The sequence below is a fragment of the Micromonospora sp. CNZ280 genome, from assembly GCF_011759515.1.
Map to the genome: position 1 here is coordinate 1,079,463 of NZ_JAAOYP010000003.1, position 55,376 is coordinate 1,134,838.

The window sequence follows — 55,376 nt, forward strand, 5'->3', positions numbered from 1 at the left end:
CGAGGGACTGGCCGCGCTCGGCCGGCACGCCGAGGCGGTCGCGCAACTCTCCACCGCCGTCGCCGACGACCCCTACGACGAGGCGGTACGACGGCTGCTCGCGCTGTCGCTCTACGCCGAGCGGCGGGTGGACGAGGCGGCCGAGGTGTGCCGGGAGGGCGTCGTCCTGCTCGGCGAGCGCGGGCTGGACGCCCCGGAACTGCAGGAGCTCCAGCGGGACATCCTCCGCCGGCTCGTACCGTCGCCACGGGAGGCCGCCGAGCCCGCGAAGCCGGCGCGGCCCTGCCTGCTGCCGCCCGACCCGCCGCAGTTCGTGGGCCGCGCCGAGGATCTCGCCGCCGTCCGCCGGCTGCTGCTCTCCCCCGCCGACGGCTCCCCCACCGTGCTGGTCAGCGGGTTGGCCGGGGTCGGCAAGACGCTCTTCGCGGTGCGCCTGGCCCACACGCTGCGCGACGACTTCCCGGACGGCCAGCTATACGTGGACATGCGCGGCTACGACCCGGACGGCACCCCACTCGGCGCGGGCGCCGCGGTACGCGGCTTCCTCGACGCGCTCGCCGTGCCACCCGACCGGGTGCCGGCGACCCTGGAGGCGCAGGCCGGGCTCTACCGGAGCCTGCTCGCCGGCCGGCGGGTGCTGGTGGTGGTGGACAACGTCCGCGACGCCGACCAGGTCCGCCCGCTGCTGCCGGGCGCGGCGGGCTGCGCCACCGTGGTGGTCAGCCGCAACCAGCTGCCCGCCCTGGTGGTCGCCGAGGGCGCCCGGCCGCTGCGGCTCGACCTGCTCACCGGTGGCGAGTCGCGGGAGCTGATCGGCCGCCGGCTGGGGGCCGCCCGGCTGGCCGGGGAACCGGACGCGGTCCGGCAGATCGTCCACGCGTGCGGGCGGCTGCCGCTGGCGTTGGCGATCGTGGCGGCCCGGGCGGCGAGCCATCCGGAGTTCACCCTGGACGCGCTCGCCGGGGAGCTGCGCGGCGACGGTGGCGGGCTCGACGCGTTCGCGGTCGGCGGCACCGACGTGCGGGCGGTCTTCTCCTGGTCGTACCACGGGCTCACCGCGCCGGCGGCGGGGCTGTTCCGGCTGCTGGCGGCGCACCCCGGTCCGGAGGTCACGGTCGCGGCGGCGGCGAGCCTCGCCGCCGCACCCCCCGAGGAGGTACGCGCGGCGGTGCGCGAGCTGGCGGCGGCGCACCTGCTCGTCGAGCACGTCCCGGGCCGGTACGCGCTGCACGACCTGCTGCGCGCGTACGCCAGCGAGTTGGCCGACGACGGCGGGCGGCGGGCGGCGCTGCGCCGGATGCTCGACCACTACCTGCACACCGCGCTCGCCGCCGACCGGCTGCTCTGGCCGCACCGGGACCCACTGGCGTCTCTCGCGACCGCGCCCGGCGTACGGCCGGAGGTGTTCGCGGACCGCGACGCCGCGCTGGCCTGGTTCACCGCCGAGCACCCGGTGCTGCTCGCCGCGCTGGACCGGGCCGAGCGGGCCGGCCTGGACGGGCACGTGTGGCGGCTGGCCTGGGCGGCGGCGAACTTCCTCGCCCGGCGCGGGCACTGGCGGGACTGGGTGCGGGTGGGGCAGGCCGCGGTGGCCGCGGCGCGGCGGGAGGCCGACCGGGCGGCCGAGGCGCACCGGATCCTCGGCGGCGCGTACGTGCGGCTGCGCGACTTCGACGCGGCGCGGGAGCGCTACGGGCGGGCGCTGGAGTTGTTCGGCGGGCTCGGTGACCTGGTCGGGCAGGGGTTCACCCGGCGCAGCCTGGGCTGGCTGTGCGAGCAGCGGGGTGACGTCCGCGCGGCGCTCGGGCACGACCTGGCGGCGCTGGAGTTGTTCGAGCGCGCCGGGCACGAGCGCGGGGTGGCCAACACGCACAACTCGGTGGGCTGGTGTCACGCGCTGCTCGGCGACCACGAGCCGGCGATCGCGCACTGCCGCCGCTCGCTGGCGCTGCTGGAGCGGCTCGGCGACCCGGTCGGCATGGCCGGCGCCTGGGACAGCCTCGGGTACGCCTACCGGCAGGTCGACCCGCGGGAGGCGCTGGCCTGCTACCGGCAGGCGCTGGGGCTGTACCGGCAGCTGGGCGACCGGATGAACGAGGCGGTCACCCTGCGCCAGCTGGGCGAGACCCAGCACGCCGGCGGGGACACCGGTGCCGCCCGGGAGTCCTGGCGGCAGGCGCTGGACATCCTCACCGACCTCGACCATCCGGACGCCGAGCGGGTCCGCGCCCTGCTGGCCGGTGCGACGACGACGTGAACGCCCGGAGGGCCGGCCGCAGCCGGGCCGGCCCTCGGGTCGCGGGGTGCTCAGCCGGCGTCCTCGGCTGAGGCGGTGCCGGTGGTGCCGGCCGGCGGCGTCCACCGCAGGCAGGTGCTGTGGTGCTGCTCGAAGCGCTGCTGGAACGGCGCGGCGAGCGGGTGGTTGCGCAGCGCCACGATGTTCTCGTCGTTCTGCCGCAGCGCCCGGTAGGTGAGGTTGTGGCTGCCGGTGTAGAGGGTCGACTGGCTGCCCCGACGGATGATCATGAATTTCTCGTGCATCGGGACGCCCCCGGCCGCGGTGTAGCCGCACAGGTGCACCGGCATCGCGCGGGCCAGGTCGACCAGGGCCTTCATCGGCGCGCCCGCGTCGTGCGGCCGGCCGGATTTGGCGCCGGTGACGATCCGCACCTGGCAGCCGCGGTTGCGCGCCACCTTCAGCTCCCGCACCACGGCGGCCCGCTGGATGCGGAAGTTGGCCAGGTCGATCCGGGTGCCGCCGGAGCAGTTGGTGGAGCGCAGCAGGCTGGCGATCGGGTCGTTGCTGGCGCTGCCCGGCGTACGGCCGGCGGCCTCCCGGCGCGGGAAGGTGTAGACGCGGTGCGCGCCGACGGTGGTCGTCCGGCCGTAGTTCGGGTTGTTCCGCCCGGAGCTGCCGTAGCGCATCAGGTCGTTGAAGTAGCTCAGGTAGGCGTTGTACAGGCCGGCGTGGCTGATCGTGATGGCGTTCTCGTAGGCCCGGTAGTGGTCGAGGTTCGCCGAGGAGACGTAGAGGACGTTGCGTGCCGTTTCGCCACCGGCCAGTTGCACCCGGGAGATGGTCATGAACTTGTCGTGCAGCAGCGGTGGGTTGTGCAGCGGCGACGCCCCGGTACGGCGGGTGACGCAGCCACGGGTGGACTGGCCGTCGGCGCGGCGCTGCCCGCAGGCGACCACCCGGGCGGTCGGGATCGCCTTCAGCGCGTTGTAGTGCGCGCTGCCGACCTGGCTGCCGTTGATGACGATCCGCACCCGTACGCCCCGGGCGGCGGCCGAGCGCAGCGCGTCGACGATCTCCTGCCGGTTGAAGAAGTAGAGGGTGAGCGAGAGCGTCGACCCGGGCGCGGCGGCGTTGATCAGCCGGGTGACGTGACCGGCGACTCCGGCGTGCATGTCGCTCTCGGTCTTCTGGTTGAACCAGGCGTAGTTGCGTACCTCCGACGCGGCGATCGGCACCGCCGCCGCGGCGGCAGCCGGCGCCTCGGCGGTGGCCGGCGCCTCGGCGGTGGCCGGCGCCTCGGCGGTGGCGGCCGATGCCTCCGTGGTGGGTTCGGCCGCGGTGGCCGGGGCGATCGGCAGGGACAGCGCGGTCGTCGCGACCAGCGCCAGGGCGAGGCCGCGCCGGCCCACCCGTCGGGTCATCCGGCGCACACCTCCCCGGTCGGGGTGCACCAGCGGTTGGATCTGCATTCCGATGCCTCTCCGTTGGCCAGCGGCTGGCCCCCGTCGGTGCCGGTGGCCGTCCCCGAGAGGTCGGCACAGGCCGTTCGGCCCCACGATCCAGCCGCTGGTCGGTGGCCGGGACCGGCGCGTTGCGGTGCACCCGTCCCGGATTGACGTCGACGAGGCGAGATGGGACGCCGGCAGCCGACCCGGCCGGTCCGCGAGGGCTTCGAGCGCTCTGGGTGCAGTTGTTGTCGCTGGGTCGACAACAACTGCACCCGAACGCCCCGGTGGCCCACTCCCCTCGTCCGCCGAAAGGGTCGCGCCGCAGCTGGGGTTGCGACGCGCCCCTTCCGGATCGACATCCACGATTGCAGTGCCGCGTGGAAGCACCGTGGAAGCGGCGTGCAGACCGTGCCGGTCCGTGGCGGGCCGGTCCAGGGCGAGCGCCATCGCGTTCGAGGGATCAACTTCCAGATCAACGAGGGCGAGATCCCGGCCTGATCGTTCGGAGACTTCCCTCAGAGTCTCGGGGCGAGCTGGCGTACCAGAGCCTGCATGCGGGTGCGGTCCGCGGCGCGGGGCGACATCTGCTTGAGCCCGGCCGCGGCGGGCGACCCGAAGAAGCGGTGCAGGACGGTGGCTGCTTGACGACCGGTGACGCTGACGGGCCAGTCAGCGGCGCGCAGTCCAGCCGCATGGCCGGCGTTGGCGAGGCGCCACAGGTCGACCGCATCCTTCGCGGTGAACCGCCCGCGATACGCCAGCGCCTTCAGGCAGAGCGCGGAGGTCACGTCCGGAAGCGGCACGCGTATGGCGAGGCGGTCGCGGTTGGTCAGTTGCACATGGAGATCGATCAGCTCGGCAGGACGGTGCAGGGCAAGCACAAGGCCGGGAATCTCGTCGACGACCAGGTCGCCGTGGCGCTGGTTGGGCACCAACGTGCCCTGGTAGGACGGAGCGAGGATGTCGACCACCAGGCTGAGCTGTCCGCGAGCGTCCGTGTGGTCGCGGCTGAACCGGTTGGCCGCTCCGCGGGACTGGTAACCGCGGTCGCGGAGGGCGGCCGGCAGGCGAGGATCGCCGATCGCTGTGGGCAGGGCCGCGAAGTCCGCGTCGGCCGTTTCCCGCATCGGCACCTGGTCGGCGACACCATGAGCCGCGACGAGCAGGGTGACCATGTGGCCGCCGACGATTCGATAGTCAAGATCGAGAGCAGCCGTGAGGCCGGCCAGGTCGGCGAGGGTCAGGAAGCCGGCGTCGGCGGCCCGGCTGGTTGATGTCAGCGTGACCGGCTTCGGCGTTGGCGGCATGGGGTTGGCCGAAGTCGGTGGAGTCATGCGGCGGCTCCCTGTTCTCGGTGGCGGCGGCGGATGAACTGCCACACCCGGTCAGCCGCTTCCTGGCTGTCAGGCCCGGGAGCGCGGCGAACGTCCCACAGGATCTGCAGTGGATCGGCGAGCGGGAGCGCGGCCGGCGAAGGGCCGGACAGCTGCGTCGGCGGCCAGAGGCCGACGTCCCGAGGCACGGTGAGTTCGAGGGTGGCCTCGTCCTCACCTGCCGGAACGAAGCCGGCCCCGGTCAGATCGACGCCGGCACGGGCGTAGAGGACTGCGCGCACCGGCGACCGCCAGGGAGCGATGGCGTCGGCGGCGACGTCACCGGAGACGACGGGGTGTGACCCGGCATCTTCGGTAGCAATCACCTCGGCGACCGCGCGGGCCTGCTCGACCGGCGGATCAAGGCTGTACCAGAGGGTCCGGAGCCCACCGGGCCCTGGATAGGAGTCGAGCCACCAGCGGAGGGCAGCGTCGATGTCGTGCACCCTCCAGCCTGCCGGCCCTCGGCGCGCAAAACCTTGATCCGTCAGTACCCGCAGGGCCTGCGAGATCCGAGGCTGGGACACACCGACAAGAGCGGCCAGCTCTCGTTGCGTGGCGTACGGGCGCTCGATCATTCGCCGAACGAGCGTGAAGGTGCCCCACGGCACCGGACCAGGACGGGTGGACCGGGACACCTCGGCCTGCCGGACGTTGAGCACGATCCGCTCCGCACCGACTCGCAACACGCCTGCGACCTGTTGGTCGGCGTCGGTCAGCCAGGACCAGCCGTGAGCTTCGATCGCGGCGCGAACGGCAGGCGTGGCCGAGGGCACCACGATGAGGCATGGCGCCGGGTGGCGCTCGGCAAGCACGGCGACGTCGCCGGGCGTCAGTGGCGTCGTCGACCTGACGATGGTCAGCACAGCCACGGCGGCGCCGTACCGCAGCTCGAGCAGATCGGGGCCGCGCGGGATCAGCGTCAGGCCGACACCGACCAGCTCGCGCCACACAACCGCCGATATAAGCATTATCCGCTCTCCTCAGATAACACTTATACACCCTGGAAGCCTGCCGCGTCCGCAAGTTGTCCGGCGTGTCGGCTCCGTGTCACCGCGCACGGACGGGGATACACCCCCTCCCACAGAACCTGCGTGACGGGTTGTCAGCGGGAGGAACGCGGGCGGGCCAGGGTGAGGACGGTGGTGAGGGAGGCGATCGCCGCGCCGGCGACCACCACCGCCATCGGCAGCGCGCTGCCCTCGCCGCCCAGCCCGACCAGCGGCGCGGCCAGCGCCCCGACCACCGACTGGATCGCGCCGAGCAATGCGGCGGCGGTGCCGGCGTGCGCGGCGTGCCGGTCCAGGGCCAGCGCGGTGCCGTTCGGCGTGACCATGCCGAGCGACCCGACGAAGGCGAACAGCGCCACCGCCACCAGCGGCAGGCTGCCCAGCAGCGCGCCGGCGAGCAGGGCGGCGGCGGCCAGCACGCTCATGCCCAGTGCGCGCAGCAGCAGCGGGCGGTTCGAAGCGGTCGAGCAGCCGGGCGTTGAGCTGGCCGGGCCGCGTACGGGCGGCACCGGCGCGAGCTGCTCGCCGCCGCACTGTCCGAACTGGACGAACTGGACCGGACCGGGCGGCGGTGCTGGTCGCCGTACCGGCGCTGGACCGGCTCGCCGACCGGATGACCGGCCAGCACTGAGCCCACCGCCGGGCCGGTGGGGTCGGGGTCAGCGGGGCGGGCCGGCCAGGATGCGTTCCCGGGCGGCGTCGACGCCGCCGCGCCACCACCCCATCGCCTCGACCCACCAGGTCAGCCCGGCGTCGACGTACGGCGCGACGATCCGCTCCGCGTCCCGCGGCGACGTCCACCCTTCGACGACGACGTCGAACCCGTCCAGCGAGCCCCGCTCGGCGGCGACGAACCGGACCGCGTCGGCGAAGTCCTCGACCGGCACGGGGATCTCCCGGCCGGCGTCGCGGAAGGTCGCCACGATCCCGTCCCACCGGGCGGAACGGCGGAAGCCCGGACGGTTCGGCCAGCGGCCGGCGCACCAGACGGGGATCCGGGGTCGCTGCACCGGGGTCGGCAGCATCCGCACCCGCTCGCCGGAGGGGGTGGGCACCGACTGGCCCGACCAGAGCGCGGTGAGCTGCTCCAGCGACTCGTCCAGGCGCCGGCCGCGGCCCCGCAGGTCGGGATCCTCGCCGAAGGCCGCGTACTCGCGGTCCATCGAGCCGATGCCCGCGCCGAAGACGAGCCGACCGCCGGAGAGGGTGTCCAGGGTGGCGGTCTCCCGCGCCACGATCTGCACCCGCCGCCGGGGCAGCGCGGTCACCAGCACCCCGAGCCGGATCCGGGCCGTACGGGCGGCGATCGCGGCGGTCACCACGACCGGGTTCACCACCGGCCAGTCCGGATCGTGGTAGAGCAGGTGGTCCCAGAGGAAGACGCCGTCCCAGCCCCGCTCCTCGGCCGCGACGGCCAGCTCGACCAGGGTCGCGGCGTCGGCGAAGGGCCCGACGTTCGGTAGACCGACAGCGCAGCGCGGCATCGCCCCACCCTAGTCACGGCTCTCCTCCGGTGGGGATCAGGCGGACGGCGGACGGGTCGGTCGACGCGCGGTTCGACGTGGACAGTGCGCTCGGTCGGCCACGCCGCGCGGTGATCCCGGGCTAGGTTGGCGGCATGGAGCAGCGGATCAGCCTGGTCACCCTCGGGGTCGCCGACGTGGCCCGGGCGCGGGCCTTCTACGAGCGGCTCGGCTGGCGCGGCCAGGCGGTCGAGGAGACGATCTTCTTCCAGGCCGGCGGGCTGGCGCTGGTGCTGTGGGGCCGGGCGAAGCTGGCCGACGACGCGGGCGTCGACGACCCCGGCGGCGGGTTCGGCGGGATGACGCTGGCGCAGAACGTCCGCTCCCGCGACGAGGTGGACGACCTGCTCGCCGCGGCGGCGGGCGCCGGCGCCGAGGTGACCCGCCCGGCCCGGGAGACCTTCTACGGCGGGTACGCCGGCTGCTTCGCCGACCCGGACGGCCACGTCTGGGAGATCGCCTGGAATCCGGGCTTCCCGCTCGGCCCGGACGGCACCCTCACCGTCCCGAACTTCGGCGCCTGACCGGAGGGTCAGGGGCTGGACGTCGGGCAGAGCAGCGGGTCCAGCAGGGGTAGTCCGAGCGGGTCCAGGCAGAGCGTGAGCAGGTTGCCTGGATCCGACGAGGGTGGGGCGCTGGTCGCCGGCGTGGTCGGGGCGGGCGGGGCGGTGGGCGGCGGGGCGATCGTCGGCGGCGCCGGGGTGGGCGCCGCGATCGCCGGCGGTGCGGGCACCCGCCGGGTCGCCGGCGCCGTGGGCCGGGTCGACCGGTGCCGCCCGGTGCCGCCGGTGGCCCGGGGGGCCGGCTCGCCGGTCACCGAGGCGGCCCTGCCGCCGCCCGCCGGCTCGCCGGGGATGGGCGGGGTGGTGAGCTCGAGCGGTCGCGGCGCGGCGTCCACGGCGGCGGAGCCGCCCACCTGCGCCCGGTAGGTCGGACCGACCGGCTCGACGTCGACGGCACCGGCGGTCAGCGTGCCGAACGCCAGCATGGCCAGGGCCGTGACGGTGGCCACCCGCCGGTCGGGGCGCCGCGCGATCAGTGGGGCGTGGGCCGGCACGACCACCGGCGGCGGCACCGGCCGCGCCTGCCGGTGCGCGTCGAGCAGGTCGTCGACCTGCGCGGCGACGGCGGCCCGGCATCCGGTGGCGGTGGCGTAGGCGAGGGTGAGGTAGAAGCGGAAGTTGACCGCCGCGGTCTCCGGCACCAGCAGCCCGGCGAGCCGCCCGCCGTCGGTGCGGTGCAGCAGGGTGAGCGGGGCATCGGGGTGGTGCGCCGGTCCCACCAGGTCCGGGTACGCCCACTCGCGCCGCTGCTCCCGCCCGCCGAACGCGACCCGGTGGTTGGTCACCACCGCCATGCCGGCGTCGACCGACCGCACGCCTCTGGGCAGGGCCCGGTCGGTGCGCTCGGGGCCGGTCGCGGCACCGGCCAGGCCGGGGGTGGGCAGGCCGGTCACGTGCCGGGCCTCGGCCTCGACCAGTTCGGCGGTGGGCAGCACCCGGTAGACGACCTCGTCGTCGGCGAGGTCCACCGGCAGGCCGGTACGCGGCTGGGTGCAGCCGAGGAAGCTGGCGGCCTCGATCTGGAGCCGGACCAGTTGGTCGTGCCGCCGGAGCCAGGCCGCGGTCTCGGCGTCGTACGCGCGCCGCCGCCGGTCGTTCTCGCGCTCCGACCAGGTGGTGCGCCAGCGGGGTTCCGCCGGCGCCGGGTCTCTGATGGTGGCCGGTGATGTCGCCGTCACGTGTGGTACAACCGCTCGTCCCGTCAACAGGACACGCATGAGGATCGATATATCCACGAAGGTCCGGAAAGAAGAGAATTGACCCGGCGGCTGCCGGGCTACGAGACGACGCGCCGGGGGAACGCCTCGACCTCCCGGGCCCACTGCTCGGCAGCCGCGGCCAGCGCGTCGGCCGAGACCGTCAGCGGCAGCGGATACACCGCGCCGAGGGGACGACGCGGCAGCCACGGGGGCAGCGACTCATAGGAGAACTCGACCACCAGTTCCACCCGCCGGCGCCGGATGACCCGGCTCCGGAGGGTCAGGTTCGGCTCGGTGAACCGCACCACCGCCGGTGCCGCCCCCGGCGCGAGCGCGGACTCGGCCCGCCACCGCAGCCAGCCGGTCAGCGCCGCCGCCTCGGCCACGGTCAGGCAGGGCTCCAGATGCGACCACGCCTGCCCGTCCGCGGTACGGGCGTCCGTCTCCACGAGCAGCCAGTCGTCCCAGCCCTCCTCGGGGTGGACCGGCGGCTCGACGCCCGGCTGGTAGCCGACCGGGCGGATCCTCACCCGGGCGCCGTCATCGGAGCGGATCTCCATCCGCCCATCATTCCGGACATCAGGGTTGAATCGGAGCGAATTACCGCGGCCGGCCGCCCCCTCAGAACGGCGGGTCCGGGGCCGGTACGGGAAGACCCCGATGCCGCCGTGCGGCCGCCCGGCGAGGCTGGGGACATGACGACCGTCCACCCCCGGACCTCCGCGAAGCTCGTCCCGACCGCCGCCCTCGGCGCCCCGGCGCTGCTGCTCCTCTACGGCCTGCTGCGGCTGGTCGACGGGCTGGACGGCCACCGGGGGCCGGGCTGGGCCTGGAACCTCGGGCACACCTTCTTCCTGGTGGCGTTCGTGCTCTTCGCCGTACTCCTGGTCGGGCTGTGGCGGCTGCTGCACGCCGCCGCGCCACGGCAGCGGGTGCTCACCGGGGTCGCGACCACGCTCGGGCTGGCCGGCGCCGCCGGATTCCTCTGGGTGATCCTGGGCGACCTGTTCCCCCGGCTCGCCGACGCCGCGCCGCTGCCGGATCCGGCGATGGCGCTCGGGCCGCTGCTGTTCCAGGTCGGCATCCTCACCCTGCTGGTGCAGGCGGCCACCACCCGGCCCCGGCTGCTGCCGGGCTGGAGCCCGGCGCTGGTGCTGCTCGGCTTCCTGCCGATCGCGGTGAACCTCGACCTGCTGCCGCTTGGCGCCGCGCTGATCCTCGTCGGCCTGCTCCCCCTGCAACGGCTCACCGAGCATCAGCCGGCCGGGCGCGATGCCGGAGCGTCATGGTGATCATGGCTCCCGACGGAGGCCACGGACGGCAGCCGGTCAGGTCCAGACGGTACGGCGCACCCCCCGGTGCCCGGCGCAGGCGTCGCGCTGCCCGCCGGTCAGGCTGACCGAGCCGTCCCGGCACTGCACCAGGTAGCCCCGCCCGGCCCAGAACTGCGGCGTGCAGTCGAACCAGTCGCAGATCTCGGCGTCCGGTTTGCGGATCCGGTAGCCGCCGCAGAAGTCGTACCCCATCGGGTTCGCCGGCGCGCCGCAGAGCCGCTCCCCGGAGGCCGTCTTCGCCGGCGACGGCGCGGGCGGCGGGCTGCTGCGCTTCGGCTTCGGCTTCGCCGTGGGCGTGGGTCTGGCCGCGGCGACCGGCGGCACGGACGGGCCGAGCCGCGGCACGGCGGTCGGCCCGGGAGTGGCCGCGGCCGCCACCTCGCGGCGGGTCGGGTCCGACGGGTCCGACTCGATGAGCGCGGCGGGCACCAGCACGGCGATGGCCGCCGCGACCGCCACGGTGCGCCGGCCGCCGGGCAGCATCGCGCTGAGCCGGGCCTGCCCCGGCGTGGCGATGCCCGGCCGGATCGGCTTGAGCTGCGTGTGCTCGGCGATCAACTCGTCGAGTTGCGCGATGATGGCGTCGCGCTGCTCGATCGCGTCGGCGAAGGCCAGGGTCAGCTTGAACCGGAAGTCCGCGGCGGCGTCCACGGGCAACATCAGCCCGGAGGTGCGCCGGCGGTCCAGCACCTGCATCAGTGTCACCGGGGCCGCCGGGTCGTGGGCCAGGCCGGTCATCCGACCGTACGCCCAGTCGCGCCGGCCCCGGCCGCCGAGCAGCACCAGCCGCCGGTTGGTGATCACCGCCATGCCGGCGTCGGCGACCCGGACCCCGTCCGGGCGGCGGGGCCGCAGCGGCGCGGCGTCGACGGCGACCGTCAGGTCGGGCGCCGGCAGCACGCTGGTGTGCCGGACCTCGACCAGTTGCGCGGCGGGCAACGCCCAGAGGACCACCTCGCCGGGGCCGAGCTCCAGCGGCAGCCCGGCGCCGGCGGCGGCCGATCCGTGGAACTCCTCGGCGAGGGTACGCAGCCGCCGCAGTTCGTCGTCGCGTCGTCGCCATGCGGCCTCGGCGCCGCGGTACGACCGCAGCCGCCGCTCGTTCTGCCGGTGCGCCCACCGGTACCGCCAGGTGGAACCCGTCGAATCAGTCCTCGCCACGCCGACTCCTTCGCCGCGCAGACAACCACCGGGGTGTCACAGGTGTTAACTCCGGCGGCGTCCGGCCCGGACACGCCACATCGGGCGAATCACCCGATCGGCGGACCAGATTGGACGACAAGTCGATTCTGCTGCGCGGCGTCGGCCCCTAGGGGCGTGTCAGCGGTGGCGGCCCTCCGAGATCCGGTAGGTGCGCAGGTTCGGGTCGGCCCGCAGCTGCGCCTCGGTGTACTTGACGGTGTCCCAGCCCTTGCCCGAGTAGAGCCGGGTCTGGTCGGCGTACCAGGGCGAATTCGGGTTGGTCGACTGCGAGTAGGTGAGGATCTGCCGGCCGGACGGGCCGTTCGGGCCCAGCTCGACGGCCATCACGAAGGACGAGCCGTGCACCACCTTCGGGTAGCCGACGCCGGGACGCAACGGGTTGATGATCATGTTGAAGATGCCCGCGTCGGCCGGTCCACCGTGGATCGGGATGCGCTGGTCGCCGCGCGGTTCGGTCTGCACGTCGCCGAGCCGGGCGTCCAGCGGAATGCCGGCGAGCCGGCGGACGGCGTCGGCGAGCGCCCGCAGCACCCGCGGGTCGGTGCCGGCCAGCCGGGCCGGGGTGTGCACCGGATCGGCGGCGTCGAAGGCGTCGGCGAACCGGATGCCGCCGGCCAGGGCGAACTCGGTGAACAGGTGGGCGCCCCGGCTGTCGGTGTCGGCCCGCAGGTCCCAGCCCCGCAGCGCGGCGCAGGCGTCCCGCAGGTCGACGGTGGTGCCGTCGGAGGCGGTGGCGGTCGGCTGGGCGGTGCAGAGCGCCACCAGGTCGTCGCGGACCAGTTCGCCGCCGTACGCGCGGTTGCCGAACACGGTGTGCCAGAGCCGGCCGGTGGTGAACCGGGTGCCCGGCAGCTCATCGGTGCCGGCCAGCCGCCGCTGCACCTGGTCGATCCCGAGCCGGGTACGCAGGCTGCGCTGGGTGCCCTCGTTGCCGATGATCCGGGGGAAGCCCTCCAGCGGGGCCTCCGGGTTGGCCAGCCAGTGGCTGTCGTTGGAGTTGGTCACGTAGTCGGTGCGGAACCGGACCGGCAGGTTCGCCGGGCCGAGGATGCCGGGCACCGCGGCGTCCGGGTCGGCGCCCAGCGCGCACGCCGACCGCGATCCGTCCAGGACGGCCTGGCCGCTGCTGGCGTAGAGCGGCTGGAACGGCGCCGGGATGCAGGCGGCCGCGAGCTCGTCGGTGACCCGCGGGACCACCGAGTGGTCGGCGTAGAGCGCCTCGCCGCGAGCGTCGGCGGCGATCACGTTCACCCAGGGCAGGAACTGGTAGCGGTCCAGTACGCGCTTCAGGTCACGGACCGTCTTCGCCCGGCCCATCTGCAACCAGCCGTCGAAGGCCCGGTTGTTGGTGGCGTTCACGTCGGTGACGGCGTACGCGGCCTCGGCCGTCCAGTCGAAGCTGCCGGGCACCACCACCACCGGCCCGTAGTGGGTGTCGTGGAAGGTGCGGCTGACCGGGATGGTGCCGCCGGCCGGGTTCGGCACCTGCACGGTGACCGTGCGGGTGGTCATCTTCCGCGGCCGGCCGTCGACGTAGTAGGAGGTCGGGTCGCCGGGCACCAGGGCGAGCCGGTGCCAGACGAACCGGCGGGCGGTGGAGACGGTGTGGCTCCAGGCGAGAGTGCGGTTGTGTCCGATCTCCACGATCGGGTCGCCGATCAGCGCGGCGCCCTCCACGTCGTAGCGGCCGGGCACCTTGAGGTGCATCCGGTAGAACCGCTCCGCGCCGTCCCACGGGAAGTGCGGGTTGGCCAGCACCATCCCGCCGCGGTGGGTGGTGGCCCCGGCGCCCAGCCCGTACGCGTTGCTGCCGACCCCGGCCGGCGCCCCGTCGACGGCGGCGAACACCGCCGCGGCGCCCGGCGCGTCCTGGGTCGCCGCCGGGCCGGTGGCGGTCGGTGGGGCGGCGGCGACGATGCCGTCGAGCAGCGCCCGGGAACCGGCCCGGACCATGCTGGCCCAGGTGGTACGCCAGAGGTCCAGTTCGGTCAGCGGGCGTACCCACGGCTTGGCCCGGCAGGCCGGGTCGGTGAGGTTCGCCGCGCCGCCGACCTTTCGCAGGTAGTGGTTGTAGCCGGCGACGAAGCCGCGGATCTGGTCGCGGACGTCGTCGGACGGCGAGTGCACGCCGTCGCGCCGGCCGGCCAGCAGCCGCTCGACCGCGCGGTCCTCGATCGCCTTGCGGAAGAACAGGTCGCTGCGCACGTTGGCGTCGGTCGGGCCGCTCGCGCCGAACCAGCGGGACCGCTCGCCGCTGACCGTGACCACCTTCTCGGCGATGACGCAGAGGTTGTCCTCGGCCTGCACGTAACCGACGCCGAAGCCGAGGTTGCCGAAGTCGTGCGCGGTGATGTGCGGTACGCCGTAGGACGCCCGGCTGATCTCGGCGGCGTAGCCCCGCCCGTCGCGCTGCTTGCCGGCGGCCGGCGCGGAGCCGACGGCCAGCCCGGACACGACCATGCCCAGGGCGGCCACCGCCGCGCCGAGGCGAAGAGCTGGACCGGTCACGCCATCCTCCCCCGCCGGACGTCATCGTCCAGAAACATTCACGTTGCTCGGCATTCTCGCCCGGCCGGGCCCTCGCGTACACCCCCCAACCGGCCGCCCACCGCCGAGTCACTGTTCAGGCGGGATACCAGGGATCAGGGGAGGTCCAGGACGAGGCCGGCGGTGGCGACACCGGTCTCGCCGTCGTACGCCGCACCGGCGGCTGCCTGGGCGGCCGTCGGGTCGGTGCCCGGCCAGAGGTGGGTCAGCAGCAGGTGGCCGACGCCGGCGGCCGCGGCCAGCCGGCCCATCTGCCGGGCGCTGGACAGATAGCGCCGCGAGTCCTCCGGCACCTCGTCGACGTGGGTCGCCTCGGCCAGCAGTAGGTCCGCGTCCCGGGCCAGGTTCGGCAGCTCGGGGCTCGGGCCGGTGTCACCGGTGTAGGCGAGGACCCGGCCGCCCGCGGCCAACCGGACGCCGGCGTTCGGCACCCAGTGCGGCAGCGGGAAGGTCTCGGCCCGGAACGGACCGATGTCGAGGCGGCCGCCGGGGGTGATCTCGTGCAGCGTGTAGGCGTCGGCCAGCATCCCGGGCCGGTCCAGCGCCAGCACCGCGTCGAGCGCGCCCGGCGGCGCGTACACCGGCAGCGGGGCCGGCGGGTCGTCGCGCAGCGCCCGCGCCCGCAGCAGCGGGTTCAGGTCGGCGCAGTGGTCGGGGTGGCCGTGGCTGACGAAAACGGCGTCGACCTGGCCCGCGTCGATCCACTCCAGCAGCCGCGGCACGGTCGCGTAGCCGAGGTCGACGAGCAGCCGGAACCCGTCCTGCTCCACGAGGTAACCGCTGCACGCCTGGCCGGCCTCCGGCCACGCCCCGCACCCGCCGAGAACCCTGAGCCGCATGCCGGCACCCTAGCCGCCGGCCCGCCGGGCCGTCGCCCGCGATTCCGCCGGCCAGCGGCATGGCTCGGCCCGCGGCCGCCGTCCGCTTTCCCCGTACGGGGTGGCTCGGCGCTCGGTAACGTCAGCCACAGCCGGCGACGCCGGCACGGGCGGAAGGGGTGAGCGCCGGTGACCGAGAGGGGCGGCCATCGCGACGCGATGATCGCCGTCGACATCGGCACCGCCAGCGCCAAGGCCGTCGCCTACGACGCCCAGGGCCACCAGCTCGCCCAGTACGGGGTGGCCTATCCGCTGGACGAGCCGCAGCCCGGCTGGGCCGAACAGGACCCGCTGCGGGTCCACGCGGCGGTGCTGGAGGCGATCGGGGCGGTGGTGGCCGACCTGGGGCGGCCGGTGGCCGGGCTGGCGTTCAGCACCGCGATGCACAGCCTGATCGGGTTGGACGCCGACGGCGAGCCGATCACCCCGTCGATCATCTGGGCCGACGCCCGGGCCAGCCGGCAGGCCGAGCGGCTGCGCGCCGTCCCGTCCGGGCTGGCCCTGCACCGGCGCACCGGCACCCCGGTGCACCCGATGGCGCCACTGCCCAAGCTGCTCTGGCTGGCCGAGCAGGAGCCGCAGCTGTTCGGGCGGGCGGCGTACTGGGTGGGGATCAAGGACTGGGTCCTGCTGCGGCTCTGCGACGAACTGGTCACCGACCACTCGGTCGCCTCCGGCACCGGGCTGATGGACATCCACCGGCTGGCCTGGGACACCGAGGCGCTCGGCATCGCCGGCATCACCGACACGCAGCTGCCCCGGCTGGTCTCCACCACCGCCGTGCTGCCCGGCCTGACCGCCGAGGCGGCCGCGGCGACCGGGCTGCCCCGGCGTACGCCGGTGGTGGTCGGCGCCGGCGACGGGCCGCTGGCCAACCTGGGCCTCGGCGCGGTCGCCCCCGGGGTTGTGGCCTGCTCGATCGGGACCAGCGGCGCGATGCGGGTGGTGGTGGAGCACCCCGGCGTGGACCCGCTCGGCGGGGTGTTCTGCTACGCGCTGACCGAGCGACGCTGGGTGGTCGGCGGGGCGATCAACAACGGCGGGGTGGTGCTCGACTGGGTCGGTGACGCGCTCGCCCCGGAGCTGGGCGCCGACGCCGAGGACGAACTGTTGGCGCTGGCCGCCCGCGCCCCGGTCGGTTCGGGCGGGCTGATCATGCTGCCGTACCTGCTCAGCGAGCGGGCCCCGCACTGGAGCGCGCTGCCGCGTGGCGCGTACGTGGGGCTGACCCACGGCCACCGCCGGTCGCACCTGGTGCGGGCCGCGATCGAGGGGGTCTGCCAGCAGCTGGCGCTGGTGCTGGCGTCGGTGCGGGCCGCCGGCAACGAGGTGCACGAGATCCGGGCCAGCGGCGGCTTCGCCCGCAGCGGCCTGTGGCGGCAGATTCTCGCCGACGTGCTCGGCATGCCGGTGCGGTTCCCGGCGGGGCACGAGGGGTCCAGCCTCGGCGCGGCGCTGCTCGGCATGCAGGCGCTGGGTCAGATCGCCTCGGTCGACGTGGCCGCCGACCTGGTCGGGATCGAGGAGACCGTGCAGCCCGACCCGGCGGCGGCCGCCACGTACGCGGCGCTGCTGCCGCTCTTCTCCGAGCTGTACGACGCGCTGGTCCCGACGTTCACCTCGCTGCGCCGGCTGGCGCCGGGCCTGCCGCCCGAGCCCGTCCCCACCCCACCTCCGCTGTGAGCGGCCGCCGCGCCGCCGTGGTGAGCGGCGGGTTCCGGCACGGCGGTGAGCGGTCGGCGCGCCACCGGGACGGGTGTGGGAGCCGGCGTCAGGCCGGCGGGTCGGCGTCGAGCAGCCGCTGCGCGGCCGCGCGGGCCTCGCGCGCCGGTTCCGGGCTGCCGACGATGGCCGCGGTGACCATCGCGCCGTTGGCCAGCACCAGCAGCTGCGCGGCGAGCGCCGGTGGCCGGCCCGCCGCGGCGACGAGGGCGGCGAGGTGGTCGGCGACCGCCTGCTTGTGGGTGCGGACGATGTCGACCACGTTCGCCGACGCCGGGCCGAGTTCGGCGAACGAGTTGATGAACGCGCAGCCGCGGAAGTCGGGCTGGCCGAACCAGTCGTACAGGTAGTCGAAGACCGCCAGCACGCCGTCGGCCGGCGTCGACCGGGCCGAGGTGTACGCCGAGATCTGCTCGCGGATCGCCAGGTCCCGCCGGCGCAGCACCGCCTCGACGAGGTGCTCCTTGGACGGGAAGAGCTGGTAGGTGCGCTTGAGCGAGACGCCGGAGGCCTGCCGGATGGCGTCCATGCCGACCGCCTGGATGCCGCGCTCGTAGAAGAGCGTGTCGGCCGCGTCGAGCAGGCGTGCCTCGGCCGTCGTGTGGTCCATGTCAAAGCCCCTTGCGCGGAGAACCGTCGTTCTCCTACGGTAGCAGCCAGCCGGAGAACGCCCGTTCTCTCGATGTCGAGGAGTCCCCGTGTCCCCCTTCGTCACCCGCCACCGCACCGTCACCCTCGCCGGCCAGCAGGTCTTCTACCGGGAGGCCGGCGACCCGTCGCGGCCCACGCTGGTGCTGCTGCACGGCTTCCCCACCAGCTCGCACATGTTCCGGAACCTGATCCCGGCGCTGGCCGACGAGTACCACCTCATCGCGCCGGACCACATCGGATTCGGGCGGTCGTCGACGCCGCCGGTGGACCGGTTCGAGTACAGCTTCGAACGGCTCACCGAGATCACCCTGGCGCTGCTGGACACCCTGGGCATCGAACGCTTCGCCCTCTACCTGCACGACTACGGCGCCCCGATCGGGCTGCGCATCGCCAGCCGGAACCCGGACCGGGTCACCGGGCTGGTCGTGCAGAGCGGGAACGCCTACACCGAGGGGTTCACGCCCTTCTGGGAGGTGCTCTTCGCGCACGCCAAGGACCGGGCGACCCACGAACCGGCGGTCCGTGACCTGCTGACCGCGGAGGCCACCCGCTGGCAGTACACCCACGGCGTGCCGGCGGACCGGCTCGACCGGGTCGCCCCGGAGACCTGGACGCTCGACCAGGCCGGCCTGGACCGGCCGGGCAACAAGGAGATCCAGCTCCAGCTCTTCTGGGACTACCAGTTCAACCTGGACGCCTACCCCGACTTCCAGCGCTACTTCCGCCAGCACCGGCCGCCCACGCTGGTCGCCTGGGGTCGCAACGACGAGATCTTCGGCGCCGCCGGGGCCGAGGCGTACGCCCGGGACCTGCCCGACGCCGAGATCCACCTGCTTGACACGGGCCATTTCGCGCTGGAGACGCACGGCGACGAGATCGCCGACCTGATCCGCGGCTTCCTGCGCCGGATCCGGTAGCCGCATGTCCGCCACCACCCTGCGCCCGCCGGCCACCGGCCGGCGGGCGGCCTGGGCCACCGCGCTGACCGCGGGCGCCATGCTGCTCGGCGCGACGGCCCTGCTGGGCACCGTCGAGGCGGTGACCGGGCGGGACGTCTTCGCGCTGCCCTTCGTCGCCACGGCGGCGGTGCTCGCCCTGGCGCCCGGCGCGCCGCTGGCCCGACCGGCGGCGGTGCTGCTCAGCTATCCGCCGTGCGCCCTCGCCGCGGTGGCGGTCACCGCGGTGGTGGGCCCGTCGGTCTGGACGGCCAGCGCGGCAGCGGTGGCGTCGGTCGTCACCATGCTGCTGCTGCGGGCACCGCACGCGCCGGCCGCCGTCTGCGCCGCCTTCATCGGCCTGACCGACCCCGGTCCCGGGTACCCGCTGCACACCGTGCTGCCGGCGGTGCTGCTCGTGCTCGGCGCGGCCCTGCTCGCCGGGCGGCTGCTGCCCCGCTACGGCTACCCGCCGTCCTGGCGCTGACGCGCCGGCTCCGCCGGGCTCACCCGGGCGCCGCCCGGGTGAGCCCGGTCAGGGGGTCTCGACGGCCGAGATCCGGTACTTGTGCACCTCGGCGCCGCGGATCGCCGCCACCTGCGCCTCCGGCCGTGCTCACGCCCGGCTGATCGCGTTGGCGTGGATCGCCTCGCTCAGGTACGCCGTCAGGCCGGGCGCGATCGCCTCGTAGTGCGCGGTGAACCGCTCGTCGGCCAGGTACATGTCGGCCAGCCCGGTGTGGATCTCGTACGAGCACTCGTAGAACGACCGGCTGATGAGCTGCCGGTGCTCCTCGGCCAGCTCCATCGCCGCCGGGCTGTCGGCCGGTGCGCCGGAGGACATCAGCGCCACGATCCGGCGGCCCCAGTCCTCGTTCTCCGCCTTGATCCGCAGCCAGTCCTCCCTGGTGTAGCGGGACGCCCGCCGGTTCGACTCCCGGTACGCCTCGCTGCCGCCCCACCGCCGCTCCGCCTCCTCGGCGTGCGCGTCCGGGTCGAAGTCGCCGAAGACCTCGAACCGCTCCTCCGGGGTCAGTTGGATGTTCAACTTGCTCGCCTCCATCGCGAACTCGATCGCCGTGACCATCTCCTGCAACCGCCTGATCCGTACGGTCAGCAGATCGTGCTGGCGGCGCAGGTGCGCCGTCGGATCGCTCGCCGGGTCGTCGAGGATCGCGGCGATCTCCTCCAGCGGGAACCCCAGCTCCCGGTAGTAGCGGATGTGCTGCAACCGCTCCAGGTCCGCGTCGTCGTAGCGGCGGTAACCGCTGGCGCTGCGGCCACTGGGCGAGAGCAGTCCGATCTCGTCGTAGTGGTGCAGCGTCCGCACGGTCACCCCGGCCAGCCTGGCCACCTGTCCCACCGTGTACGCCATGGATCCCCTCCCTTTCGTAGACCAGGCTCCGGCCTGCCGTTACGTGAGGGTCAAGCCTGATTCTGCGACGCCGGTCACCCCGGCCGCCGCGGCTTGCCCGGCTTCGAGGGCTCGGGCGGGCGCGGTGCCCGGCCGGGCGCTCGGGCCCGGGCGAGCGCCGTGCGCAGCTGGGCCAGCCCGGCGGGACGGCCGTAGCGGTAGCCCTGGCCGTGCACGCAGCCGATCGCCGCCACCGCGGCGTGCTGCCGCTCGGTCTCCACCCCCTCGGCGACCACCGACAGCTCGAACGCGCCGGCGAGCCGGGTCACCATCTCCACCGTCGCGTACGCCCGGGCGTCGCTGTCGAGCCGGGCCACGAAGGACCGGTCGATCTTCAGTTCGGTGGCCGGGATCCGGTGCAGGTAGCTCAGCGCCGAGTAGCCGGTGCCGAAGTCGTCGATGGAGATCTGGATGCCCAGTTCGCGCAGCTGGCGCAGCCGGTCCAGCACCGCCTCGCTGCCGTCGATCAGCGCCGACTCGGTCAGCTCCAGGGTGAGCGCCCGGGGCGCCAGGCCCGCGCTGGCGGTGGCGGCGGTCACGGTGGCGATCAGGTCCGGCCGACGCAGGTGCGCGGCGGCGATGTTCACCGCCACGGTCGCCTCGGTACGCCGGTCCCGCCAGGTCGCCGCCGCCCGGCACGCCTCGTGGATCACCCACCGGTCGATCGGCACGATCAACCCGGTCTCCTCGGCCAGCGGCAGGAACCGGGCCGGGCTGAGCAGCCCGAGCCGGGGGTGCCGCCAGCGCACCAGCGCCTCGGCGCTGCGTACCGCCCCGGTGGCCAGGTCGACGATCGGCTGGAACTCCAGGTGCAGCTGACCCTCGTCGACCGCGCGCCGCAGGTCGGCGATCAGCTCCGCCCGGGTCACCGCCGACTCCCGCAGCGCGGGCGTGCAGGTCCGGTACGCGGACTTGCCGGCGGCCTTGGCCGCGTACATGGCGATGTCGGCGTCGCGCAGCAGGTCGGTGTGCGAGGCGTGCTGCGGGCCGTACTCGGCGATGCCGATGCTCGCCGACGGGTGCAGCCCCAGGTCACCGTCGTCGTCGGCCGGCTCCAGCGCGGCCAGCAGCCGCTCGGCGAGCCGCTCCGGCGGCACCGGCCCGTCGCCGTCGACCAGCACGGCGAACTCGTCGCCGCCGAGCCGGGCGATGGTGCCGTCGCCGTCGACCGCCGCCCGCATCCGGTCGGCGACACCGGTCAGCAGGCTGTCCCCGGTGGCGTGCCCGAACCGGTCGTTGACCTGCTTGAACCCGTCGAGGTCGAGCAGCAGCACGGCGACCGGCCGGCCGTCGCGCAGGGCGGCGCGCAGCTTCCGGTTGAACATCAGCCGGTTCGGCAGGCCGGTGAGCTGGTCGGCGTACGCCAGCCGGCGCAACCGGACCACCAGCCGCAGGTTCTCGTTGGCGGCCAGCCCCTGCCGCAGCGCCAACGCGGCGAGCAGCGCCATCATGCCGAAGAACACCAGGTGCGGGGTCTGCCCGGTCGGTTGGCGGGCCAGCACCACCGCCACGATCGCCCCACCCACCGGCAGGTACGGCAGCGCCACCCGCCACCACGGCGGCAGCGGCGCCTCGGTCTCGTCCGCGTGGTCGCGCTCCGGCGGCGGCGGGTAGCGGGTGGCCAGGCCGACCAGCAGGTAGCTCAACGGCCAGCAGAGGTCGATCGGGTGGCCGGAGAAGTAGTCGCCGCGCACGACGAGCGAGACGTAGCCGGTGTCCGCCACCGCCCGCAGGGTGAGGCTGGCTCCGATCACCGTCATCGGCCGCCACGCCGGGCGGGCCACCGCGACCAGGATGGTCAGCTGCATCAGGTCGAGCATCGGAAAGAGCAGGCCGAGCGTACGCGCCGGATCGGCCAGGTCGGCGGCGGCGACGTCGCGGACGACCACCACCCAGCCGATCGGCACCAGGGCGAGCCCGACGATCACCCCGTCCAGCACGGTCCGGGCCCGCCCGACGGCGGTGCGTGGGGCGGCGAGCGAGCAGAGCAGCGCGCCGGTGCCGGTGAGGATGCCCGCGGTGAAGATCGCGCCGACCAGCGGCGTGTGCGGCAGGTCGCCGCCGAGCAGCCGGTCGACCGTCCACACCGCCCGGCCGAGCGCCGCCAGCGCCATGGTGGCCGCCAGCAGTGTCCAGAACCGGCGCAGCGACGCCGGGTGCCGGCGGGCCGCCCCGAGACAGGCCAGCGCCGCCCAGCCGGCGACCAGCAGCGCGCCGACGTCGCTGACCAGGGCGGCGGCGGGCAGCGCCGCGAACAGCCAGACCGCCTCGCCGACCAGCACCGCGCCCGCGCCGAGCAGGCCGATCCGAGCGGTACGTGCCGACATCGGGCGGGCCGGGCGTCCCCACAGCGTCGGCGGTGCGGCGTCGGCCGGCGGGCCGGAGTCCGCGGGGCCGACCGCAGCGGCCGGCGCGGGGACGCCCCCGGCGGCCTGCTCGACGTGCTGTCGCGATCCGATCGCTCCGGCTCTCTCTCGTGCGCACCCTCGACGGCGAGGACCGGTCCCGGCAAACCCGGAAAGCGTAGCCACGCGCTCAGCCGCCCCGCCAGAGCCGGACGGCCACCGGCACGCGTCGCGCGGATCTGCCCGGAATCGGAACGAACGTGCTCGCCCAGCGTCTCAGCCAGTTGGAGGCCTCGGCGTCCTGCACGAGCGCCGGCTCCCGCTACCCGCCAGCACAGGGCCGGGCAGCCGTCGAGGCGCACCTCGCTGCTGTGGACCAGGCCGGGCCGGCGCTGCTGCCCGCCAACGACCAGGCCGTGCTCGCTCGGCCGGAGATCAACGCCATGGTCGCCCGCCGCGCACGGCCGGTGGCTCGCGGCGCGCATCTCCGGCGCCGAGCTCGAAGCCCAGCCGGATGCCGGCCACGCCGGTCACTTCGACGCGACACCGGCCGTCCTCGAGTGGCTGGTAGCAGCGCACGTCACCGCAGACGCACGCTGAATCCACCACCGCCCGCCGTCGGCCGGGCCGGCCGCAGCCGCGCGGGGCCTGCCCGACGGTCTTTCACGACGGTGGCGCGGCCTGCTGGTAGAGGGTGACCAGCACGCCGTAGCGCGGCGCGTCGTCGCCTTCGTCCTCGGCGCCTTCGACCAGCTCGCTGAGCGCGGCGGCGAGCCGTTCGGCCCGGGCCGGGGTGAGCCGCAGGTGGCGCAGGTGCAGCAGCGGCTCGTCGGGGGCCGCGGCGACCTCCTCGGCGACCGCGCCGAACAGCGCGGCCGTCGCCGCGCTGTGCCCGGGCGCCACCCGCAGCCGCCGGGCGCTGCGCTGGTAGTACTGCTCGGTGCCGCCGCGTACCGGCCGGGTGTGCGCCACCCGGACCATGCCGGCCTCGCGGAGCACCTTGAGGTGGTGCCCGACGTTGCCCTTGGCCGCGCCCAGTGCCGCGGCGAGCTGGCTGATGGTGGCGGGGCGTTGCCCGAGCGCGAAGAGCAGCCGCTGCCGCAGCGGGTGGCCGAGGGCCTTGAACTGCGCCGGTGTGCTGACCTCCAGCAGCTCGTCCAGCGGCGGCTCCCCCGGGTTCGGCGTCATGCGGAAAGTGTCTAGTTCTCTTGACGCTTTGTCAACGCGGCTGCTCTACTGCGGACATGACACTTCTCGACACGCAGGCACCACCGGCGCCGCCGACCGATGTCGCCGAGGTCGTCGAGCGGACCGCGCGGCTGGTCGACGAGCACTACGTCCTGCCCGACGTCGCCGCCCGGCTCGCCGGGCTGCTGCGCGCCGAGCAGGCGGCCGGCCGGCACCGGGAGGTCGGCTCCTGGTCGGCGCTGGCCGACGCGCTCACCGGCACGCTCCGGTCGGTCAACGGCGACCGCCATCTGCGGGTCACGTTCCACGACCAGCCGCTGCCGGCCGGCGGCGGCGACCCGCTCGCCGCCGAGTTGCCCCGGATGGCCCGGGACAGCATGGGTGGCGTCCACCGGGTGGAGCGGCTGCCCGGCAACGTCGCCCTGCTCCGGATCGAACCCGCGCTCTTCTCCCCCGCGCTGGCCGGCGAGGCGATGACCGCGGCGCTACGTCTGGTCGCCGACGCCGACGCTCTGGTCATCGACGTACGCGAGACGATCGGCGGCGACCCGGAGATGGAGGTGCTGGTCTGCGGGCACCTCTTCGACCGGCCGGTGCACCTCTACACGATGCACGAACGCAAGCGGGCGGAGCGCCAGTTCTGGAGCGCCGCGCCGCCGACCGGGCCCCGCTTCGGGGGCAGCCGCCCGCTGGCCGTCGTGACCAGCGCGACGACCTTCTCCGGGGGCGAGTCGCTGGCGTACACCCTGCAACAGCACGGCCGGGCCATCGTGGTCGGCGAACGCACCGCCGGTGGGGCGCACCCCCGGACGGGCTTCCCGATCCACCCCCACCTGCACCTCTCGGTGCCGGTCGCCCGCCCGGTCAACCCGGTCACCGGCACCAACTGGGAGGCCGTCGGGGTAACCCCCGACCTCCAGACCCCCGCCCCCCAGTCCATCGAAACCGCCCTCCACTCCCTCCACCCCCACACCCCCGCCGGCGCTCGGTGATCATGAGGTTGGCGGCAGCAACGGAGATCGAGACCGCCGCCAACCTCATGATCAACCGGGGTCGGGGGTGAGGGTGGGTGGGCCGCCGTGGGTCCAGGGGGTTTCCTCGGCGGCGGGGAAGGTGGCTGCTGGCAGGAAGGCCTCCGACAGGGTGGTGTAGCAGAGCCGCTCCCCCACCTCCGGCACGCTGCCCGGCGGCGCGGTCAACCCGCGACCCATCCCGCCGGAGAGTTCCAGCACCACCTCGGTCTTGCCGTCCGCGGCCGGGGTCACGAAGACCACCCGGGCCTTCTGCGCCGGCCGGGCCGGCGAGTACAGCACCGCCCCGACCGGCACCAGCACCGGTTCGGTGGTGACCAGCTGGATCCGGGGCCGCAGCACCGGCCGCTTGCCGCTGTCGTCCACCCGCTTCGGGTCGGCCAGCGTCACCTCGCCGACGAACGCCTCACCGGCCAGCCGGTGCTCGGCCATCACCAGCGGGTCGTCGTAGGCGCGCTGCACCGCGTAGGAGGTCAGCGCCCGCTCCAGGCGGTGCAACCGGGCCGCCGCCGCCACCGCCCCGTCGCGCCGCGGCTGCGGGCCGCCGCCCGCGTCGAGGTGCTCCGCGTAGCCGGTGAACGCGTCCCGGTCGCCGGCCCACCGGCCCCCGACCCGGGCGCCCGGCGGCAGTGCGCGCAGCAGCCCCACGCCGCGCCACATCAGCTCCCAGGTGGGCGCGAGCTGGTCGCGCAGCAGCCCTTCCAGCTCCGCGTACGCCTGCTCGCGGGCCACCGGATCCGCCTCGGCGGCGGCGTACCGGGCGATCGCCGGGGCGAGCTGCCGGTTGTCGAAGTCGGGATCGGTGGCCGGCCCGGCCGGCGGGCAGACCGCCGGGTCCTCGGCCCGGGCCGCCGCCTCGGCGCCGGTGAGCCCGGCCGGCGGGTCGATCCAGCCGAGCAGCGCCGGCAGGTGCAGGTCCTCCACCGCGCTCTGCCCGGTCGCCCAGTGCAGGGTCAGCGCGTCGGTCATCGCCACCAGCGCCGACGAGCCCGGATGCTCGGCCCGCTCGGCGAAGAACGTCAGCCAGCGGCCCAGCAGCGGCACCGACGGGTGCACCGGATGATCGCCGTCCGTCCGGCGGAACCGGGTGGACCGGCCGAGCAGCCGCAGGAAGGTGATCCCCGCCGGGTTCGGCACCAGCAGTTGCGGCGCGTCGACGTACCGGTGGCGGACGTCCCGACCCCGGTCCACCGCGACCGCCTCGGTGGCTCCCCGGTGCCCGTCCAGGTACGGCAGCAGCACCGCCGCCAGCTCGGCGGCGAACGCGAAACGCTGGTCACGGTTGCGGGGCTGCGGCACGATCAGCAGCCGCGCCTCGTCCGGCGCCGCGCCGACCAGCATCGCCAGCGGGGCGTTCGCCTCGCCGGCCATCGCCAGCGGCACCAGCACCAACGGCCGGGGCGACAGGTGCAGGTGCCGGACGGTGGCCACCGGCTGCGCCACCCCGGCGGCGAGCGCCTGCGCCTTCGCCAGCGCGCGCAGCGTGCTCATGCGGGCGACCCGAGGGCCTCGGCGCGCAACCGGGCGGCGGCGCGCAGCAGCGCGGCGGCCTCCGCCTGCTCCGGCTCGGGGGTCCGCTCGCCAGTGGCGAGCGCCAGCACCTCGGGCACCGTCGGCACGCCGCCGAGCGCCTCGCGCACCGGCCGGCCCAGCGCCGCGGTCTGCTCCCGCGCCTCGTGCCGGCAGAAGTACGCCAGCTCGCAGGCGGCCAGGCAGTCCGGCGCGTAGCGGGCCTCCACCGTGGACAACGCGGCGGCCAGCGTCGCCGGGTCGGCGCTCAGGTCCGCGGTGAACTCCTCGGGCACGGCCGCCAGCAGCGTGTCGATCCGGGCCATCCGGTCCAGCTGGCGGCGCAGCACCAGCAGCTGCTTGCGCACGTCAAGCAGGCTCGCCACCGGCTGGTTGGCGAAGTCGCGCGGGCAGACCAGCACCACGTCGTGCGACACCAGCTCCGGGTCGTGCCCCTCGGCGGCGAGCAGCTCGCGCAGCGCCAGCACGTAGACGGCGGACTGGATCGCCGCGGCGGCCACCTTGCCCGGGTCGGCCTGCCCGTCGATCACCGGAAACGACTTGATCTCCACGACGTGGAACCGGCCGGCGAGCCGCGCCGCGACCAGGTCCGGCTCCAGGTGCACCCGCCGGCCGGCGACGTCCAGGCCGAGCAGCGGGTGGTCGAAGAGCGCCGCCGGCTCGTCCGGCCCGGCCGGTACGGCGGCGGTGAGCACCTGCCGCGAGCGCCGGTGCCGATCCGGCAGGTCGTCCGCGCCGAGGTCGGTCCAGTCGACCCGCTCGCCGGGCGGCACCCCCAGCCGCTCCGCCACCAGCCGCAGCAGCTCCGCGCCACCGTCCGCCTTGACCTGCGCCTCGAACGCGTTGCCCCGGGTGATGGCGAACCGGGACTGCCCGAACCGGGCCGGGAAACCGATCCGCTCGGCCAGCTTCGGCTTGTCCACCCCGGCGCCGTCGAGGACCGCCCGCCGGGTGCAGCCCGGGTTGCCGGTCAGCGCGGCGATGGTGCGGGCGTTGTGCCGCCGGGGCGGCACCGGGCCGCGGATCGCGGCCAGTCGCTGCTCGCTGCTCGTCATGATCCGCCCAGGATAGGCCCGGACCGGCTCGCCGCCACGCCCGCCGCGACTGGGTCAGCGGCGGCCCGCGGTGACCGGCACCGGCGCCGGTACGCCCCGCCGCACCAGGGCGGCGACGAGCGCGGCGGCCACCAGCGCCAGCCCGGCCATCGACCAGAGCACGGCACGCAGCCCGCCGGTGAATCCCGGGTCGGCGAGCCGACCGGCCGTGGTGCTGGCGACTACCGCCCCGACCACCGCGATGGCGACCGTCTCGCTCGCCAGCCGGGCAGTGTTGATCATCCCGGCGCCGGTCGCCGCCCGGTCCGCCGCCACGCTGCCGATGGCCAGCGCGTCGAGCAGCCCGATGGAAAGCCCCACCCCGACGCCGATGGTGAGCAGCGGCCCGGCCAGCACGCCGGGACCGCTGTCCGGGCCGAGCACGGTGGCCCAGGCCGCGCCGACAGCCACCACCGCGACCGACGCGACGATCACCGCCGGGGCCGGCACCAGCCGGGTCAGCGCCCCGCTGAGCAACGGCAGGACCAGCGTCGGCGCGGTCAGCAGGATCAGCGTCGCGCCGGCCCCGGCGGGGCTGAGCCCGACCACCGTGGTCAGGTACGACGGCAGGTAGACCAGCAGCGGCACCAGCACGGCGACGACGGTGGCCGCCGCCAGGCAGATGCCGAGGAACCGGGGGCTGGCCAGCAGCGCCAGGTCGAACATCGGCTCGGCGCGACCCCGCTCGACCCGGACGAACACCACCAGCAGCGCCAGCGCGGCGGCGAACGCGGCGACGATGACCGGATCGTCCCAGCCGCGTTCCGGGCCCTGCACGAAGCCGAAGATGAGCAGCAGCAGCGCGGCGGTGAACGACACCGTGCCCGGCCAGTCGATCCGGCCGCCCTCTGGCCGGCGGGACTCGGGCAGCAACGGCACCAGGGCCAGCACCACCAGACCCGCCAGCGCGGGCGCGGCGAAGACCGACCGCCAGCCGAACGCGTCGACGAGCAGCCCGGCGATGGACGGGCCGAACGCCAGGCCGGCGCCGATCGCCGTACCGAAGACGCTGAACGCGCGGGCCCGGGCCCGGCCGTGGAAGGTGCCGGCGAGGATCGCCGACGCGCTGGTGGCGGCGGCCGCCGCGCCGACACCGGCGAGCGCGCGGACGGCGTCGAGCAGCACGATGCCGTCGGCGACCGCGGCGAGCAGCCCGGCGCCGGCGAAGATCGCGACGCCGGTGGCGAAGACCCGGCGCCGGCCCAGCAGGTCGGCGAGCGCGCCGCTGGCGAGCATGAAGCTGGCGAAGGTGGCGTTGTAGCCGTTGACCACCCACTGCACGCCGGCCAGCCCGGCGTCGAGATCACGGCCGATGTCCGGCAGGGCGACCGAGGCGCCGGTCAGCGACACCGGCAACGAGAGGGTGGACAGCAGGACGGCGACCAGCACGACGGCCGGATGGTTGCGCACGATTCCCCCGTTCGGACGGCCGTCTCAGCGTAGTTGCCGAGGTCGGGGGCGGGATCCGCGCCGGGTCGAAGATCACACCGGGCCGGTCAGCGGCCGGCCGAGCGGTTCCACGGGAGCGGGGCAGCGCGGCGCCGGCCAGCGGACGGCGGGCGCGGCGGCACCGGCGTCGGCCGGGAGTGCAGGGCGGCCGGGAGACGGGGTGCCCGGAGGCCGGCGTGTCCGGTCGCCGGCCGATCAGCCAGCCCAGGAAGTGGACCACCGTCGACGCTCAGCCGACCGGGAGGCGCCGGGCGTCGGCCTTGGCGACCTCGTACTGGGCGCCGCAGTACGTGCACTGCTGCAGGTAGCGGGTGCGGATGGGGATGAGCGGAATGAAGAACAGGCTGAACTTCGTCGAGCGGCGCGTGATCACCTGCGCGGCGTGGCTCCCGCAGTTGCGGCAGACCTGCTGCACGACCCCGGAACGGGTGACCCTGGTACGCAGACCGAAGATGAGGAACATCGCCCGGCAGTACCCACCCACCACGCCGTCAACCACCGCCACGGCGTCCCCGCACGGCCTGAACGCCCGTCCCGTCGTGCGGGTCGGGCGTTCAGCCTGTCGTTCCTCGACAGGGTCAGGGGCAGGTCACCCCTCGGAGCTCATCCACCCGTCCCAGTGGTCGCCACCCTTGTCGTGGTCCCGCTCCTTGTCACCCTTGTCACGACCGGACTCGTCGCCCTTGCCGTGGTCGCGGCCCTCGTCGCCCTTGTCACGGCCCGACTCGTCGCCCTTGCCGTGGTCCCGGCCCTTGTCGCCCTTGCCGTGGTCCCGGCCCTTGTCGCCCCTGCCGTGGTCCCGGCCCTCGTCGCGCTCGTCCCGGCTCCAGCCCGAGTCCTTGCCGTCCCGGTCCCGGCCCTCGTCCCAGCCCCAGGACTCGTGGTCCTTCTTCCGCTCCTCGTCCTTCCGGTCCTCGTCGCTCTTGATCTGGCCCCGGATCTCACCGTTCGGGTACTTCTTGGTGTGCACGTTGACGTACGTGACACCGGCCTCGATCGCGTCGACCAGCTCGTCGAACTCGCCCGGCTCGATGCCCTGATCGGCGGGGCCGACGACGTCGTCCCGCTTGATGGTCCCCTCGACCTTGGCCGGGGACTTGGGGCAGTCCGGGACGTGCTTCGGCGCCCCACCCTTGCCGTCCTTCGTGTTGGAGCACAGGAAGGCGGCGATCCCGCCGCTCTGGTGCCGGCCCCCGAAGTGGATGTGCGCCTGCTGGACGTCGTTCAGCTCGTCGTACGTGAGCTGGTACCTGATCTCCTTGTTGCGCTCGTCGATGTGCGCCACGAACCGGCCGAAGCCGGGCGTGGAGATGGTCAGCGGGTCTTCCTCGTAGCCGCTGAGCTTCGCCCGGACCACCTCCTTGCCGCGCGAGTCGCTCCAGTCCCACGAGTCGCGGGAGTCCCGCTGGTCGTGCGACTCGCGCTTGTCGCCGGAGTCCTCCCGGCCGTCGCCCATGGCGGCGGTACCCAGGGCGGTGGCGGCGACGGCCGCGCTGGCCGCCACCGCCACCGTCCACAGTCGAGTACGTCGCATGATCATTGCTGTTTCCTCCTAGACGGGGATCCCAGCCCCGCGACCGACGACGCAGATGCGCGTCCGTCCCGGGACGCGGGCACACGAAGGCACCGCGCGCCGGAGCGACGTGGTGTCGAAACCTCCGGCACTCGGGATCGATTGGCACCCTATGGTGAAATTGTCCCATGTTCGGGGGAAACCGGAGCCATCTTCACTGATCCGACCGTCAGCGATCTTCGAGCGCTATGCCGCAGCTCGGGAGGTCTGCGGTGACCAGGGGCTGGTTGGGCCCCGCAACACCCGAAGTACCCGACCGCCGGTCCGGCGGTCGGGTACTTCGGTGCGAATGGCGAGCGAAGGGGTGAAGCCCCGCCTGCAGCCGGCTCAGCCGGCGGCGTCAGCCGGCTGGGGCTCCATACCGGGGATCTCCGCCGGCAGCCAGATCGGCTGCCAGTCCGCCACCTCGTGGAAGCGGCGCAGCTCGGCCAGCCCCGACACCGACCCGGCCCAGGCCGCGTACGGCGGGTTGGTCTCGTCGAAGCCGCTCTGCACGAAGGTCAGCCTGGTCTTCCCGCCGGACTCGGCCAGCTCCCAGGTGGTCACACCGGTCGGGCCCCAGTCCACGGACATCTTCCGGCCGGGCTCCAGGTCGATGACCTTGGCCGCGTAGCCGGCGTCGAAGCCGCCCATCGCGTACCGGCCGCCGACCCAGGGCTCGATGCCGATCGGGTAGCCGAACCAGGCGCTGGCCTGCTCGGAGTCGGTCAGCGACTCGTAAACCCTGGCCATCGGAGCGTCGATGAGCAGCTCCCCGCGCAGCTCCGCGGAGGTGAAGTCGACCTTGGGCACCAGTGGCGCACCCTCCAGGTGAGCGACCAGGTTGGCGATCGACAGGCTCCAGAACGTCTGCAGCACACCCCGGATGCTGCTGCCGCTCATCATCTCGTCGATGTCGAAGTGGCTCTGGGTCAGCGTGAGGACGGTCGCCTCCGGGCCCTCGGCGCGCAGCGCGAACTCGGTGGTGGTCTCCACCCCGTCGAGCAGCCAGGCGATGCGCAGCGTGTCGTCGTCGGCGTGCAGCACCCGCTGGTGCGGGGCGTCGCCCCCGGGGGTGAACCGGCCCCAGAACTCGTACCGCGCCGGGAGGTCGACCTCGGCGTGCTCGGCCAGCCAGACGCGCAGCTCGGCGGGGTCGGTCAGGGCGCGGCGGACGGCCTCGACCGGCGCGGCCAGGCGGGCGTGCAGCTTCATCGGTTCACTCACGGTCTTTCCCCTTCGGGTAGCAGGCCACGGCGAGCTTGAAGGCGTCCCCCTCGGCGCCCCCGTAGCGGGTGAAAAGGTCCTGCAGGGCGGTCTGCAGGTCGTGCAGGAACTGCTGTCGTTGGGCCGCCGGCACCCGGATCTCGCCGGACACGCCGACGGAGGGAAGTTCGGGCGCGGCCCGGTCCAGCCCGGCGATGTCGGCCTGGACCTCCTCCATCAGGTCGAGCAGGTAGCCCAGGCTCAGCTCGTCCCGCGCCCGGCGCAGCCCGACCCGGCCCACCAGCCGGGGCGAGAGCCAGTACGACCGCGCGGCCGCCTGGTAGATGCCCTCGGTGATGCCGCGGACCCGACGCTCGCTGACCCGATCGACCAGGCCGGCCGCCACCAACTGCTTGACGTGGTAGTAGACGCGCTGCGGCGTCTGCTCCAGCCGGGCGGCGACCTCGGTGCAGGTGCGGGGCTCGGCCAACTGCCGCAGCACCTCGACGCGCTGCGGCTTGAGCAGGGCTTCGGCCTGCTCGATCTGCTCCAGGTACAGGACTTCTCTCATGGCAAAAATCAGTTTGTACATACAAAACTTGTTTGTCAATGGGTTCGACGAAAGGCCGCGCGGATCGCGCGGCCTTTCGTGGCGGCGAGGCTCCTACTTGGATCGCACCAGGGCGCCCGCCGGCTTCTCGACCCGCACGGGCAGGCCGTAGTCGGACAGCTCGATGACCACCTGGAGGTGATACGTGAAGTTCGCACCCCTGATGGTCGACCGCGCCGTACGGTCGTAGCTCACCGTCGCGATCCGGTTGTCCGCACCGACCGTCACGTCGCCGACGAAGCTGTCGGCCGCGATCGCGTTGCGGGGATCGGTGACCGTGACCTCGAAGTGGTAGCCGCCACCGGCGGTCTCCGTGACCTTGGCCCCGGACTGCCGCAGCGCGCGGAACAGGTCCTGCGGATCCGCCGAAGCCCCCAGACCGCCGTCCAACGCCAGGTCGAAGTTGAGGCGGTCGTGCCTGCCCGGTTCCTGGCTCCAGACGATCTCGCCGTTGCTGCCCACGCTGCCGTTCGGGGCCCCGATGTACCGGACGCCGTCGATCAGCCGCTCGTGCTCGAAGCCCGCCGCGATCACCGGACGCAGACCGGTGTACGGCGACTCCAGGTAGCCCGTGGCCGTCGTCGGATCGAAGGCTCCCGTGGTGACCCAGCTCCGGCTCACCGGCTCGGGCAGCTCGCCGTCCGGCGGCGCCTTGTCCTTCGAGGTGGTCGTGACCTTCACCCGGTAACTGATGTTCTCGCTGGCAGCCGCGGCGGCGGCGAGCCGCAGCTGCGGCGACTCGACGCCCGCCCCCGGAGGCCGCTCGGCCACCGGCCCGGGCGAGCCTGCGGGGACACCGGTGCCGACGGTCGCGACCGCGACCAGCGCCCCGACCACACCCGCGACGCCGGCGGCGTACGCGGTGCGGACCAGCGCCGTCCGGCGCCGGTGGCGTCGGGTGGCCGCCGCCAGCACCTCGCCGGTCAACGCCAGCCCGGCGACCCGCTCCCGCATCCCGGCGGCCAGCCGCTCCTCAAGATTCGTGTTCATTTCCCGCTCTCCTTCACACCCGTGTTCACACCCGCGCGTCCTCGAGCGCCCAGCCGGCCGTGAGCTCGCGCAGCCGGGCCAGCCCTCGTGAGGCGGAGGACTTGACCGTGCCGACCGAGCAGCCCAGCACCTCGGCGGTCTCCGCTTCGCTGATCTGCTCCCAGTAGCGGAGCACCAGCACGGCCCGCTGCCGCGGCGGCAACAGGGCCAGCGCCTGGGTGAGTGCCTGCCGGACGTGCAGCGCGTCGGTGCCGTCCCCCTGGCTGGGCGGCTCGATCTCGACCAGCACCTCCGGCCGCCGCCGGCGCAGCCGCCACCGGTCGACCGCGAGGTGGTACAGCGTGCGCCGCAGGTAGCCCTCCTTGTCGCCGTGCACCCGAGCCCAGTTGCGCATCAGCCGCTCCAGCGCCGCCTGCACCAGGTCCTCACCGGCGACCCGGCTGCCGGTCAACAGCACGGCCGTCGCGAGCAGTGCGCTGCCACGTTCGGCGACGAGGACGTCCAACCCGTCAAAGCGTCTCTTCCGCCCCACCGGCTCTCCTTCCGTCCCCAGCAAGGACGACGGGTGCCGGCCAAAGGTTGACTCGGAACGCGAAACGAGGAGGCCCCGCGATCGCGCGGCCTCCTCGTCAGCGGGTGGTGCTCAGGGCAGCCAGTCCGGGCGCAGCGGGTAGCTGTTGCTGCCGTCCGGCCCGTTGCGGGTGGCCAGCACCTGGTGCAGCTGGATGCCGTTGTGCTCGAACGCCAGCCGGGAACCGGCCATGTAGAGCCCCCACACCCGGGCTGTGCCCACCCCCACCTCGCCGACGCAGAAGTCCCAGTGCGCCACCAGGTTGCGGCACCAGCCGGCCAGCGTCAGCGCGTAGTGCTGCCGCAGGTTCTCCTCGTGGTGCACCTCCAGCCCCACGTCGTGCAGCTCGCTGATCAACCGCCCGGGGCCGGCCAGCTCCCCGTCCGGGAAGACGTACCGGTCGATGAACGCGCCCGACCGGTGCGGGGCGTGGTTGTCCGCGCGGGTGATGCAGTGGTTGAGCAGGCGCCCGTCCGGGCGCAGCCGGTCCCGCAGGAAGCTGAAGTAGGCCGGGTAGTTGCGCACCCCGATGTGTTCGGTCAACCCGATCGAGGAGACGGCGTCGAACTGCTGCGGCGGTACGTCCCGGTAGTCGAGGTGGCGTACCTCGGCCAGCTCGGTCAGCCCCTCCCGCTCGATCGCCGCCTGGGCCCACTGCGCCTGCGCCCGGGACAGCGTCACGCCGAGCGCCTTCACGCCGTACTCGCGGGCCGCGTGCCGGACCATGCCGCCCCAGCCGCACCCCACGTCGAGCAGCCGCATCCCCGGCTTGAGCGCCAGCTTGCCGGCGACCAGGTCGTACTTGGCCGCCTGGGCCTGCTCCAGGGTGTCGTCGGGGCTGCGGAACAGCGCGCAGGTGTACGTCATCGACGGGCCGAGCACCTTCTCGTAGAAGGCGTTCGACACGTCGTAGTGGTGGGAGATCGCGTTGCTGTCCCGCGTGCGGGAGTGCCGCAGCCCGTTCACCACCCGCTTCCACCGGGGCTGGGCCTCCTGCGGCGGCGGGGGTGGCGGCAGCAGCCGCTCCCAGCCCAGCCGGCGGACCAGGCTCAGGCCCTCGGCCAGCGACGGCACCCGCAGACGCATGCCGTCCTTGAGCACCCGCAGCGCCTCGTACGGGTCGCCGGGGTGCACCCCCTCCAGGGCCAGGTCGCCGCTGACGTAGGCGCGGGCCATGCCCAGGTCGCCCGGGGCGGTGAGCAGGTAGGACAGGCCCCGCTCGGTGCGGACGGCCAGGGTGATCCCGGCGTCGGCCGGGCCGACCGCGCTGCCGTCGTACGCGGTGATCCGCACCGGCAGCGGGCCGGTGGTGACCGCGCGGATCACGTCGGCCACGGTCAGGCTGGTGTGCCGGCCCCCCGCCGGCGGGGTGGCGGGAGTGCTCGCCGCTCCCTGGTCTCGATCGGTCAGGCTCATTGTCGTGCAACCGCCTTCTCGTACAGTCCGGTCAGCCGGTGATCCGGGTCGTAACGGTCCTTCACCGCGCGCCAGGTCTCGCCCCCGTAGAGCCGGTCGAAGGACGCCCGGTCGTAGTACGCGTCGGAGTAGAGCGACTTGTGCCCGCCCAGCTCCGACACCTCGCGCTCGATCGACCGGTTGACGTCGCCGTCGGCGGCGCCCTCCGCGATCGGCACGCTCCCCCAGAATCCGATGTTGACGTAGTCCTGCCCCGGCCGCAGCGGATACAGCGGCCAGGCGCGGGCCGATCCGGGGCCGGTCGGCTCACGCAGCCGCAGCGGGCAGAGCCAGACCGGGCTCATCCCGACCGCGCGGGCGAACCAGCGCAGGAACTCCGCCGTCCGGTCCAGCGGGATCTCCACGTCCTGCACCACCCGCTCCCGCGCCGGCAGGCCGCGCAGCCGGTCGATCCGCGCCGCCACCCCGTGCCGGTGCTCCAGCCGGACCAGCCGGTGGTAGACGTCGCTGCGCCGCCACCGCGCCGGCCAGATCCGGCGGACCACCGGGTGCTGCACCCCGAAGGCCGCCGAGCACCAGAACCAGTCGGTGTCCCAGCGCCACAGGTAGTCGTACGCGGTCAGCACGTCCCGGGTGCGCCGGCGCAGCGATCGGTAGTAGATGTCCTGGCCGGTGTAGTCGCTGACCTCGCCCGCGTCGTCGGTGAACGTGCCCAGCACCAGGTACGCCTCGCCGGGGCTGAACATCACCCCGTCCATCGCGTCCACCTCGACGCCGCCGAAGGAACGGGTGGCGCTCACCTCGCCGATCACGTCGACCAACTCCTCCAGCCGGGTGAAGCGCACGTTGCGCAGCGCCACGTGCCGGCGGACCGGCTGCAGTTCGATGCGCAGCCGGGTGGCGTAGCCGAGGCTGCCCAGCGAGTTGGGGAAGGCGGCGAACAGGTCGGCGTGCTCGCCGGTCGGCCGGGCGGTGACGATCTCGCCGGCGCCGGTGAGCACGTCCAGTTCGAGCACCGACTCGTGCGGCAGCCCGTTGCGGAACGAGGTGGACTCGATGCCCAGCCCGGTCACCGCGCCGCCGAGGGTGATGGTGCGCAGTTGCGGCACCACCAGCGGCATCAGCCCGTGCGGCAAGGTCGCGTCGACCAGGTCCTCGTACGTGCACATGCCCTGCACGTCGGCGGTGCGGGCGGCCGGGTCGACGGTCAGCACCCCGGTCAGGCCGCTGACGTCCAGGCCCGGGACGCGGGGCGCGGATCGCGGGCGGAACAGGTTGGAGGTGCGCTTGGCGAGCCGGACCGGCTCACCGGCGGGCACCGCGTCGTAGGAGCGCCGCAGCTGGGCCACCGCACTCTCGTGGTCGACCGGATGATGATCCACACGGATCGCGCACATGAGATCACTTTACGCGCCGAGACGGGATCGGCGTGGGATGTCCACGGTGGCCATTTCGCATCACGAAAGGACCGGGAGGGTTACCGTGGCCGGCGTGCCCTCTCCCGCGTACGCCGCCCTGGACGCCTCCAACCTGCCCTACCGCGTGATCCGGCACGGGCCGGTACGCAGCCTGGCCGAGGCCGCGCGGGCGCGCGGGGTGGCCGTACCGGACGTGGTGAAGACCTTCGTCGTCCGGCGCGGCCCGGACGACCACCTCTTCGTGCTCACCCCCGGCGACCGGGTGATCTCCTGGCCGAAGCTGCGCGCGCTGCTCAAGGTCAACCGGCTCTCCCTGCCCGACGCGGCGACGGCGAAGGCGGTGACCGGCTACGAGCGGGGCACCATCACCCCGTTCGGCGCCAGCACCGCCTGGCCGGTGGTCGCCGACGAGCGGCTGCGCGGCCGACAGATCACCCTCGGCGCGGGCGAGCACGGGGTGGCCGTGGCGGTGGACGCGGACCGCGCACTCGACCTGCTGGCGGCCACGGTCGCCGACGTCACCGACCCCGAACCGGCCCGCTGAGGGTCGGGGCCGCCGGCCACCGCGCGCCGGCACTCCCAGCCACCGTCCGCCGGCAGCCACACGCACTGGCCGCCGCCGGCCGGCCGGCATAGCGTGGGAGCCATGCCGAAAGCCGTCTGGAACGACCTGGTCGTGGCCGAGAGCGACGACACCGTGCTGGTGGAGGGCAACCACTACTTTCCCCGGGCCGCGTTGCGCGACGACCTGATCCGCGAGTCGTCGACCCACACCGTCTGCCCGTGGAAGGGCACCGCGTCCTACTACACGCTGGAACACGGCGGCCGGACCAGCGCCGACGCGGTCTGGTACTACCCCGACCCGAAGCCCGAGGCGGAGATGGTGCGCGACCGGGTCGCCTTCTGGAAGGACGTCCGGGTCGTCGACTGAACGCCCCGGGTCACCCGGCGGGGGCCGGGGTGGGTCAGGATGCCGGGGTGGGCCAGGATGCCGGTATGACCGAAGAGCGCAACGACCCGGCCGGCACGGTCTACGGCGGCCGGCGCGCGGCGCGCCCGGGGCTGCCCCGCGACCCGCTGATGCGGACGGCGCTCGGGGTCGGGCTGGCCGGCGTCCTGCTCGGGGTCTTCTTCGCCACCGGCGTGCTCGGCGGCGGCGACGCCGAGCCGGTGGTGCCCGCGTCCGCCGGCACGCCGTCGACGGCGCCCGAGAGCACCCCGGCGGCGAGCGAACCGGCGCCGAGCAGCCCCGCCGCCTCGCCGACGGCCGCCCCCACCACCCCGGCGGCGCCGGCGGCCGGCCCTCGGGTGTTCCGGGCCGCGGCCTCCGGGCTCTGCCTCGGCCTGGACGGCACCGGCGAGCGGGCACCGGCCCAGCTCGCGGTCTGCACGGGCGGGCCGGAGCAGCAGTGGGTGGTCAACCCGGCCGGCCCGGACGTGGTGACGCTGACCAACGCCGCCACCGGGCAGTGCCTCGACGTCGAGGGCGGCAGCACCGACGACGGCACGAAGCTGCTCCAGTTCCCCTGCCACGGCCAGGCCAACCAGCAGTGGCGGCTGACCCCGACCGGCACCGGCCCGGTGTTGCTGGTCGCCGTGCACAGTGGCCGGTGCGGGCAGGTGGACGACGGCGGCACCGAGGTCGGCGACGACGTCGAACAGGCCGCCTGCACCGGTGCGGTCGAGCAGCAGTGGACCGTGGCCTGACCGGTCAGCCCCGGTAGCTCCAGGCCCGCCGGACGGGCACCGGGACGGGCACGGCCAGCGGCTCGACGGGGGTGCCCCGGTCGCGCCGTAGCAGCAGCGACAGCCCGGCCGCGCCGATCGACAGCGCCCCGGCGGCGTACCAGGCCGGCGCGTAGTCGCCGAGCTGGTCGCGGACCAGGCCGGCGCCGGTCGCGGCGAGCGCGGCGCCCACCTGGTGCGCGGCGAACACCCAGCCGAAGACGACCGCGCCGGAGGCCCCGAAGTACTCCCGGCACAGCGCCACCGTCGGCGGCACCGTGGCCACCCAGTCCAGCCCGTAGAAGACGATGAACACCAGCATGCTCGGTTCGGCGGTGGCCGCGAAGAGCCCGGGCAGCACCAGCAGCGACGCGCCGCGCAGCGCGTAGTAGGCGCCGAGCAGCAGCCGGCTGTCCACCCGGTCGGTCAGCCAGCCGGAGGCGATGGTGCCGACGATGTCGAAGAGCCCGACCAACGCCAGCAGGCCGGCCGCCGTGGTCTGCGGCATGCCGTGGTCGTGCGCGGCCGGCACGAAATGGGTGCCGACCAGCCCGTTGGTGGTCGCGCCGCAGATCGCGAAGCCGCCGGCGAGCAGCCAGAACGGCCGGGTCCGGGCCGCCTGGGCCAGCGCGCCGAGGGCGCGCGCGGCGGCCCCGCCGGCGGCCGGCGGCGGGGGCGTCACCTCGGTCGCGCCGTAGGCCGGCAGCCCCAGGTCCGCCGGGTGCTCGCGCAGCAGCCACCCCACCAGCGGTACGACCGCCAGCGCGGCCCCGGCCACGACGAGCGCCGCCGACCGCCACCCGTACCTGTCGACGAGCAGGGCGACCAGCGGGAGGAAGACGAGTTGGCCGGTCGCGCCGCCGGCGGTGAGCACCCCGGTGACCAGCCCCCGGCGCTGGACGAACCAGCGACCGGTGACGGTCGCCACGAAGGCCAGCGCCATCGACCCGGTGCCCAACCCGACCAGCACGCCCCAGCAGAGGATGAGCTGCCAGCTCGCGGTCATGAAGACGGTCAGCCCGCTGCCCGCCGCGACCAGCAGCAGCGCGGTGGCGACCACCCGCCGGATGCCGAACCGGTCCATCAGGGCGGCGGCGAACGGCGCGGTGAGCCCGTAGAGCAGCAGGTTGACCGAGACCGCGGCGGAGATGGTGGCCAGCGGCCAGCGGAACTCGGCGTGCAGCGGGTGCAGCAGCACCGACGGGGCGGCGCGGAAGCCGGCCGCGCCGACCAGCGCGACGAAGGCGACCGCGGCGACGGTCCAGGCCGGGTGCAGGCGACGGGATCGGGTCACGTGTCGAGTCTCGGGATCCGCGCCCGGAACGACGAGTGGCCGGAAAGCCATCATGCGCAATAATCGGGCCATGACCCGTCGCCGGCACCGGATCGCGGTGCTCGCCCTCGACCACGTCGTCGGCCTCGACCTCGGCACCCCCGCCCAGGTCTTCGGCACCGCCCGCGACGCCGACCTGACGCCGCTCTACACCGTCGAGGTCTGCACCCCGGGTGCCCGGCCGGTCCGCAGCAGCGGCGGCTACCAGGTGCTGCCCGACCACGGGCTGGAACTGCTCGCCACCGCCGACACGGTGGTCGTGCCGGGCATCCACGGCGGGACGCCGCTGACCGACGGCACCCTCGACGCAAAGGTGGCCGAGGCGCTGCGCACGGCGTACCAACGGGGCGCCCGGGTCATGTCGATCTGCACCGGCGCCTTCGTGCTGGCCGCCGCCGGCCTGCTGGCCGGCCGGCGGGCCACCACCCACTGGGGGTACGCCGAGCGGTTCCGCCGGCTGCACCCGGCGGTGGACCTCGACCCGGACGTGCTCTTCATCCACGACGACCGGCTGCTCACCTCGGCCGGGGTGGCCGCCGGGCTCGACCTGTGCCTGCACGTCATCCGCACCGACCACGGCAGCGAGGTGGCCAACCGGGCGGCCCGGCGCTGCGTGGTGCCACCGTGGCGGGACGGCGGCCAGGCCCAGTACATCGAGCGGCCGGTGCCCCGGGCCGCCGACGCCAGCACCGCCGCCGCCCGGGAGTGGGCCCGGCAGCGGCTGCACGAGCCGGTGACCCTGCGCGATCTGGCCGAGCAGGCCCGGATGAGCGTGCGCACCTTCACCCGGCGCTTCCGCTCGGAGACCGGCCTCAGCCCGGCCCAGTGGCTGCTCCAGCAGCGCACCGACCACGCCCGGCTGTTGCTGGAGACCACCGACCTCACCGTCGACCAGGTGGCCCGCCGCTGCGGCTTCGGCACCGCGGCGGCCCTGCGCCAGCAGCTGCACCTGCGGATCGGGGTGGCCCCGTCGGCGTACCGCCGCGCCTTCCGCCGCCAACCCGAGCCGGCCTGACCGACGCCCCACCGACCCGGGAAGCCGGCCGTCGCCCCGCCCTGGGCCACCGAGCGGCGGCTCAGCGCCGCCACCACCAACCCTGTCAGGGCGCCACCGGTCCGGTCAGCCGGCGCGGAGCATGCGCAGCTGTGCCAGGTGCTTGGGCAGGTGCACCCGGGTGTGCAGATCGAGCGTGCGGCCCCAGGGCAGCGGCTCGTCCACGTTGAGGTCGTAGCCCTCGCGCAGATGGGTGTCCACGGGGGTCTGGGCGGCCGGGCCGAGCCGCTCGGTGAGCGCGCAGAGCTTCTGGCTGGTGGCCCGCAGCAGGGTGGCCAGGGCGTCCAGCCCGCCGCACTCGGCGACCAGCGCGTCGACCTGCGGGCGGTGGATGGTCTCCAGGTCGTAGTAGGCGAACGGCGCGCCGGCCAGCACCGCCTCGGTCGCCTCGACCATCAGCTCGTCGTTGGCGGCCAGGTGGGCGACGATCTGCTCGGCGCTGAGCTGCCCCTCAGGCGGCGACCAGAACCCGCCCGCGTCGACCTCCGCGAGCAGGTCCGCGTACGCCCGCCGGAGCCTGTCGACCTCCATCCGCCCAGGCTAATCCGATCGGGGCGGCGGCGGGCCGGACTCCGTGCCTCGGTCAGGCCGCCAGCACCCCCCGGGTGACCGCGCGGCTGACCAGGGCGAGGAGTTTGCGCGGGCGGCGCGGCTGCAGGTGCGCGAAGGCGAAGTTGCTCCGACCCGGCACGACGTACCCCTGGTTGCGCTCCAACGCGCGCAGCGCCCTGGTCACCACCCGCTGCGGCGTCTCCACCCGGCCACCGATGGCGGCCCTGCGGGTGCCGATGGTGGCGAAGAACTCGGTCTCGACCGGGCCGGGACACAGCGCCAGCACCCGGATGCCGCGGTCGCGGTACTCGCTCCACAGGGCGAGGCTGAAGTTGAGCACGAACGCCTTGGCGGCGCTGTAGACGGCGAAGTACGCCGCGGGCTGGAAGGCGGCTGTCGAGGCGACGTTGAGCACCGCACCCCGACCGCGGGCCAGCATGGGTGGCACCAGCGCGTGGGTCAGGTCCGTCAGCGCCACCACGTTGACCATGAGCTGGTCGTGGTCGCGGGCACCGGGGATCTCCTCGAACCGGCCGCAGGTGCCGAAGCCGGCGTTGTTGACCAGCAGGTCCACCTCCAGGTCGCGGGCCCGCAGTTCAGCCGTCACCCGCTCGGTGGCGTCGGGCGCGGCGAGGTCCTGCCCGATCACCTCGACCCGTACGCCGTGCGCCTGCCGCAGCGCCGCGGCCAGTGTCTCCATCCGGTCGACCGAGCGGGCGACCAGGGCCAGGTCGTGCCCGCGGGCGGCGAGCTGCCGGGCGAACTCGGCACCGATCCCGGAGGAGGCGCCGGTGATGAGAGCAACATCAGTCATGCGTCTCACCGTAGCAATTAGGGAAGCTATCTGCAACATACTGTTGCAGTTATCAGGAGAACCGAGACCTGGCGTATTGTTTGTCGGGTAGGAGGGAGACGACGTGGTCGAGGGCCAGCGACGGCTGCGGGCCGATGCCGAGCGGAGCATCCGCACCATCACCGAGGCGGCGGAGCGGGTGCTGGCCGCGAACCCGGCCGCCACCATCGAACAGATCGCCGAGACGGCCGGGGTCGCCCGCACCACCGTGCACCGGCGGTTCGCCAGCCGGGAAGCCCTGATCACCAGCATGACCCGGGCCGCCTGGGAGCAGATCGGCGCCGCCGTCGCCGCGGCCCGGCCGGCCACCGCGCCCCCGCTGGTCGTCCTGCACCAGGCGACCGCCACCATCCTGGAGATCAAGTCCCGCTGGCGGTTCGCGCTGGACCAGCCCACCGACGACCCCGCGACCGCCCGCAGCCAGCAGGAGGTCTTCGCCGGCTGCGACCTGGTGCTGCGGCGGGCGCAGCAGGAGGGCCTGATCCGTCCCGACGCCGACCTCACCTGGACGCGTCGGGTCTACCTCGCCCTGATCAACGAAACCATGCACGGCACCCGGGCACCGGCGGGCGACCCGGACGCGCTCGCCACCCGCATCCTGGACACCCTCCTGCACGGCGTCGCCCCGACGTCGCGGCCCTGACCACCGCGGCGGCTCCGGTCCCGCCGACGGGGCAGCTCGACAGCGTCCAACTGCCGGCCCCCGCGCACGAAGACGCCGCCGCCGGGCACGCAGCCGAACGGCCGGTCCAGGGCGACCCGGGTCAGCGGCGACCGTGGCGGGCGCGCAGGTAGTCGGAGACGACGTACTCGCCCAGGTCGTCCAGGTCGGGGGTGAACATCCGGCCGCGGCTGCGACGGGCCACCGCGTCGACGAAGCGACGCAGCCCCTCGTCCTCGCCGAGCATGAACAGGTTGAGCGTGGCACCGTAGCGGGTGAGCCGGTCCACCTCGCGGATCGTCGCCTCGATGGTCTCCGGCAGCGGCGGCCAGTGGAACAGCGCCTCCCCGTCGTCCGGGTCCAGGTGCGCGGTCGGCTCCCCGTCGGTGACCACCAGCACCACCGGCTCCGCGTCCGGGTGCCGGCGCAGGTGCCGGCCGGCCAGCCGCAGCGCGTGCTGGAGGTTGGTGCCCTGCGCCAGGTCCGGCTCGACGGCGGCCAGCTCGTGCTGGCTCAGCGGCAGCGCCTGCCGGCCGAACCCGATGATCTGCAGCGCGTCCTGGGGGAACCGGGTCGCCATCAGGTGCGCCAGGGCCAGCGCCGTCTGCTTCATCGGCCCCCAACGCCCCTGCGAGACCATCGAGTACGACAGGTCCACGCAGAGCGCCACCGCCGCCGAGGCCCGCCGCTCGGTCTCCACCACCTCGAAGTCCTCGACCGCCAGCTGCACCGGCACGCCCGGCCCGGCCCGGCGGACCGCCCGGGTCAGCGTCCGCACCACGTCCAGCGGCTGCTCGTCGCCGTACTCCCAGGGCCGGGATCCGCCGCTGACCTCGCCGGCGGCGCCCGCCGAGCGCAGGTCGTGCTGGCCCCGCGGCCCGGCGGTCAGGTCGGCGAAGACCCGCCGCAGCGCGGTGCCGCCGAGCCGCCGCAGTGCCTTCGGGCTCAGGGTCAGCCCGTCCGCGTCCCGGCTCACCCAGCCCTGCCGGCGCAGCTCCTGCTCCAGCTCCCGCAACCGGCGTACGTCGTCGGCCGCGTCCCGGCCCAGCGTCCGGGCCACCGCGTCGACGTCGACGTCGTCCAGGGTCGCCCCCGGATAGTCCTGGTCCAGGGCGTCCAGCAGCTCGTCCAGCTCGGCGATCTCGCCGAGCGCGCCGGCCGCCTCGCCGTAGCCCAACGGTCGATCGCCGCGGACCCGCTCGCCCCGCCCCCAGGCCAGGTCGGGGCGGAGCGCGCGCAGGTGGGCGTCCAGCGCGGAGAGCTCGCCGGCCAGCCGCTCGCCGAGCGACTGCCGCATCAGCCCGGCCAGCTCCTCGCGCTGCCGGTCCGACAGCGACCGCATCAGCCGCTCACCGGCCGCCGCCCGCCGGGCCAGCACGTCCACCAGCTCGTCGACGTCCTTCGGTTGCTCCGGGAAGAACTCGCCGTGCCGGCGCATGAACTCGGCGAACGCGTCGGTGGTGTCCTCCGCGCGGGCATGCCGGGCCAGCAGGTCGTTCAGGTCACGCATCATCTCGGCCAGCCGCCGCTGCGCCGCCGGGTCCGCGGACGCCCGCACCGCGTCGCGCAGCCCGGCGAACCGCTGGCCCAGCACGTCGTCGCGGAGCCCGTCCAGGATCTGCTGGTACGACCGGCGGGCCTCGTCGCTGGCCCACGCGTAGCCGGCCAACTCCTCCACCGCCCGGGCGGTGGAGCGGGGCAGGTTGTCCAGCACCGCCTCGGCGAACCGGGCGGCGTCGTCGCCCCGGCCACGCAGCTCGTCCCGCTCGGCGGCGAGCGCCTGGTCGAGCAGCGCCCGGGCCCGGGTCACCGCCCCGTCCAGGTCGCCCCGGCGCAGCGCCTCGCGGCGCAGCCGCCGGGCCCGCGCGGCCAGGTCGTCCAGGCCACCCCGGCCCTGCGGGCCCCGGCGCAGCAGGTCGCGCAGCGCCTCCCGCAGGCTGCCGCCGGCCAGCACCTCCGCGCCGACCGCGTCGACCGCCGCGCGCACGTCGTACGGGGGTGCCAGCGGGTCCGGGCCGCCGCGCCACTGCCCGTACCGGAACCGGTTGCCGGCCACGCTCAGCCCCGGCCGCCGTAGCGGGTGCGGCCGGAGTCGGTGACGTCCTTGCCGAGCCGGCGGGTCAGGTGCAGCCCCTCCAGCACGAACTCGACGCTGGCGGCGGCCTCCTCCGGGGTGGGCGCGTCACCCATGCCGAGCCGGTCCAGCGCCTTGGCCAGCCCCGGCACGGTGCCCACCTGGCGCAGCAGCTCGGCCGAGCTGACCAGCTCACCGGTCTCGATCACGGTGCCCTCGGCGACCAGCCCGGTGAACCCGGACAGGTCCAGCCCGGCCAGCCGGGCCCGGAACGTCTCGGCGGTGGCGGTCCGCAGCAGGTGGCCGAGAATCTCCACCTCCCGCCCCTCCTCACCGCTCTCGAACTCCACCTTGCCGCGCAGCGTCGAGGTGACCGACACCGCGTCGCCGACCCGGGCCACCGGCGCTTCGGGGCGTACCCCCTCGGGGGTTTCGGCGGCGGCCAGCAGGCCGGCGCGGCGCAGCGCGGCCGCGGCGACCGTCTCGGCCGCGGCGATGGCGAACCGGGCGGAGACCCCGGAGCGCGGGTCCACCGACGGCGACTCGCGCACCGCCCGGGCGAACCGGGCGAGCACCTCCAGCACGTGCTCCGGCACCTCGGCGACCAGGTCGGCCTCCTGCCGGATCAGGGCCAGCTCCAGGTCCAGGTCGACCGGGTAGTGGGTACGGACCTCGGCGCCGAACCGGTCCTTGAGCGGGGTGATGATCCGGCCCCGGTTGGTGTAGTCCTCCGGGTTGGCGCTGGCCACCAGGAACAGGTCCAGCGGCAGCCGCAGCTGGTAGCCGCGGACCTGGATGTCCCGCTCCTCCAGCACGTTGAGCAGCGCCACCTGGATCCGCTCGGCCAGGTCGGGCAGTTCGTTGACCGCGAAGATGCCCCGGTTGGTACGCGGCACCAGGCCGAAGTGGATGGTCTCCGGGTCACCGAGGCTGCGCCCCTGGGCCAGCCGGACCGGGTCCACGTCGCCGATCAGGTCGCCGACGCTGGTGTCCGGGGTGGCCAGCTTCTCGCCGTAGCGCATCGAGCGGTGCAGCCAGCCGACCGGCAGGTCGTCGCCGGCCTCGGCGACCAGCGCCCGGGAGGCCGGGGTGACCGGGTGCAGCGGGTGCTCGTTGAGCGCCGAGCCGGCGATCACCGGAGTCCACTCGTCGAGCAGGGCCACCAGCGAGCGGATCAGCCGGGTCTTGCCCTGGCCACGCTCGCCGAGCAACACCATGTCGTGCCCGGCGAGCAGGGCCCGTTCGACCTCGGGCAGCACGGTGTCGTCGTAGCCGACGATGCCCGGGAAGCGGTCGGCGCCGGCCCGCATCCGGGCCAGGAGGTTGTCGCGGAGTTCCTGCTTGACGGTGCGGTAGCGGTGGCCGGCCGCGCGCAGCGCGCCGAGCGTGCCGGGCAGGTCTGCCGGTGGGACCGGAGGTACCGGGTTGGGCGCAGTCACCCGCCAACGCTAGCGCGGGCCGGGCGGGGGTGCCCGTTCCTTACCGGGCACCCCCCGTCCGCAGCCTCAGCCCCGGCCGCAGTGGCGGCACGTGCCACGGCGACGCAGGTGGTACCCGTACGTGGCCAGGCCCAGCGCCGGCCCCCAGGCCGGCCAGAGCAGCATCGGCGCGCTGGCCAGGTTGAAGTCACGGCCGCCGGCCAACTCCCAGAAGTGCGGGTGGGCCAGCAGCCCGAGGACGGCCGCGGTGACCGCGACCGCGACCAGGGTCGCCGGGACCACGGCGAGCCGTACCGGCACCGGGCGGCCGGCCAGGCCGACCATCCAGCGGGGGAACCGCTCGCCCCAGCGCTGGGTCAGGCCGAGGGTGAGCACCGCGCCGACGGTGGCGAACGCGGCCAGCCCCAGGCCGGCCCAGACCAGGCCGGTCTCCTGCATCTCGGTGAGGAACTCGCGGGAGATGCCCAGCGGGATGCCGGCGGCCCAGGCGAAGCGGGTCAGCGCGTACGCCAGCGGGATGGCCGCGGCGACCCCGGCGGCCCACCGGCCCCACCGGGCGGCGGCGGTCGGGCCGGTCCAGGACCGCTCGGCGTCGCCCCGCCCACAGCCGAGGCAGGCGCCGGCGGTGCGCCGCTGCCAGACCAGGACCGCGCCGGCCAGCAGCAGCCCACCGGCCACGGCGGCGAACCGGGCGAACAGCGCCCAGGTGAAGATGTCGGAGTAGTCGACGGGCGGCCAACCGAACGGCGCGCCGATGACCAGCATGGGTGCGTAACCCAGGATGATCAACACCTGGGAGTCCGGGACGACCAGGGCGAGCAGGGCCGCGACCGCCCAGGCGTAGCCGGCGAGCAGCGCCCGCAGCGGCCGGGACGCCCGGGCGGCGGGCCCGGTCATGGCCAGCGCGGCGACCGCCGCACCGAGCAGCAGCGCGGCGAACAGCGGCGGCCCGACGTCGACCGGGACGAGCCGGAGCAGGTTGGTGTCGCCGGCCGGGTCATTCGCGCCGAACGGGTAGCCGGCGCCGGTGAGCGTGGCCACCAGGGCGAGGACGCCCCACAGGGCGAACCAACCGGCGGCGAGCGGGGCGAGCCGGTCGGGCCAGCGGGTGGCCGGGCGAGGCGGTGCATCGGTGAGTGTCATGCCCTCAGCCTCGGCCCGCGCGTGCCAGGAACCCTCCCGTGCGCCGGTGAACCCGCTCCCCCGGCGGAGGGAGCCGGTCAGCCGGCCGGCGTGACGAACCCCGACTCGTACGCGGCGATCACCGCCTGGGTGCGGTCGCGCACCCCGAGCTTGGCCAGCACGTTGCCGACGTGGGTCTTCACCGTCTCCACCCCGACCACCAGGTGCTCGGCGATCTCCGGGTTGGACCGGCCGGTCGCCATCAGCCGGAGCACCTCGGCCTCCCGGTCGGTGAGCCGGGCCGCCGCCAGCCGGTCCCCGCCCCGCCCCCCGTACGCCCCGACCAGCCGGCGGATCGCGGCCGGGAAGAGCAGCGAGTCGCCCCGGGCGACCACCCGGACCGCCTCCACCACCTCGGCCGGCCGGGCCCGCTTGAGCAGGAAGCCGCTCGCCCCGGCACGCAGCGCGTCGTAGACGTACTCGTCGTTCTCGAAGGTGGTGACCACCAGCACCCGGGGCGGGTCGGCGGCGGCGGCGAGCAGCGACCGGGTGGCCTGGATGCCGTCGATGCCCGGCATCCGCACGTCCATCAGGACCACCCGGGGCCGGTGCCGGGCGACCAGCGGCAGCACCTCGGCGCCGTCCGTGGCCTCGGCGAGCACCCGCAGGTCGGGCTGGGCGTCCAGGATCGCCCGCAGGCCGATCCGGACCAGCTCGTCGTCGTCGACGATCAGCACCCCGGTCGCCGCGCCGTCGGCGGTTCCCCCGGTCATCGCGCTCCCTCCAGCGGCAGCCGCACCCGGATCCGCCAGCGGTCGCCGTCCGGCCCGGCGGTCAGCCGGCCGCCGAGCAGCAGCACCCGCTCCCGCATCCCGTCCAGGCCGCGCCCGCCACCTCGCGGGCCGGCCGGCACGTCACCGGCCAGCTCGTTCACCAGCTCCAGCTCCAGCGCCTCGGGGCGCACGTCGAGCCGCAGCGTCACCGGCCCCCGACCGTACCGGGCGGCGTTGGTGAGGCCCTCCTGCACGATCCGGTAGCCCTCCCGGGACACCACCGCCGGCAGGTCGGCCGGCTCACCGGCGCACCGCGCGTCGACCGCCAGCCCGGCCGCCCGGGTGTCCGCGACCAGCCGGTCCAGGTCGGCGAGCGTACGCTGCGGCGCCGACCCGGCCCGGCCGGCCTCGCTGTCCCGGAGCAGGCCGAGCACGTGGTCCAGGTCCTCGGTCGCGGCCCGAGCGGTCTCCTCGATCGCGGTCAGCGCCCGCCGGACGAACTCCGGGTCCCGGTCCAGCACCTCACGGGCCGCGCCGGCCTGGAGGGTGGCCACGGTCAGCGCGTGGCCGACCGAGTCGTGCAGTTCCCGGGCCAGCCGGTTGCGCTCAGCGAGCCGGGCGGCCCGCGCCTCCAGGGCGGCGATCCGTTCCGCCGGGGCCGGGCCGAGCAGCACCGGCGCCATCGACGCGGCCAGCGCCCCCAGCCCGGCGACCGCGTAGCCGAGCGCCACCAGCATCACCACCCCGGTCAGGGTCAGCCAGCCGGTGTCCCGCCCGTCCAGCGGACCGAAGCTCTCCCGGCTGAGCTGGTCGGTGCCGAGCCCGAACTGTTGGGCGATGAAGGCCAGCGCCATCGGCAACGCGCTGATCAGCGCGAACATCACCAGGCCGCCGATGATCAGGTGGGTGGCGATCCAGAGCGCGGAGCGCAGCCGGGTCTCCCGGTCGGCCCGGTGCCCGGGCGTCGGGTCCGGCAGCGCGACGCCGAGCAGCGCCCGGGCCGCGGCGATCTCCAGCGCCCGGCTGCCGTCGAGGAAGAGCGGCACCACGGCGATCGCCGCCGCCACCACCAGCAGCCCGAGCACCAGCGCCCGGGGCACCTCCGCCTGGCTGAACAGCTGCGCGAAGACCACCGCGAGGAGCACGTACGGCAGCACGAGCACCCCGCCCAGCAGGAGGAACACGCCGCGTCGCCAGGTGCTGCCGGCGACCAGCGGGGCCAGGGCCGCCTGGGGGGTCATCCGCCCATTCTGCCGGGGTCACCCGACCGGGCGGCTCCCCCGTGTCGGGGAGATCGTCAGCGGTGCTCCCGTACGTAGCGCTCCGGGTCCTTGTCCCGGAACGGCAGGTCACGGCCGTTCTTGTGCTCGCCGTAGAAGGTCAGCCAGCGCCGGCCCAGTTCGGCGCGCAGTTCGGTGCCGGCGTGCCGGCGGAAGTCGGGCAGCGCCTCGTCCTCCTCCTCGGCGAGGTGCTCGCTGTTCTCCCGGCGGGCCTGCCACACCGCCGCCCACCACTGCTCGGAGCCGACCGGGTGCAGTTTCGACTCGGCGATCGCGTCGCGGATCTTGTTGTGGTCGCCGACCGCGTCCGCCGTCTCGGCCTCGCCGTCGTCGCCGTGCCGGACCAGGTGCGGGTAGAGGATCGCCTCCTCCGCCTCGGCGTGGATGTCCAGATGCAGGGCGAGCGCCTCCCAGATCGCCAGCAGCTCCTGCTCGTCGCGGGCGTCGTCGAGGCGGGCGAACCCACGCCGGAACGCGGCGTGGTCGTCGAGAATCAGCGCGGTGATGTCGTCCATCTGGTCATTCCCCCGTTCGGCTGCCGGCCGGCGACCCCCGGCGCCGAGGGCGCGGCCCGTGCTGGTCAACTCCCCTGCTTCCGGCCGGGTGACGCGCTCCGCGGGGTGACGCACGTTGCACGCCGGCCGGCTGGCCGCGCTGCGCGCCGCGCCGGCCGGGCGTGTCCCGCCCGGCGACTAGGCTCATGATCGTGACCTACCTCGCCGCGGACGACCGCTACGACACGATGACCTACCGGCGCAGCGGGCGCAGTGGCCTGCGGCTGCCCGCCATCTCCCTCGGCCTGTGGCACAACTTCGGGCCGGACCGGCCCTTCGAGCGGCAGCGGGACATCGTCCGGCGCGCCTTCGACCTCGGGATCACCCACTTCGACCTGGCCAACAACTACGGCCCGCCGGAGTCGAGCTAGTTCCGTGTACGCTCTCGCGCATGACGTCTCACACGCGCAATCGATGGGTACTGTACCTCCGCCTGTCCGAGCAGGACGACGCCTCGACCGGCATCGGCCGGCAGGAGGCCGACCTACGCGCCCGAGCTGAGCGCGAAGGAGCCGTCATCGTCGCGGTGCTCGTCGACGACGGCCTCTCCGGTCGACGCCGCCGAGCGAAGGGCGACGAGGCCCTCGCGATGCTCGTCCGGGGCGAGGCCGACACGCTCGCCGTGTGGAAGTTTGACCGATGGAGTAGGCAGGGCCTCTCGGCGCTCGCCGACCTGATCGAGGTGCTCGACGACCGGCGCTACGCCCGCTTCATCGCCGACCGCGACGGCCTCTCCTCGGAGCAGCCCGCATGGCGCATCATCGCCGCAGTGCTCGCCGAGGTCGCCCGGATGGAGAGCGAGAACACCGCCGCCCGCGTCCGCTCGTCGATCGCCGCCCTCCGCTCCGCCCGGCGCTACTCCGGCGGGGCGGTGCCGTACGGCTACGTGCCGGCCGAGCGCCCCGACGGCCCCGGCCGCGTGCTCATCATCGACCCGGCCGAGGCCGCCATCGTCCGCGAGATGGCCGAGCGCGTGATCGACGGCGAGAGCGCGTGGCGGCTCGCCCTCGAGCTCAACGAGCGGGGCGTGCCGACGGGCAGGTCGGAGCGTCGCCGGCTCGCCCGCCTCGGCAAGGAGGGCGGCGACCCCGGCCGATGGAACGTGACGAGCCTGAAGAAGGTGCTCGCGGGCGACTCGGTGCTCGGCTACTACCGGCACGCAGGCGACCTCCTGCGCACCGACGACGGCCTGCCGCTCCGCGTCTGGGAGCCGATCCTGACCGACGCCCAGGCCGCGCAGCTCCGCGACCTCTTCGCGCCGCAGGCCGACGGCACGCCGAAGCCGCAGCGACGCCGCGCCGCCCGGCTGCTCTCCGGCCTTGTCTACTGCGCCGAGTGCGATCACAAGATGTACGTACGGACCGACCGCCTGAGCCGGGGCGGCGCGATGTACCGCTGCCCGGCGAAGTCTCGAGGGCACGCCTGCCCTGACGTCCGCATCGCCGCGGGCAGCCTCGAGGAGCACGTCGTCGGGTATCTCCTGCGCTACTTCGGCGACTGGCCGGTGACCCGCGAGGAAGTGCAGGTGACCGGAGCCGGCGAGAGCTCGCTCGCGGAGGTAGAGCAGGCGATCCGGGACACGACCGCCGCGCTCGGCCACGACGACGCCGACGTGCCGAAGCTGCTCGCCCGGCTCGAGGGCCTGAAGGCCCGGCGCTCCGAGCTGCGCGACGCGGGGCCGTCGAGGCGCGTCGTCGTCGTCGAGACCGGGCAGACGTACGCCGAGGCCCTCGACGAAGCCGGCGACGACCTCGACGCCCGGCGCGCCCTCGTCGTCGACCTGATCCCGGCCGTCCGCATCCGGCGCGCGACCGCCAAGAGCGGGCGCTTCGACCCTGCCCGCGTGATCATCGAGGAGCCGACGCACGACCCGGCGCACGCCTTCGACTGAGCGTTTACACGCCCTCGTCCGCCTCGCCCAGGTGCGGCCGGTGCTCGCGTATCCACGCTTCGACGTCGGCGATCCGCCATACCGCGCCCATGCCGAGCACGTCGTAGGGCGCAGGGAAGTCGGCCCGGTCGATGATCTCGGCCGCCCTCTGCCGGGACACTCCGAGCCGACGCGCGATCTCGCCTCGCCCGTAGAGATGCCTCGGCACGGCCGCAGGCTAGCCGGAGTTGACCTTGTCAAACCGCAGCCCGTCGCATTGCACCCTGTACCTTGACAAGGGCCGGCCCCGACGTGAGCATCGAGTGATGACCGCCTCACGCAAGGAGACGACATGATCGAGCTCGCGCCCGGTCAGATCATTCACGTAGCCGAGCCGCACTACGCCTTCGGCACCGGCACGCTGAAGATGAAGATCACCGAGCACCTCGGCGAGTACACCTTCGGCGGCGACCGCTGGGCCGAGCTGAAGGGACACGACGTGCGCCACGACGGCAAGCTCGACGCGAGGGAGCGCTACGCGAGCGTGCGCGTGCAGCGCGTGCGGGTCGTCGCCGAGGAGCGGAGCGCGGAGGGAGCGACCGTGACGAAGTGACGGTACTTACGTCACTCCCTATCCTGCTTCTATGTCTCCTCCTCCTCCTCCTTAAAGCTTCTATATAGAGTGACGCTCTTTCCGTCACTTCGTCACGCTCGGGGCCTTCTGGCCGAGCCGGCTCCCCGCCGCCGGCTCCGCTGGGAGGCCCCGACCCGTGTCTGCGACCGCCTCGAAGTTTCCGTGAACACCTCGCGCGCCTCCGGCCGACTTGCTCCTCGACCGAGCAACACCCCACCTCACGCGAGGAGCGCTTCACAGTGACGAGCATCTTCGAGCACATCGACCGCGAGGGCGACCGCCTGACCGTCCGCAAGTCCGATCACGTCGTGCCTGGCGCGGTCATCGTCGAGGCGTACGACAACTCCGACGGCGACCTCGGGAACGTCCGCCTCGCCCCGGCGCAGATCACCGAGCTGCGGTCGGCCCTCGAGCCGCTCGACCCGACCGCGAAGAAGGCCGAGGCGACGCCGGTCATCGTGTCGGGCCTCGAGTACCGGCTGCTGCCCGGTGCCCGGATCGAGGCCGACCCGACCGCGCCGCACTCCGAGGCGGTGCACGACCGTGTGACCCGCGTCCGCGTCGAGTCGGTGCACGGCGACGACACCTGCTCCGTGACCGGCCTCGACGGTCGGAACGCGCACGACCCCGGCCGCTACATCGTCGCCCGGAGCTTCCTCGCGCCGCTGCCGGCGAAGCCCGAGGTCGAGGCCGACAAGGAGTACCGCCTGCTGCCGTCGGCGACCTACTGCGGCGGCACGCGCTCGGACATGCCCAAGGAGGGCACGACCCGCGTCCGCGTGCTGCGCGCGAAGCCGGACATCGACGGCGACGTCTTCGTCGAGCCGCTCGACGGCCGGACGGCCGGCAAGCCGGGCAACGGGCGCTACGTGCACCCGGAGCACCTCGCGCCGATCCCCGACTTGAAGGTCGGCGACGTCGTCGCCATCCTGCCCAACGCGAAGACGGCCCTCGGGGGCGGCGTCTACTTCGCCGCCGACGTGACCCGCGTCAAGGTCGAGACCAACCCGGAGCCCGGCGGCGACTACCGCGTGAGCAACGTCGACGGCTCGGGCCTCGACCTCGGCCACGGCAAGGCGACCGGCCGGCTCGGCGAGAAGCAGTACGTCGGCCGCGCCTACCTGGGCGACCCGGAGCCGGCCCCGCGCATGGGCGCGACGCCGACCTTCTCGATCGTCGACGAGACGCACGCCTTCGCGGCGAGCGACGCCGCCGAGCCCGAGGAGCTCGACGACCTCCGCGTGCGGGCGGTCGAGAAGGCGCTCGAGCTGCTCGGCGCGAGCGACTTCGACGACGTCTCGGCGAGCGAGATCATCGCCGTCGCCGCCTACATCGCCGGTGAGATCGACGCCGACGAGGCCGACGCCTGATGGAGCGCCTCGCCCCGTACGCCCTCGGCGGTGCCCTGATCGGCACCGTCGGGGGCGTCGCCCTCGCCCTCGGCCTCTGGTGGCTCGTCTGGGCCGCCTGGGCGCTCTACTTCGTCATCGCGGAGGGCATCGCGCTCTTCCGCTCGCGCTCCGGCGACACGCTCTCCGAGCACGTCTGGGCGCTCTTCGCGATCAACCTGCCCGGCCGGCCTCACCGCGAGGTGACCGGCACCGTCCGACTCCGCCGCTTCCTTCTGCTCGCGGGCCTCGCGTGGCTCGTCGCGCACTTCCTGACTGGAGGGCTTTTCTGATGGACGAAGACTTCCCGCTCGAGCTCCTCGGCGGCGACCTCGAGGTCGCGGAGCGCTTCGACGGCGACGACGAGTTGAAGCTGCGCTTCCGCCGGAAGACCGAGCGCGCGTGGCTGAGCCGGTCGGAGGTCGAGCGCCTGCGCGATCACCTGACCGCGCTCCTCGGCGACGGCGCGCAGCCGTCGGGCGACCGGCCGGTCGAGCTCGTCGTCGGCCGCGAGTACCGGCTGCTGCCCGACTCGAAGTACGTCGCCGGCCCCGAGTCGATGTTCACCGAGGCGGGCACGACCCGCGTGCGCCTGATGAAGGTCCGCGCCGATGGCGACGTGATGTGTGCGGCGCTCGACGGCACCGAAAGCGGCCTCGTCGCGCACGTCGACCGGTGCTACCTCGCCCCGCTCGACCCGCTCGCCCGGCCGCTCGCCGAGGTGCTCACGGGCAAGGCGTCGGCCGCCGACGTCGCCCAGGCGGCGCGCGAGGTCTCGGATTGGTTCGGCCTCTCCGGCACCGACACGCACGACGCGATCGAGCACGCCTTCCGGCGCTTCGCCGAGAAGCTCGAAGGGAGCAGCAAGTGACCGAGGCCCGTGTGCACGCCCTCTCCGTCGCGATGGACGTCCTCACCGACGCGACCGAGGGCGTCGGCCCGAGGATGCGCGGGTCGGCCATCGAGCGCGCCGAGGCGACGCTCGAGATCGCCCGCTTCATCCTCGGCGAGGAGTACGTCGAGGAGGAGGCGACCGAGGAGGAGCCGGAGAGCTCGACGCCGGCCGAGGGCCGGATCGACATCGCCGAGTCCGTCACCGTCGGCCCGGCGCGCAAGGTGCAGTGCTCCGTCTCGCCCGGCGACTACGCCTACGTGCGCCCCGGCACGGGCAAGACCGACGGGAAGCCCTTCGTGCACGTCGAGGTCAACGCCGACGGCGACTCCGCCTCGGTCTTCCTCTCGGTCGCCGAGGCCCGGAAGTACGCCGCGGGCATCCTCGACGCCTGCGACGAGGCGGAGGGCGGCTCGCCGCTCCTGCACTTCATCAAGCCGGGGGCGTGATGGGGCAGCCGGAGATCGCGCCGGAGGTGCTCAACGACACGGTCGGCACCCTCGAGTGCTGGCTCGGCGGATACACCGATCCGAACGAGGACGGCGAGCAGTTCTACGTCGTGCTCCTGGGCACCGAGGACGGCACCCTGCACGTCGCCTACGGGCGCAACTACTACGAGGCCCGCGACCCGGAGGCCCGACGCGAGTACCGGATCACGGTCACGGTCGAGGAGGTGAGTTAGTGCACCGCTGCGGCCGGTGCCCGGCGCGATGGACGGGGGCGAACGTGTCGC

The 55,376-nt window shown here is 74.4% G+C and carries 54 protein-coding genes and 2 pseudogenes (2 of these 56 cut by a window edge); 21 read left to right on the top strand and 35 right to left on the bottom strand.

The annotated features are described in order from the left end of the window. Positions 1–2,257: the 3' portion of an ATP-binding protein gene (locus FHX32_RS26785; RefSeq protein WP_486481352.1), read on the top strand. Its footprint begins 284 nt before the window's first position; 2,257 of the gene's 2,541 nt are visible here — the last part of the coding sequence; its start codon lies off the left edge, out of view; the stop codon is at positions 2,255–2,257. A 50-nt stretch (positions 2,258–2,307) separates the two neighbouring features. On the opposite strand, the gene FHX32_RS26790 is transcribed toward FHX32_RS26785, so the two are convergent. The 5 genes and pseudogenes from FHX32_RS26790 to FHX32_RS26810 form a co-directional block, all read right to left on the bottom strand. Next, positions 2,308–3,708 (bottom strand): phospholipase D-like domain-containing protein, encoded by a 1,401-nt coding sequence (locus FHX32_RS26790; RefSeq protein ID WP_167188901.1) that lies wholly within the window; start codon positions 3,706–3,708, stop codon positions 2,308–2,310. Positions 3,709–4,202: 494 nt separating this feature from the next. Continuing rightward, complete coding sequence (locus tag FHX32_RS26795) at positions 4,203–5,021, bottom strand: nucleotidyl transferase AbiEii/AbiGii toxin family protein (protein ID WP_167188904.1); 819 nt, start codon at positions 5,019–5,021, stop codon at positions 4,203–4,205. Further along, a complete protein-coding gene (locus tag FHX32_RS26800; protein ID WP_167188907.1) occupies positions 5,018–6,013 on the bottom strand; it encodes a winged helix-turn-helix transcriptional regulator in 996 nt (331 codons plus the stop codon). The genes FHX32_RS26795 and FHX32_RS26800 overlap by 4 nt, the downstream gene beginning before the upstream one ends. Positions 6,014–6,165: 152 nt before the next feature. Continuing rightward, positions 6,166–6,559, bottom strand: a pseudogene (locus FHX32_RS26805) (Bcr/CflA family drug resistance efflux transporter); the annotation flags it as partial. Positions 6,560–6,729: 170 nt separating this feature from the next. Further along, a complete protein-coding gene (locus FHX32_RS26810) occupies positions 6,730–7,554 on the bottom strand; it encodes an LLM class flavin-dependent oxidoreductase (protein ID WP_167188910.1) in 825 nt (274 codons plus the stop codon). 134 nt (positions 7,555–7,688) lie between these two features. Between FHX32_RS26810 and FHX32_RS26815 the strand changes: the two genes are divergently transcribed. Next, complete coding sequence (locus FHX32_RS26815; protein WP_167188913.1) at positions 7,689–8,117, top strand: VOC family protein; 429 nt, start codon at positions 7,689–7,691, stop codon at positions 8,115–8,117. 8 nt (positions 8,118–8,125) lie between these two features. Here FHX32_RS26815 and FHX32_RS26820 read toward each other — a convergent pair whose 3' ends face one another. Then, positions 8,126–9,334 (bottom strand): hypothetical protein, encoded by a 1,209-nt coding sequence (locus tag FHX32_RS26820; RefSeq protein WP_167188916.1) that lies wholly within the window; start codon positions 9,332–9,334, stop codon positions 8,126–8,128. Between the two features lie 98 nt (positions 9,335–9,432). Further along, positions 9,433–9,915, bottom strand: a complete 483-nt coding sequence (locus FHX32_RS26825) for a WapI family immunity protein (protein WP_167188919.1) — start codon at positions 9,913–9,915, stop codon at positions 9,433–9,435. Positions 9,916–10,050: 135 nt separating this feature from the next. On the opposite strand from FHX32_RS26825, the gene FHX32_RS26830 reads away from it, so the two are divergent. Further along, entirely contained in the window at positions 10,051–10,647 is a 597-nt protein-coding gene (locus tag FHX32_RS26830) for a hypothetical protein (protein ID WP_167188921.1), read from the top strand. Between the two features lie 36 nt (positions 10,648–10,683). Here the strand turns inward: FHX32_RS26830 and FHX32_RS26835 are convergent, their stop codons facing one another. From FHX32_RS26835 to FHX32_RS26845, 3 genes are all read right to left on the bottom strand, one after another. Then, positions 10,684–11,850 (bottom strand): hypothetical protein, encoded by a 1,167-nt coding sequence (locus FHX32_RS26835; protein ID WP_167188924.1) that lies wholly within the window; start codon positions 11,848–11,850, stop codon positions 10,684–10,686. Positions 11,851–12,009: 159 nt separating this feature from the next. After that, the gene (locus tag FHX32_RS26840; protein WP_167189304.1) at positions 12,010–14,352 is read right to left on the bottom strand and encodes an acylase; all 2,343 of its coding nucleotides are present in this window, start codon (positions 14,350–14,352) and stop codon (positions 12,010–12,012) included. Between the two features lie 182 nt (positions 14,353–14,534). Beyond that, positions 14,535–15,278, bottom strand: coding sequence for an MBL fold metallo-hydrolase (locus tag FHX32_RS26845; RefSeq protein WP_167188927.1), 744 nt, complete (start codon positions 15,276–15,278; stop codon positions 14,535–14,537). 168 nt (positions 15,279–15,446) lie between these two features. Between FHX32_RS26845 and FHX32_RS26850 the strand changes: the two genes are divergently transcribed. Then, positions 15,447–17,000, top strand: coding sequence for a gluconokinase (locus FHX32_RS26850; protein WP_486481331.1), 1,554 nt, complete (start codon positions 15,447–15,449; stop codon positions 16,998–17,000). 88 nt (positions 17,001–17,088) lie between these two features. On the opposite strand, the gene FHX32_RS26855 is transcribed toward FHX32_RS26850, so the two are convergent. Beyond that, positions 17,089–17,649, bottom strand: a complete 561-nt coding sequence (locus tag FHX32_RS26855; protein WP_167188930.1) for a TetR/AcrR family transcriptional regulator — start codon at positions 17,647–17,649, stop codon at positions 17,089–17,091. Positions 17,650–17,737: 88 nt separating this feature from the next. Here FHX32_RS26855 and FHX32_RS26860 point away from each other — a divergent pair, with 88 nt between their 5' ends. Continuing rightward, positions 17,738–18,607: an alpha/beta hydrolase gene (locus FHX32_RS26860; RefSeq protein WP_167188933.1), complete on the top strand. Its 870-nt coding sequence runs from the start codon at positions 17,738–17,740 to the stop codon at positions 18,605–18,607. A 4-nt stretch (positions 18,608–18,611) separates the two neighbouring features. Continuing rightward, complete coding sequence (locus FHX32_RS26865) at positions 18,612–19,112, top strand: HPP family protein (protein WP_167188936.1); 501 nt, start codon at positions 18,612–18,614, stop codon at positions 19,110–19,112. A 129-nt stretch (positions 19,113–19,241) separates the two neighbouring features. Here the strand turns inward: FHX32_RS26865 and FHX32_RS26870 are convergent, their stop codons facing one another. The 3 genes from FHX32_RS26870 to FHX32_RS26880 all read right to left on the bottom strand — a co-directional run bounded on the left by FHX32_RS26870 (position 19,242) and on the right by FHX32_RS26880 (position 23,572). Then, complete coding sequence (locus FHX32_RS26870) at positions 19,242–20,000, bottom strand: MerR family transcriptional regulator (RefSeq protein ID WP_167188939.1); 759 nt, start codon at positions 19,998–20,000, stop codon at positions 19,242–19,244. 74 nt (positions 20,001–20,074) lie between these two features. Then, positions 20,075–22,366, bottom strand: a complete 2,292-nt coding sequence (locus FHX32_RS26875) for an EAL domain-containing protein (protein WP_167188942.1) — start codon at positions 22,364–22,366, stop codon at positions 20,075–20,077. A gap of 681 nt (positions 22,367–23,047) precedes the next feature. Further along, entirely contained in the window at positions 23,048–23,572 is a 525-nt protein-coding gene (locus tag FHX32_RS26880) for a winged helix-turn-helix domain-containing protein (RefSeq protein ID WP_167188945.1), read from the bottom strand. A gap of 56 nt (positions 23,573–23,628) precedes the next feature. Between FHX32_RS26880 and FHX32_RS26885 the strand changes: the two genes are divergently transcribed. Beyond that, positions 23,629–24,564 (top strand): S41 family peptidase, encoded by a 936-nt coding sequence (locus FHX32_RS26885; protein WP_167188948.1) that lies wholly within the window; start codon positions 23,629–23,631, stop codon positions 24,562–24,564. Between the two features lie 51 nt (positions 24,565–24,615). Here the strand turns inward: FHX32_RS26885 and FHX32_RS26890 are convergent, their stop codons facing one another. The 11 genes from FHX32_RS26890 to FHX32_RS26940 all read right to left on the bottom strand — a co-directional run bounded on the left by FHX32_RS26890 (position 24,616) and on the right by FHX32_RS26940 (position 36,418). After that, positions 24,616–26,094, bottom strand: a complete 1,479-nt coding sequence (locus tag FHX32_RS26890; RefSeq protein ID WP_167188951.1) for a hypothetical protein — start codon at positions 26,092–26,094, stop codon at positions 24,616–24,618. Next, positions 26,091–27,188 (bottom strand): hypothetical protein, encoded by a 1,098-nt coding sequence (locus FHX32_RS26895; RefSeq protein WP_167188954.1) that lies wholly within the window; start codon positions 27,186–27,188, stop codon positions 26,091–26,093. The genes FHX32_RS26890 and FHX32_RS26895 overlap by 4 nt, the downstream gene beginning before the upstream one ends. Before the next feature lie 54 nt (positions 27,189–27,242). Further along, positions 27,243–28,637, bottom strand: a complete 1,395-nt coding sequence (locus FHX32_RS26900) for an MFS transporter (protein WP_167188957.1) — start codon at positions 28,635–28,637, stop codon at positions 27,243–27,245. A gap of 268 nt (positions 28,638–28,905) precedes the next feature. Beyond that, the gene (locus FHX32_RS26905) at positions 28,906–29,181 is read right to left on the bottom strand and encodes a zinc-ribbon domain-containing protein (RefSeq protein ID WP_486481332.1); all 276 of its coding nucleotides are present in this window, start codon (positions 29,179–29,181) and stop codon (positions 28,906–28,908) included. Between the two features lie 84 nt (positions 29,182–29,265). Next, positions 29,266–30,216 (bottom strand): CHRD domain-containing protein, encoded by a 951-nt coding sequence (locus FHX32_RS26910; RefSeq protein ID WP_167188960.1) that lies wholly within the window; start codon positions 30,214–30,216, stop codon positions 29,266–29,268. 360 nt (positions 30,217–30,576) lie between these two features. Continuing rightward, positions 30,577–31,455, bottom strand: a complete 879-nt coding sequence (locus FHX32_RS26915; protein WP_167188963.1) for an SRPBCC family protein — start codon at positions 31,453–31,455, stop codon at positions 30,577–30,579. Continuing rightward, complete coding sequence (locus tag FHX32_RS26920; RefSeq protein ID WP_167188966.1) at positions 31,448–32,005, bottom strand: winged helix-turn-helix domain-containing protein; 558 nt, start codon at positions 32,003–32,005, stop codon at positions 31,448–31,450. The genes FHX32_RS26915 and FHX32_RS26920 overlap by 8 nt, the downstream gene beginning before the upstream one ends. 93 nt (positions 32,006–32,098) lie before the next feature. Then, positions 32,099–33,034 carry a hypothetical protein gene (locus tag FHX32_RS26925; protein ID WP_167188969.1) on the bottom strand — a complete coding sequence of 312 codons (936 nt, stop codon included), beginning with the start codon at positions 33,032–33,034 and terminating at the stop codon, positions 32,099–32,101. A 25-nt stretch (positions 33,035–33,059) separates the two neighbouring features. Then, positions 33,060–33,566, bottom strand: a complete 507-nt coding sequence (locus FHX32_RS26930; RefSeq protein WP_486481333.1) for a SigE family RNA polymerase sigma factor — start codon at positions 33,564–33,566, stop codon at positions 33,060–33,062. A 111-nt stretch (positions 33,567–33,677) separates the two neighbouring features. Beyond that, positions 33,678–35,021 (bottom strand): class I SAM-dependent methyltransferase, encoded by a 1,344-nt coding sequence (locus tag FHX32_RS26935; protein ID WP_167188972.1) that lies wholly within the window; start codon positions 35,019–35,021, stop codon positions 33,678–33,680. Next, positions 35,018–36,418: an FAD-binding oxidoreductase gene (locus FHX32_RS26940; RefSeq protein WP_167188975.1), complete on the bottom strand. Its 1,401-nt coding sequence runs from the start codon at positions 36,416–36,418 to the stop codon at positions 35,018–35,020. Before FHX32_RS26940 ends, FHX32_RS26935 begins: the two co-directional genes overlap by 4 nt. Before the next feature lie 37 nt (positions 36,419–36,455). Here FHX32_RS26940 and FHX32_RS26945 point away from each other — a divergent pair, with 37 nt between their 5' ends. The 3 genes from FHX32_RS26945 (at position 36,456) to FHX32_RS26955 (ending at position 38,146) form a co-directional block, all read left to right on the top strand. Continuing rightward, positions 36,456–36,983 carry a YbaK/EbsC family protein gene (locus FHX32_RS26945; RefSeq protein ID WP_167188978.1) on the top strand — a complete coding sequence of 176 codons (528 nt, stop codon included), beginning with the start codon at positions 36,456–36,458 and terminating at the stop codon, positions 36,981–36,983. Between the two features lie 102 nt (positions 36,984–37,085). Beyond that, the gene (locus FHX32_RS26950; RefSeq protein ID WP_167188981.1) at positions 37,086–37,370 is read left to right on the top strand and encodes a DUF427 domain-containing protein; all 285 of its coding nucleotides are present in this window, start codon (positions 37,086–37,088) and stop codon (positions 37,368–37,370) included. Between the two features lie 65 nt (positions 37,371–37,435). Beyond that, positions 37,436–38,146: an RICIN domain-containing protein gene (locus FHX32_RS26955; protein WP_167188984.1), complete on the top strand. Its 711-nt coding sequence runs from the start codon at positions 37,436–37,438 to the stop codon at positions 38,144–38,146. Positions 38,147–38,150: 4 nt separating this feature from the next. Here FHX32_RS26955 and FHX32_RS26960 read toward each other — a convergent pair whose 3' ends face one another. Next, entirely contained in the window at positions 38,151–39,458 is a 1,308-nt protein-coding gene (locus FHX32_RS26960; RefSeq protein WP_167188987.1) for an MFS transporter, read from the bottom strand. Between the two features lie 70 nt (positions 39,459–39,528). Here FHX32_RS26960 and FHX32_RS26965 point away from each other — a divergent pair, with 70 nt between their 5' ends. After that, the gene (locus tag FHX32_RS26965) at positions 39,529–40,512 is read left to right on the top strand and encodes a GlxA family transcriptional regulator (protein WP_486481334.1); all 984 of its coding nucleotides are present in this window, start codon (positions 39,529–39,531) and stop codon (positions 40,510–40,512) included. 105 nt (positions 40,513–40,617) lie between these two features. On the opposite strand, the gene FHX32_RS26970 is transcribed toward FHX32_RS26965, so the two are convergent. Together FHX32_RS26970 and FHX32_RS26975 are read right to left on the bottom strand one after the other, a co-directional pair. Next, complete coding sequence (locus FHX32_RS26970; RefSeq protein WP_167188993.1) at positions 40,618–41,082, bottom strand: hypothetical protein; 465 nt, start codon at positions 41,080–41,082, stop codon at positions 40,618–40,620. 52 nt (positions 41,083–41,134) lie between these two features. Continuing rightward, a complete protein-coding gene (locus FHX32_RS26975) occupies positions 41,135–41,917 on the bottom strand; it encodes an SDR family NAD(P)-dependent oxidoreductase (protein WP_167188996.1) in 783 nt (260 codons plus the stop codon). A 103-nt stretch (positions 41,918–42,020) separates the two neighbouring features. Here FHX32_RS26975 and FHX32_RS26980 point away from each other — a divergent pair, with 103 nt between their 5' ends. Beyond that, positions 42,021–42,599 carry a helix-turn-helix domain-containing protein gene (locus FHX32_RS26980; protein ID WP_167188999.1) on the top strand — a complete coding sequence of 193 codons (579 nt, stop codon included), beginning with the start codon at positions 42,021–42,023 and terminating at the stop codon, positions 42,597–42,599. Positions 42,600–42,720: 121 nt separating this feature from the next. Here the strand turns inward: FHX32_RS26980 and FHX32_RS26985 are convergent, their stop codons facing one another. The 6 genes from FHX32_RS26985 to FHX32_RS27010 all read right to left on the bottom strand — a co-directional run bounded on the left by FHX32_RS26985 (position 42,721) and on the right by FHX32_RS27010 (position 49,820). Next, positions 42,721–44,673 (bottom strand): VWA domain-containing protein, encoded by a 1,953-nt coding sequence (locus FHX32_RS26985; protein WP_167189002.1) that lies wholly within the window; start codon positions 44,671–44,673, stop codon positions 42,721–42,723. 2 nt (positions 44,674–44,675) lie between these two features. Beyond that, positions 44,676–46,130: a magnesium chelatase ATPase subunit I gene (locus FHX32_RS26990; protein WP_167189005.1), complete on the bottom strand. Its 1,455-nt coding sequence runs from the start codon at positions 46,128–46,130 to the stop codon at positions 44,676–44,678. A 66-nt stretch (positions 46,131–46,196) separates the two neighbouring features. Next, entirely contained in the window at positions 46,197–47,273 is a 1,077-nt protein-coding gene (locus FHX32_RS26995) for a hypothetical protein (protein ID WP_167189010.1), read from the bottom strand. 77 nt (positions 47,274–47,350) lie between these two features. Then, positions 47,351–48,025 (bottom strand): response regulator transcription factor, encoded by a 675-nt coding sequence (locus FHX32_RS27000; RefSeq protein ID WP_167189013.1) that lies wholly within the window; start codon positions 48,023–48,025, stop codon positions 47,351–47,353. Then, positions 48,022–49,266 (bottom strand): histidine kinase, encoded by a 1,245-nt coding sequence (locus FHX32_RS27005; protein WP_167189016.1) that lies wholly within the window; start codon positions 49,264–49,266, stop codon positions 48,022–48,024. The genes FHX32_RS27000 and FHX32_RS27005 overlap by 4 nt, the downstream gene beginning before the upstream one ends. A gap of 56 nt (positions 49,267–49,322) precedes the next feature. Then, positions 49,323–49,820, bottom strand: coding sequence for a hemerythrin domain-containing protein (locus FHX32_RS27010; protein WP_167189019.1), 498 nt, complete (start codon positions 49,818–49,820; stop codon positions 49,323–49,325). 185 nt (positions 49,821–50,005) lie between these two features. Between FHX32_RS27010 and FHX32_RS27015 the strand changes: the two are divergent. After that, positions 50,006–50,218, top strand: a pseudogene (locus tag FHX32_RS27015) (aldo/keto reductase); the annotation flags it as partial. 32 nt (positions 50,219–50,250) lie between these two features. Next, a complete protein-coding gene (locus tag FHX32_RS27020; protein WP_167189022.1) occupies positions 50,251–51,750 on the top strand; it encodes a recombinase family protein in 1,500 nt (499 codons plus the stop codon). A gap of 4 nt (positions 51,751–51,754) precedes the next feature. On the opposite strand, the gene FHX32_RS27025 is transcribed toward FHX32_RS27020, so the two are convergent. Continuing rightward, entirely contained in the window at positions 51,755–51,958 is a 204-nt protein-coding gene (locus FHX32_RS27025) for a helix-turn-helix transcriptional regulator (RefSeq protein ID WP_486481335.1), read from the bottom strand. Between the two features lie 123 nt (positions 51,959–52,081). On the opposite strand from FHX32_RS27025, the gene FHX32_RS27030 reads away from it, so the two are divergent. From FHX32_RS27030 to FHX32_RS35450, 7 genes are all read left to right on the top strand, one after another. Then, positions 52,082–52,342: a hypothetical protein gene (locus FHX32_RS27030; RefSeq protein WP_167189025.1), complete on the top strand. Its 261-nt coding sequence runs from the start codon at positions 52,082–52,084 to the stop codon at positions 52,340–52,342. A 260-nt stretch (positions 52,343–52,602) separates the two neighbouring features. Then, positions 52,603–53,733: a hypothetical protein gene (locus FHX32_RS27035; RefSeq protein WP_167189028.1), complete on the top strand. Its 1,131-nt coding sequence runs from the start codon at positions 52,603–52,605 to the stop codon at positions 53,731–53,733. After that, positions 53,733–54,044: a hypothetical protein gene (locus FHX32_RS27040; RefSeq protein WP_167189031.1), complete on the top strand. Its 312-nt coding sequence runs from the start codon at positions 53,733–53,735 to the stop codon at positions 54,042–54,044. Before FHX32_RS27035 ends, FHX32_RS27040 begins: the two co-directional genes overlap by 1 nt. Beyond that, positions 54,044–54,622 carry a hypothetical protein gene (locus FHX32_RS27045; protein ID WP_167189034.1) on the top strand — a complete coding sequence of 193 codons (579 nt, stop codon included), beginning with the start codon at positions 54,044–54,046 and terminating at the stop codon, positions 54,620–54,622. Before FHX32_RS27040 ends, FHX32_RS27045 begins: the two co-directional genes overlap by 1 nt. Further along, positions 54,619–55,092 carry a hypothetical protein gene (locus tag FHX32_RS27050; protein WP_167189037.1) on the top strand — a complete coding sequence of 158 codons (474 nt, stop codon included), beginning with the start codon at positions 54,619–54,621 and terminating at the stop codon, positions 55,090–55,092. The genes FHX32_RS27045 and FHX32_RS27050 overlap by 4 nt, the downstream gene beginning before the upstream one ends. After that, the gene (locus tag FHX32_RS27055) at positions 55,089–55,325 is read left to right on the top strand and encodes a hypothetical protein (protein ID WP_167189040.1); all 237 of its coding nucleotides are present in this window, start codon (positions 55,089–55,091) and stop codon (positions 55,323–55,325) included. Before FHX32_RS27050 ends, FHX32_RS27055 begins: the two co-directional genes overlap by 4 nt. Beyond that, a protein-coding gene (locus FHX32_RS35450; protein ID WP_486481336.1) for an FDXHR family putative zinc-binding protein crosses the window boundary here: on the top strand, positions 55,325–55,376 show its 5' portion. The gene runs 167 nt beyond the window's last position; 52 of the gene's 219 nt are visible here — the first part of the coding sequence; its start codon is at positions 55,325–55,327; the stop codon falls past the right edge of the window. Before FHX32_RS27055 ends, FHX32_RS35450 begins: the two co-directional genes overlap by 1 nt.

Excerpts from the sequence above, each read along its gene's own strand:
- FHX32_RS27005 (WP_167189016.1), bottom strand. The coding sequence starts at position 49,266 with ATGACCCCCCAGGCGGCCCTGGCCCCGCTGGTCGCCGGCAGCACCTGG.
- FHX32_RS26955 (WP_167188984.1), top strand. The coding sequence starts at position 37,436 with ATGACCGAAGAGCGCAACGACCCGGCCGGCACGGTCTACGGCGGCCGG.
- FHX32_RS26810 (WP_167188910.1), bottom strand. The coding sequence starts at position 7,554 with ATGCCGCGCTGCGCTGTCGGTCTACCGAACGTCGGGCCCTTCGCCGAC.
- FHX32_RS26870 (WP_167188939.1), bottom strand. The coding sequence starts at position 20,000 with ATGGCGTACACGGTGGGACAGGTGGCCAGGCTGGCCGGGGTGACCGTG.
- FHX32_RS27040 (WP_167189031.1), top strand. The coding sequence starts at position 53,733 with ATGGAGCGCCTCGCCCCGTACGCCCTCGGCGGTGCCCTGATCGGCACC.
- FHX32_RS26795 (WP_167188904.1), bottom strand. The coding sequence starts at position 5,021 with ATGACTCCACCGACTTCGGCCAACCCCATGCCGCCAACGCCGAAGCCG.
- FHX32_RS26895 (WP_167188954.1), bottom strand. The coding sequence starts at position 27,188 with ATGACGAGCAGCGAGCAGCGACTGGCCGCGATCCGCGGCCCGGTGCCG.
- FHX32_RS26975 (WP_167188996.1), bottom strand. The coding sequence starts at position 41,917 with ATGACTGATGTTGCTCTCATCACCGGCGCCTCCTCCGGGATCGGTGCC.
- FHX32_RS26935 (WP_167188972.1), bottom strand. The coding sequence starts at position 35,021 with ATGAGCCTGACCGATCGAGACCAGGGAGCGGCGAGCACTCCCGCCACC.
- FHX32_RS27030 (WP_167189025.1), top strand. The coding sequence starts at position 52,082 with ATGATCGAGCTCGCGCCCGGTCAGATCATTCACGTAGCCGAGCCGCAC.
- FHX32_RS26940 (WP_167188975.1), bottom strand. The coding sequence starts at position 36,418 with ATGTGCGCGATCCGTGTGGATCATCATCCGGTCGACCACGAGAGTGCG.
- FHX32_RS26950 (WP_167188981.1), top strand. The coding sequence starts at position 37,086 with ATGCCGAAAGCCGTCTGGAACGACCTGGTCGTGGCCGAGAGCGACGAC.
- FHX32_RS26920 (WP_167188966.1), bottom strand. The coding sequence starts at position 32,005 with ATGAGAGAAGTCCTGTACCTGGAGCAGATCGAGCAGGCCGAAGCCCTG.
- FHX32_RS27000 (WP_167189013.1), bottom strand. The coding sequence starts at position 48,025 with ATGACCGGGGGAACCGCCGACGGCGCGGCGACCGGGGTGCTGATCGTC.
- FHX32_RS26880 (WP_167188945.1), bottom strand. The coding sequence starts at position 23,572 with ATGACGCCGAACCCGGGGGAGCCGCCGCTGGACGAGCTGCTGGAGGTC.
- FHX32_RS26845 (WP_167188927.1), bottom strand. The coding sequence starts at position 15,278 with ATGCGGCTCAGGGTTCTCGGCGGGTGCGGGGCGTGGCCGGAGGCCGGC.
- FHX32_RS27020 (WP_167189022.1), top strand. The coding sequence starts at position 50,251 with ATGACGTCTCACACGCGCAATCGATGGGTACTGTACCTCCGCCTGTCC.
- FHX32_RS26965 (WP_486481334.1), top strand. The coding sequence starts at position 39,529 with ATGACCCGTCGCCGGCACCGGATCGCGGTGCTCGCCCTCGACCACGTC.
- FHX32_RS26840 (WP_167189304.1), bottom strand. The coding sequence starts at position 14,352 with ATGGTCGTGTCCGGGCTGGCCGTCGGCTCCGCGCCGGCCGCCGGCAAG.
- FHX32_RS26865 (WP_167188936.1), top strand. The coding sequence starts at position 18,612 with ATGTCCGCCACCACCCTGCGCCCGCCGGCCACCGGCCGGCGGGCGGCC.
- FHX32_RS27045 (WP_167189034.1), top strand. The coding sequence starts at position 54,044 with ATGGACGAAGACTTCCCGCTCGAGCTCCTCGGCGGCGACCTCGAGGTC.
- FHX32_RS26825 (WP_167188919.1), bottom strand. The coding sequence starts at position 9,915 with ATGGAGATCCGCTCCGATGACGGCGCCCGGGTGAGGATCCGCCCGGTC.
- FHX32_RS26970 (WP_167188993.1), bottom strand. The coding sequence starts at position 41,082 with ATGGAGGTCGACAGGCTCCGGCGGGCGTACGCGGACCTGCTCGCGGAG.
- FHX32_RS26925 (WP_167188969.1), bottom strand. The coding sequence starts at position 33,034 with ATGAACACGAATCTTGAGGAGCGGCTGGCCGCCGGGATGCGGGAGCGG.
- FHX32_RS26890 (WP_167188951.1), bottom strand. The coding sequence starts at position 26,094 with ATGAGCACGCTGCGCGCGCTGGCGAAGGCGCAGGCGCTCGCCGCCGGG.
- FHX32_RS26995 (WP_167189010.1), bottom strand. The coding sequence starts at position 47,273 with ATGACACTCACCGATGCACCGCCTCGCCCGGCCACCCGCTGGCCCGAC.
- FHX32_RS26855 (WP_167188930.1), bottom strand. The coding sequence starts at position 17,649 with ATGGACCACACGACGGCCGAGGCACGCCTGCTCGACGCGGCCGACACG.
- FHX32_RS26885 (WP_167188948.1), top strand. The coding sequence starts at position 23,629 with ATGACACTTCTCGACACGCAGGCACCACCGGCGCCGCCGACCGATGTC.
- FHX32_RS26875 (WP_167188942.1), bottom strand. The coding sequence starts at position 22,366 with ATGTCGGCACGTACCGCTCGGATCGGCCTGCTCGGCGCGGGCGCGGTG.
- FHX32_RS26910 (WP_167188960.1), bottom strand. The coding sequence starts at position 30,216 with ATGATCATGCGACGTACTCGACTGTGGACGGTGGCGGTGGCGGCCAGC.
- FHX32_RS26945 (WP_167188978.1), top strand. The coding sequence starts at position 36,456 with ATGTCCACGGTGGCCATTTCGCATCACGAAAGGACCGGGAGGGTTACC.
- FHX32_RS26815 (WP_167188913.1), top strand. The coding sequence starts at position 7,689 with ATGGAGCAGCGGATCAGCCTGGTCACCCTCGGGGTCGCCGACGTGGCC.
- FHX32_RS26830 (WP_167188921.1), top strand. The coding sequence starts at position 10,051 with ATGACGACCGTCCACCCCCGGACCTCCGCGAAGCTCGTCCCGACCGCC.
- FHX32_RS27010 (WP_167189019.1), bottom strand. The coding sequence starts at position 49,820 with ATGGACGACATCACCGCGCTGATTCTCGACGACCACGCCGCGTTCCGG.
- FHX32_RS26790 (WP_167188901.1), bottom strand. The coding sequence starts at position 3,708 with ATGCAGATCCAACCGCTGGTGCACCCCGACCGGGGAGGTGTGCGCCGG.